This window comes from Enterobacter sp. LU1 (genome assembly GCF_008271405.2).
GTDB lineage: Bacteria > Pseudomonadota > Gammaproteobacteria > Enterobacterales > Enterobacteriaceae > Enterobacter > Enterobacter hormaechei_C.
The window spans coordinates 401,175-458,448 of record NZ_CP043438.2 but is presented as its reverse complement, the minus strand read 5'-3'; the positions used below and the strand labels follow the sequence as shown (position 1 = coordinate 458,448).

At 56.0% G+C, this 57,274-nt stretch carries 53 protein-coding genes, 4 tRNA genes and 2 rRNA genes (1 of these 59 running past the window's edge); 25 read left to right on the top strand and 34 right to left on the bottom strand.

The features are described 5' to 3' along the window. Positions 1–168: 168 nt before the first annotated feature. Positions 169–2,100, top strand: a complete 1,932-nt coding sequence (locus FZF21_RS02175) for a methyl-accepting chemotaxis protein (RefSeq protein ID WP_047737054.1) — start codon at positions 169–171, stop codon at positions 2,098–2,100. On the opposite strand, the gene FZF21_RS02170 is transcribed toward FZF21_RS02175, so the two are convergent. Then, positions 2,097–3,719, bottom strand: a complete 1,623-nt coding sequence (locus FZF21_RS02170) for an isovaleryl-CoA dehydrogenase (RefSeq protein WP_045907030.1) — start codon at positions 3,717–3,719, stop codon at positions 2,097–2,099. The genes FZF21_RS02175 and FZF21_RS02170 overlap by 4 nt on opposite strands. A 195-nt stretch (positions 3,720–3,914) precedes the next feature. Between FZF21_RS02170 and FZF21_RS02165 the strand changes: the two genes are divergently transcribed. Further along, positions 3,915–5,189 carry an MFS transporter gene (locus tag FZF21_RS02165; RefSeq protein ID WP_063946195.1) on the top strand — a complete coding sequence of 425 codons (1,275 nt, stop codon included), beginning with the start codon at positions 3,915–3,917 and terminating at the stop codon, positions 5,187–5,189. Positions 5,190–5,280: 91 nt separating this feature from the next. Here FZF21_RS02165 and rlmB read toward each other — a convergent pair whose 3' ends face one another. The 14 genes from rlmB to nnr all read right to left on the bottom strand — a co-directional run bounded on the left by rlmB (position 5,281) and on the right by nnr (position 21,045). Next, complete coding sequence (rlmB, locus tag FZF21_RS02160; protein WP_015572470.1) at positions 5,281–6,012, bottom strand: 23S rRNA (guanosine(2251)-2'-O)-methyltransferase RlmB; 732 nt, start codon at positions 6,010–6,012, stop codon at positions 5,281–5,283. Between the two features lie 63 nt (positions 6,013–6,075). Continuing rightward, positions 6,076–8,517 (bottom strand): ribonuclease R, encoded by a 2,442-nt coding sequence (gene rnr, locus FZF21_RS02155; protein WP_032104769.1) that lies wholly within the window; start codon positions 8,515–8,517, stop codon positions 6,076–6,078. Between the two features lie 38 nt (positions 8,518–8,555). After that, positions 8,556–8,981 carry a nitric oxide-sensing transcriptional repressor NsrR gene (gene nsrR / locus FZF21_RS02150; protein ID WP_003855998.1) on the bottom strand — a complete coding sequence of 142 codons (426 nt, stop codon included), beginning with the start codon at positions 8,979–8,981 and terminating at the stop codon, positions 8,556–8,558. Positions 8,982–9,173: 192 nt separating this feature from the next. Further along, positions 9,174–10,472: an adenylosuccinate synthase gene (locus FZF21_RS02145; RefSeq protein WP_003855997.1), complete on the bottom strand. Its 1,299-nt coding sequence runs from the start codon at positions 10,470–10,472 to the stop codon at positions 9,174–9,176. A 103-nt stretch (positions 10,473–10,575) separates the two neighbouring features. Beyond that, positions 10,576–10,773: a DUF2065 domain-containing protein gene (locus FZF21_RS02140; protein WP_003855996.1), complete on the bottom strand. Its 198-nt coding sequence runs from the start codon at positions 10,771–10,773 to the stop codon at positions 10,576–10,578. 71 nt (positions 10,774–10,844) lie between these two features. Continuing rightward, entirely contained in the window at positions 10,845–11,849 is a 1,005-nt protein-coding gene (hflC, locus tag FZF21_RS02135; RefSeq protein WP_003855994.1) for a protease modulator HflC, read from the bottom strand. A 2-nt stretch (positions 11,850–11,851) separates the two neighbouring features. Next, positions 11,852–13,111, bottom strand: a complete 1,260-nt coding sequence (gene hflK / locus FZF21_RS02130; protein ID WP_003855992.1) for an FtsH protease activity modulator HflK — start codon at positions 13,109–13,111, stop codon at positions 11,852–11,854. 56 nt (positions 13,112–13,167) lie between these two features. Then, the gene (gene hflX, locus FZF21_RS02125) at positions 13,168–14,448 is read right to left on the bottom strand and encodes a ribosome rescue GTPase HflX (RefSeq protein ID WP_003855991.1); all 1,281 of its coding nucleotides are present in this window, start codon (positions 14,446–14,448) and stop codon (positions 13,168–13,170) included. A gap of 74 nt (positions 14,449–14,522) precedes the next feature. Then, a complete protein-coding gene (gene hfq, locus FZF21_RS02120; protein ID WP_003855990.1) occupies positions 14,523–14,834 on the bottom strand; it encodes an RNA chaperone Hfq in 312 nt (103 codons plus the stop codon). An 85-nt stretch (positions 14,835–14,919) separates the two neighbouring features. Next, positions 14,920–15,870, bottom strand: coding sequence for a tRNA (adenosine(37)-N6)-dimethylallyltransferase MiaA (miaA, locus tag FZF21_RS02115; protein WP_017383956.1), 951 nt, complete (start codon positions 15,868–15,870; stop codon positions 14,920–14,922). Continuing rightward, positions 15,863–17,707, bottom strand: coding sequence for a DNA mismatch repair endonuclease MutL (mutL, locus tag FZF21_RS02110; protein ID WP_149121107.1), 1,845 nt, complete (start codon positions 17,705–17,707; stop codon positions 15,863–15,865). Before mutL ends, miaA begins: the two co-directional genes overlap by 8 nt. Before the next feature lie 9 nt (positions 17,708–17,716). Beyond that, positions 17,717–19,051 (bottom strand): N-acetylmuramoyl-L-alanine amidase AmiB, encoded by a 1,335-nt coding sequence (gene amiB, locus FZF21_RS02105; RefSeq protein WP_047737059.1) that lies wholly within the window; start codon positions 19,049–19,051, stop codon positions 17,717–17,719. 16 nt (positions 19,052–19,067) lie between these two features. Continuing rightward, positions 19,068–19,529, bottom strand: coding sequence for a tRNA (adenosine(37)-N6)-threonylcarbamoyltransferase complex ATPase subunit type 1 TsaE (gene tsaE, locus FZF21_RS02100; protein WP_032104772.1), 462 nt, complete (start codon positions 19,527–19,529; stop codon positions 19,068–19,070). Next, positions 19,522–21,045, bottom strand: a complete 1,524-nt coding sequence (gene nnr, locus FZF21_RS02095) for a bifunctional ADP-dependent NAD(P)H-hydrate dehydratase/NAD(P)H-hydrate epimerase (RefSeq protein ID WP_032646977.1) — start codon at positions 21,043–21,045, stop codon at positions 19,522–19,524. Before nnr ends, tsaE begins: the two co-directional genes overlap by 8 nt. On the opposite strand from nnr, the gene queG reads away from it, so the two are divergent. Beyond that, complete coding sequence (gene queG, locus FZF21_RS02090) at positions 21,044–22,183, top strand: tRNA epoxyqueuosine(34) reductase QueG (RefSeq protein ID WP_149121108.1); 1,140 nt, start codon at positions 21,044–21,046, stop codon at positions 22,181–22,183. The genes nnr and queG overlap by 2 nt on opposite strands. 270 nt (positions 22,184–22,453) lie before the next feature. Here queG and FZF21_RS02085 read toward each other — a convergent pair. The 4 genes from FZF21_RS02085 to orn form a co-directional block, all read right to left on the bottom strand. Next, positions 22,454–22,529 (bottom strand) — tRNA-Gly (locus FZF21_RS02085). 45 nt (positions 22,530–22,574) lie between these two features. Then, positions 22,575–22,650: transfer RNA gene (locus FZF21_RS02080), tRNA-Gly, on the bottom strand. 45 nt (positions 22,651–22,695) lie between these two features. Continuing rightward, positions 22,696–22,771: transfer RNA gene (locus FZF21_RS02075), tRNA-Gly, on the bottom strand. Between the two features lie 196 nt (positions 22,772–22,967). Beyond that, on the bottom strand, positions 22,968–23,513 hold the full coding sequence (orn, locus tag FZF21_RS02070) for an oligoribonuclease (RefSeq protein WP_003855965.1): 546 nt from the start codon (positions 23,511–23,513) through the stop codon (positions 22,968–22,970). 107 nt (positions 23,514–23,620) lie between these two features. On the opposite strand from orn, the gene rsgA reads away from it, so the two are divergent. The 3 genes from rsgA (at position 23,621) to mscM (ending at position 29,082) form a co-directional block, all read left to right on the top strand. Next, positions 23,621–24,673 (top strand): small ribosomal subunit biogenesis GTPase RsgA, encoded by a 1,053-nt coding sequence (gene rsgA / locus FZF21_RS02065; RefSeq protein ID WP_003855964.1) that lies wholly within the window; start codon positions 23,621–23,623, stop codon positions 24,671–24,673. A gap of 97 nt (positions 24,674–24,770) precedes the next feature. Then, on the top strand, positions 24,771–25,739 hold the full coding sequence (gene asd, locus FZF21_RS02060; protein ID WP_026080660.1) for an archaetidylserine decarboxylase: 969 nt from the start codon (positions 24,771–24,773) through the stop codon (positions 25,737–25,739). A gap of 19 nt (positions 25,740–25,758) precedes the next feature. Beyond that, positions 25,759–29,082, top strand: coding sequence for a miniconductance mechanosensitive channel MscM (mscM, locus tag FZF21_RS02055; RefSeq protein ID WP_017694680.1), 3,324 nt, complete (start codon positions 25,759–25,761; stop codon positions 29,080–29,082). A gap of 36 nt (positions 29,083–29,118) precedes the next feature. Here the strand turns inward: mscM and yjeM are convergent, their stop codons facing one another. Continuing rightward, on the bottom strand, positions 29,119–30,618 hold the full coding sequence (gene yjeM / locus FZF21_RS02050) for a glutamate/gamma-aminobutyrate family transporter YjeM (protein ID WP_015572460.1): 1,500 nt from the start codon (positions 30,616–30,618) through the stop codon (positions 29,119–29,121). Positions 30,619–30,795: 177 nt separating this feature from the next. Beyond that, positions 30,796–31,773: an elongation factor P--(R)-beta-lysine ligase gene (epmA, locus tag FZF21_RS02045; RefSeq protein WP_149121109.1), complete on the bottom strand. Its 978-nt coding sequence runs from the start codon at positions 31,771–31,773 to the stop codon at positions 30,796–30,798. Positions 31,774–32,083: 310 nt separating this feature from the next. Here epmA and frdA point away from each other — a divergent pair, with 310 nt between their 5' ends. Genes frdA through frdD form a run of 4 tightly spaced genes read left to right on the top strand, consistent with a single transcriptional unit; the run spans position 32,084 to position 35,377 of the window. Beyond that, positions 32,084–33,874, top strand: coding sequence for a fumarate reductase (quinol) flavoprotein subunit (frdA, locus tag FZF21_RS02040; protein ID WP_006810402.1), 1,791 nt, complete (start codon positions 32,084–32,086; stop codon positions 33,872–33,874). Then, positions 33,867–34,601, top strand: a complete 735-nt coding sequence (gene frdB, locus FZF21_RS02035; protein ID WP_032620819.1) for a fumarate reductase iron-sulfur protein — start codon at positions 33,867–33,869, stop codon at positions 34,599–34,601. Before frdA ends, frdB begins: the two co-directional genes overlap by 8 nt. Positions 34,602–34,611: 10 nt before the next feature. After that, the gene (gene frdC / locus FZF21_RS02030; RefSeq protein ID WP_017383964.1) at positions 34,612–35,007 is read left to right on the top strand and encodes a fumarate reductase subunit FrdC; all 396 of its coding nucleotides are present in this window, start codon (positions 34,612–34,614) and stop codon (positions 35,005–35,007) included. Positions 35,008–35,017: 10 nt separating this feature from the next. After that, a complete protein-coding gene (frdD, locus tag FZF21_RS02025; protein WP_000609653.1) occupies positions 35,018–35,377 on the top strand; it encodes a fumarate reductase subunit FrdD in 360 nt (119 codons plus the stop codon). Between the two features lie 29 nt (positions 35,378–35,406). Here frdD and ampR read toward each other — a convergent pair whose 3' ends face one another. Further along, the gene (gene ampR / locus FZF21_RS02020) at positions 35,407–36,282 is read right to left on the bottom strand and encodes a LysR family transcriptional regulator AmpR (RefSeq protein ID WP_023302952.1); all 876 of its coding nucleotides are present in this window, start codon (positions 36,280–36,282) and stop codon (positions 35,407–35,409) included. Between the two features lie 132 nt (positions 36,283–36,414). On the opposite strand from ampR, the gene blaACT reads away from it, so the two are divergent. Then, on the top strand, positions 36,415–37,560 hold the full coding sequence (gene blaACT, locus FZF21_RS02015) for an ACT family cephalosporin-hydrolyzing class C beta-lactamase (RefSeq protein ID WP_149121110.1): 1,146 nt from the start codon (positions 36,415–36,417) through the stop codon (positions 37,558–37,560). 158 nt (positions 37,561–37,718) lie between these two features. Next, on the top strand, positions 37,719–38,249 hold the full coding sequence (locus FZF21_RS02010) for a lipocalin family protein (protein WP_023295791.1): 531 nt from the start codon (positions 37,719–37,721) through the stop codon (positions 38,247–38,249). On the opposite strand, the gene sugE is transcribed toward FZF21_RS02010, so the two are convergent. After that, positions 38,246–38,563: a quaternary ammonium compound efflux SMR transporter SugE gene (gene sugE, locus FZF21_RS02005; RefSeq protein WP_015572453.1), complete on the bottom strand. Its 318-nt coding sequence runs from the start codon at positions 38,561–38,563 to the stop codon at positions 38,246–38,248. The genes FZF21_RS02010 and sugE overlap by 4 nt on opposite strands. Before the next feature lie 262 nt (positions 38,564–38,825). Between sugE and FZF21_RS02000 the strand changes: the two genes are divergently transcribed. Beyond that, positions 38,826–39,425, top strand: a complete 600-nt coding sequence (locus FZF21_RS02000; RefSeq protein WP_015572452.1) for a LuxR C-terminal-related transcriptional regulator — start codon at positions 38,826–38,828, stop codon at positions 39,423–39,425. Positions 39,426–39,462: 37 nt separating this feature from the next. On the opposite strand, the gene ecnB is transcribed toward FZF21_RS02000, so the two are convergent. From ecnB to efp, 3 genes are all read right to left on the bottom strand, one after another. Then, complete coding sequence (gene ecnB, locus FZF21_RS01995; RefSeq protein WP_003855942.1) at positions 39,463–39,609, bottom strand: lipoprotein toxin entericidin B; 147 nt, start codon at positions 39,607–39,609, stop codon at positions 39,463–39,465. A gap of 108 nt (positions 39,610–39,717) precedes the next feature. After that, the gene (locus FZF21_RS01990; RefSeq protein ID WP_015572451.1) at positions 39,718–39,849 is read right to left on the bottom strand and encodes an entericidin A/B family lipoprotein; all 132 of its coding nucleotides are present in this window, start codon (positions 39,847–39,849) and stop codon (positions 39,718–39,720) included. A 57-nt stretch (positions 39,850–39,906) separates the two neighbouring features. Then, positions 39,907–40,473: an elongation factor P gene (gene efp, locus FZF21_RS01985; RefSeq protein WP_003855940.1), complete on the bottom strand. Its 567-nt coding sequence runs from the start codon at positions 40,471–40,473 to the stop codon at positions 39,907–39,909. A 40-nt stretch (positions 40,474–40,513) separates the two neighbouring features. Here efp and epmB point away from each other — a divergent pair, with 40 nt between their 5' ends. Beyond that, positions 40,514–41,542: an EF-P beta-lysylation protein EpmB gene (gene epmB, locus FZF21_RS01980; protein WP_045340467.1), complete on the top strand. Its 1,029-nt coding sequence runs from the start codon at positions 40,514–40,516 to the stop codon at positions 41,540–41,542. Positions 41,543–41,607: 65 nt separating this feature from the next. Here epmB and FZF21_RS01975 read toward each other — a convergent pair whose 3' ends face one another. Further along, a complete protein-coding gene (locus tag FZF21_RS01975; RefSeq protein ID WP_003855938.1) occupies positions 41,608–41,961 on the bottom strand; it encodes a DUF4156 domain-containing protein in 354 nt (117 codons plus the stop codon). 233 nt (positions 41,962–42,194) lie between these two features. Here FZF21_RS01975 and FZF21_RS01970 point away from each other — a divergent pair, with 233 nt between their 5' ends. The 3 genes from FZF21_RS01970 to iadA are packed head-to-tail and all read left to right on the top strand — an operon-like array spanning position 42,195 to position 44,474. Next, a complete protein-coding gene (locus FZF21_RS01970; protein WP_045340468.1) occupies positions 42,195–42,842 on the top strand; it encodes a nucleoside recognition domain-containing protein in 648 nt (215 codons plus the stop codon). After that, a complete protein-coding gene (locus FZF21_RS01965) occupies positions 42,839–43,300 on the top strand; it encodes a YjiG family protein (protein WP_015572448.1) in 462 nt (153 codons plus the stop codon). The genes FZF21_RS01970 and FZF21_RS01965 overlap by 4 nt, the downstream gene beginning before the upstream one ends. 10 nt (positions 43,301–43,310) lie before the next feature. Then, complete coding sequence (iadA, locus tag FZF21_RS01960; RefSeq protein WP_047740972.1) at positions 43,311–44,474, top strand: beta-aspartyl-peptidase; 1,164 nt, start codon at positions 43,311–43,313, stop codon at positions 44,472–44,474. Positions 44,475–44,539: 65 nt separating this feature from the next. Here iadA and groL read toward each other — a convergent pair whose 3' ends face one another. Both groL and FZF21_RS01950 read right to left on the bottom strand, forming a co-directional pair. Then, positions 44,540–46,186: a chaperonin GroEL gene (groL, locus tag FZF21_RS01955; RefSeq protein WP_015572446.1), complete on the bottom strand. Its 1,647-nt coding sequence runs from the start codon at positions 46,184–46,186 to the stop codon at positions 44,540–44,542. A 39-nt stretch (positions 46,187–46,225) separates the two neighbouring features. Then, positions 46,226–46,519, bottom strand: coding sequence for a co-chaperone GroES (locus tag FZF21_RS01950; protein WP_003855929.1), 294 nt, complete (start codon positions 46,517–46,519; stop codon positions 46,226–46,228). 178 nt (positions 46,520–46,697) lie between these two features. Here FZF21_RS01950 and yjeH point away from each other — a divergent pair, with 178 nt between their 5' ends. Further along, the gene (yjeH, locus tag FZF21_RS01945) at positions 46,698–47,945 is read left to right on the top strand and encodes an L-methionine/branched-chain amino acid transporter (protein WP_032104117.1); all 1,248 of its coding nucleotides are present in this window, start codon (positions 46,698–46,700) and stop codon (positions 47,943–47,945) included. A gap of 23 nt (positions 47,946–47,968) precedes the next feature. Here the strand turns inward: yjeH and FZF21_RS01940 are convergent, their stop codons facing one another. Continuing rightward, positions 47,969–48,433 (bottom strand): FxsA family protein, encoded by a 465-nt coding sequence (locus FZF21_RS01940; protein WP_003855925.1) that lies wholly within the window; start codon positions 48,431–48,433, stop codon positions 47,969–47,971. Positions 48,434–48,768: 335 nt separating this feature from the next. Between FZF21_RS01940 and aspA the strand changes: the two genes are divergently transcribed. The 5 genes from aspA (at position 48,769) to FZF21_RS01915 (ending at position 54,352) form a co-directional block, all read left to right on the top strand. Then, positions 48,769–50,205, top strand: a complete 1,437-nt coding sequence (gene aspA, locus FZF21_RS01935; RefSeq protein ID WP_003855923.1) for an aspartate ammonia-lyase — start codon at positions 48,769–48,771, stop codon at positions 50,203–50,205. A gap of 116 nt (positions 50,206–50,321) precedes the next feature. Then, complete coding sequence (locus FZF21_RS01930; protein WP_003855921.1) at positions 50,322–51,623, top strand: anaerobic C4-dicarboxylate transporter; 1,302 nt, start codon at positions 50,322–50,324, stop codon at positions 51,621–51,623. 113 nt (positions 51,624–51,736) lie between these two features. Further along, positions 51,737–52,060 carry a divalent cation tolerance protein CutA gene (cutA, locus tag FZF21_RS01925; protein WP_003855908.1) on the top strand — a complete coding sequence of 108 codons (324 nt, stop codon included), beginning with the start codon at positions 51,737–51,739 and terminating at the stop codon, positions 52,058–52,060. Beyond that, positions 52,036–53,727, top strand: a complete 1,692-nt coding sequence (locus FZF21_RS01920; protein WP_045340471.1) for a protein-disulfide reductase DsbD — start codon at positions 52,036–52,038, stop codon at positions 53,725–53,727. The genes cutA and FZF21_RS01920 overlap by 25 nt, the downstream gene beginning before the upstream one ends. Before the next feature lie 49 nt (positions 53,728–53,776). Further along, positions 53,777–54,352 carry a transcriptional regulator gene (locus FZF21_RS01915; RefSeq protein ID WP_017383972.1) on the top strand — a complete coding sequence of 192 codons (576 nt, stop codon included), beginning with the start codon at positions 53,777–53,779 and terminating at the stop codon, positions 54,350–54,352. Here FZF21_RS01915 and FZF21_RS01910 read toward each other — a convergent pair. Both FZF21_RS01910 and FZF21_RS01905 read right to left on the bottom strand, forming a co-directional pair. Further along, positions 54,349–54,939 carry a LysE family translocator gene (locus tag FZF21_RS01910; RefSeq protein WP_047726492.1) on the bottom strand — a complete coding sequence of 197 codons (591 nt, stop codon included), beginning with the start codon at positions 54,937–54,939 and terminating at the stop codon, positions 54,349–54,351. The two genes, FZF21_RS01915 and FZF21_RS01910, sit on opposite strands and share 4 nt — an antisense overlap. A gap of 37 nt (positions 54,940–54,976) precedes the next feature. Next, positions 54,977–55,822, bottom strand: coding sequence for an AraC family transcriptional regulator (locus tag FZF21_RS01905; RefSeq protein WP_023302948.1), 846 nt, complete (start codon positions 55,820–55,822; stop codon positions 54,977–54,979). Between the two features lie 169 nt (positions 55,823–55,991). Here FZF21_RS01905 and FZF21_RS01900 point away from each other — a divergent pair. Then, positions 55,992–56,067, top strand: a tRNA-Phe gene (locus FZF21_RS01900). Between the two features lie 113 nt (positions 56,068–56,180). Continuing rightward, positions 56,181–56,798: a DUF2238 domain-containing protein gene (locus FZF21_RS01895; RefSeq protein WP_026094410.1), complete on the top strand. Its 618-nt coding sequence runs from the start codon at positions 56,181–56,183 to the stop codon at positions 56,796–56,798. A 107-nt stretch (positions 56,799–56,905) separates the two neighbouring features. On the opposite strand, the gene rrf is transcribed toward FZF21_RS01895, so the two are convergent. Then, positions 56,906–57,021 (bottom strand): 5S ribosomal RNA (gene rrf, locus FZF21_RS01890). Positions 57,022–57,092: 71 nt separating this feature from the next. Next, positions 57,093–57,274 (bottom strand): 23S ribosomal RNA (locus FZF21_RS01885); it runs 2,724 nt beyond the window's last position.

Below are 57,274 nucleotides of genomic sequence, written 5' to 3'. Positions count from 1 at the left end.
CCTTCCGATAAAAGCCACTTAATTTTAGTGGCTTTTCACTTTTGCAAATTTTTTACCTCTCCCGAAACTTAATAAAAACAAATATGTAACATTCAGTTACATTAAACAGATAAACGTTCTCTTCGCTCTGCCGTTGAACAGCCATCACTTTTCAATAATGAGCAATTTATGATCACCTTTTTCCGCCGGGCAGGTCTGGGCACGAAGCTATCGCTGCTAACAGGTGCAAGTGTCGCCACGCTTTTTTTGCTGTTCACTTTTCTGTTGAGCCACAACGCCAGCCAGCAGCTTGAAGATCTTGCGGTTGAAGACCTGCATAACCAGTCCACCGGCATGGTGGATATGGTAGAGATGTTCAACACCAGCCTGAGCGAAGAGGTTGAAAGCTATACCCGTCTGTTCACCACCTTTTTGCCACAGCCGCTGAACAGCGACAGCAGCCAGAGCCGGACCATAAACGGGCTTACCGTTCCTCTGCTGAAAGGCGGCGAAACGGAGTTGCATGAAAACAATACGCTTTCTGATGACTTCCTGAGCCGAACGGGCGCCATCTCGACGCTGTTTGTCCGCAGCGGTAACGATTTTATCCGCGTGGCCACGTCGCTGCGCAAAGAGAATGGCGACCGCGCCATCGGAACCGTTCTTGATACCACCAGCCCGGCATTTGCGGCTGTCACTAAAGGGGAGGTCTATCGTGGCCTCGCGCTTCTGTTCGGCAAGCGCTATATCACGCAGTACCAGCCTGTTAAAAATGCGGAAGGCCAGGTTATCGGGATTATCTTTGTCGGCGTGGACATCACCCATTCGTGGAACGTCATGCGCGAGAAAATCCTTAACCGTCGTCTGGGCGAGAGCGGCCACTTCTTTGTACTGGATCGCAGCAGCGGCAAAACGCGCGGACAGTATCTGTTCCATGCCAGCGAAGAGGGCAAACTGCCCAACTGGGATACGGCGACACAGCAGCAGCTTCTGAGTGATAAAGCCGGCACGCTGGAGCGCGTGAGCGCAGATGGCCGTACGCTCAAAGTTGCCTACACGCCGCTGCCGGGCTGGAACTGGACCATCGTGGGTGAAGTGGATAAAGCCGTACTGCTTTCAAGCGTCACCACGCTGCGCGATCGCTTCCTGATGGCGGGCGTGGTGCTATCCGTGCTCTTCGCGGGCCTGTTCGTTATCCTCATTCGCCGGATGCTAACCCGCCCACTGCGCGCAGTGATCGCGCTTGCCCGGCAGTATGCCGCAGGCGATCTGCGCGCCAGCCTGCCGGTAACCCGCCAGGATGAGGTCGGCCAGCTGATTGATGCCATCAACGGGATCGGGGGCGGCCTGCAAAAAATTGTGTTGCAGGTCCGCGAGGCCGCAAGCGAAATCCATCTGGGGACTAACGCGCTGGCTTCAGACACCGGCGAGATCTCTGAACAGATCAACAAACAGGCCAGCAGCGTTGAGGAGACCTCCGCCAGCATGGAGCAATTAGCCGCCACCGTGCAGCAAAATGCCGCCAACATGGAGCAAACTCAGCAGCTGGTGGGGGAAACCTCACGCGCGGTGCATCAGGGTGGAGAGACGGTGACCCACGCAGTCTCCACCATGGATGATATTCGTGATGCATCGAAACGCATTGAAGACATTACCCGCGTGATTGAGTCCATCGCTTTCCAGACCAATATCCTGGCGCTCAATGCGGCGGTTGAAGCGGCGCGGGCGGGCGAGCACGGGAAAGGTTTCGCAGTGGTGGCGCAAGAGGTGCGCGCCCTGGCCGCACGCAGCGCCAACGCGGTAAAAGAGATTGAACAGCTGATTGGCGACACGCTGAACAAGGTGAGCGAAGGCCATGCGCTGTCTGAGCAGACGCGTCTGGCGATGGATGCCATCATTGTTCATATCGATAACATCAGCCAGCTTGTCACCGAAATCAACCACGCCTCCCGCGAGCAGTCTGCGGGGATTGGTCAGGTGAATCTGGCGATGACGCACATCGGTGAGGCATCGCACATCAATGCCGATCGCATCTCGCGCAGCGAGCAGACGGCACAGACGCTGCGCGAGAAGGGTTCACATCTCACCCGGCTGGTGAGCCTGTTCCAGCTGAAGGCTTAACCGACTCGGCCCGTGGCGCGCAGCAGCAGGTCGTTTTGCACCTGTTCGCTCATCAGCGTGCCGCCTCGGGTATCCAGCATCATGCGGCACCACGCCTGCGCCACGGGCGGCGATGCGTGCCGCAGCATCTGGCTTCCGGCCCCGAGTAAAAAGAGCTGCCGCGCGATCTCCCTGCCCTGCGCTTCCTGCGGTTTACGCAGCTTCTGCTGTAGCTGCCGCCAGCTGCGATCGAAGTGCCTGTCCTGACCTTTGACCTGCACGAAATCATCGGCGAGCAGGTCGAGAATGCCCGACTGCTTCGCCAGCACGCGCAGTACATCCAGGCACATAATATTGCCAGAGCCTTCCCAGATGCTGTTGACGGGCATTTCACGGTACAACCGCGGAAGTTCACTCTCTTCGCAATAGCCTGCACCGCCCAGCACCTCCATTGCCTCTGCCACAAACGGTATGCCCGCTTTGCAGACGCTGTATTTTGCCGCCGGAGTGAAAAGCCGCGCCCATGCGGCCTCCTGCGGGTCGGTGCGGTTGTCCCACGCCCGGGCGAGTCGGAACAGCAGTGCCGTGTGTCCCTCCAGCACCAGCGCCATACGGCTTAGCACGTCGCGCATTAACGGCTGGTCGATCAGATTTTTGCCGAAGGTCTGCCGCTGATGGGCATGATAAAGCGCCACCGAGAGCGCACGGCGCATCAATCCGTGGCTGCCAAGCGCACAGTCAAAGCGCGTCAGCCCGCCCATCTTCAGAATTTGCCGGACACCTTCACCCTCTTCGCCCAGCAGCCAGCCGTAAGCATCAAGGAACTCAGCCTCACTGCTGGCATTTGAACGGTTACCGAGCTTGTCCTTCAGACGCTCAAGGCGCACGGCATTACGTTGCCCGTCGGGTAAAAAACGCGGAACAAAAAAGCAGGAAAGCCCGCCCTTCGCTTGTGCCAGCACCAGATGCGCATCGCTCTGCGGCACGGAGAAAAACCATTTGTGCCCCACCAGCCGGTAACTGCCATCACTGCATTTCTCTGCTTTGGTGGTATTACTGAGTACGTCCGAACCGCCCTGCTTTTCCGTCATCCCCATGCCGATCAGCAGGCCGCGCTTTTGCGCCCCCGGCGCGAGATGGGGATCGTAGCGATCGCTCATCAGCGGCGTTAACCAGTTGTCAAACGGTTTGGGCAGCGACTGTAGCAACAGCGGCGTGGCGGCGAAGGTCATGGTCACCGGGCATAGCGTTCCCGCCTCCACCTGAGCATGCAGCACAAAACGCGCGGCCCGGGCGACGAACGATCCTTTCCGCGCCTCCTCCTCCCACGCCAGGTTGTGCACCCGGTTGGCGCAAAGCCCCTGCATCAGAAGATGCCATGCCGGATGAAAGCGGACGTCATCCAGCCTCGCTCCCGTGGCGTCATAACGCAGCAGCTCCGGCGGATTAACGTTCGCCAGCCTGCCCAGCTCCAGCGACTCCGCCGTACCCAACTGCTGTCCGATGCTGGCAAGAAGATCCACATCCCACTCAGCCCCTTCGCGCGCTACCGCATCGCGCAGGGCGCAATCAGAGAGAAAAAGGTTGCTATTCGATAGCGGTGCAGGTTGATTAAAAACGGTATGTGTCTGCCAGTGCATGCTGTCTCCCTCCTTTCATTGGCAATAAAGGTAAGTATGGACAGAGGGCATGTACGCTGCATGGGAGGGGGGTCACACGATGACGATCGTGTTGATATCATTCGTGAAATAGCTCACAGAACATAAGAATAAACTATTTCATTACTTCACTAATGCTGAATAATTTATTCCTACCCCGTTTATGTGAGGATCGTTATGCAACAGGATGCGCACAAGCGTGCATTAATTGCAGGCTCCATCGGTAATTTCATCGAGTGGTATGAATTTGCGGTCTACGGTTTTCTGGCAACGGTGATTGCCAGAAACTTCTTCCAGCTTGAGGGGGAGGCGGAGCTCACCAGCCTGATCCTCACCTGGGCCTCGTTCGCCATCGCTTTCTTCTTCCGTCCGCTGGGTGCGGTGGTCTTTGGCCGCATTGGCGACAGGATTGGCCGCAAACCGACGCTGATTATTGTGCTGGTATTGATGACGCTCGCCACCGCTGCCATCGGTATTGTGCCGGTCTACGCCAGTATCGGGATTGCCGCGCCGCTGATCGTTACGCTCCTGCGTATTCTGCAAGGACTGTTCGCGGGCGGTGAGTATGGCGGTGCGGTCTCATTGATGACGGAGTTCGCCCCGCGCGGCAAGCGCGGTCTTTACGGGGCATGGCAGTCCTTTACCGTGGCGCTCGGGCTGTTAGCGGGCGCAGCCATTGTCGCGTTGCTCTCTGCCCTGCTCTCCCCTGAAGCCTTGCACGACTGGGGCTGGCGCATTCCGTTCTTCCTGGCGCTGCCGATGGGTGCGGTCGCGCTATGGCTGCGGGTGAGCATGGAAGAGACGCCGAGCTTTGTGCAGCAACGGGAAAAACCGGTTGTTACTCAGGCCAGCACCGCCGCCACGTTCAAAACCATCCTGATGGGCATTGGCCGCGTGATGGTCTGGTCTGCGGCGGGTTATACCTATCTGGTGATTATGCCGACCTATCTGCAATCTGCGCTGCACACCGGTTTTAACCAGGCGTTACTGATTGCGGTGATTTCTAACATTGGGTTTGCGCTCACGATCATTCCGTCGGGCATGCTGAGCGACAGGATCGGGCGGCGCACGGTGATGATTATCGCCACCGTGCTCCTGCTGATCCTCGCCCTGCCGCTGCTGAAAATTTTGCAGGCGGAGTCCAGCACGCTGGCGGTTAAAGCGATTGTGGTGCTGATTGCGGGAGGTCTGGTGGGGATGCTGGCAGGACCGGGGCCGGCTATGCTGTCTGAGATGTTCCCGACGCGCGTGCGTTATACCGGGCTGGGGCTGGCCTATTCTCTGTCGAATGCGATCTTCTCGGGCTGTGCGGGGCTGATCATTACCGGGCTGATTAAAGAGACGGGCAATCTGGATATTCCGGCGTACTACGTGATGGCAACGGCGGTGGTGAGTATTTTCGCGCTGATGACGCTGAGAAAGGATGACCATTTACGGTCGTTAGAGGAGTGAGATTGTTGCCCGGTGGCGCTACGCTTACCGGGCCTACGGTACCATGCTTTTGTAGGCCGGGTAAGGCGAAGCCGCCACCCGGCACAACAGGCTACCCGCGCTGACGCACCGCTTCAAACAGGCAGATACCCGTCGCAACAGAAACGTTCAGGGACGATACGCTGCCCGCCATTGGGATGCTGATCAGCTCATCGCAGTGCTCGCGCGTCAGACGACGCATACCTTCGCCTTCCGCTCCCATCACCAGCGCCATACGGCCGGTCATTTTGCTCTGGTACAGGGTGTGATCCGCTTCACCGGCTGTTCCTACGATCCAGATATTTTCTTCCTGCAACAGACGCATGGTGCGCGCCAGGTTAGTCACGCGGATTAACGGGACGTTTTCCGCCGCGCCGCAGGCGACTTTTTTAGCGGTAGCGTTAAGCTGCGCGGAGCGATCTTTTGGCACAATCACCGCATGCACGCCTGCTGCATCGGCGCTACGCAGGCACGCGCCCAGGTTATGTGGGTCGGTTACGCCATCGAGGATCAGGAAGAACGGGTTCTCCAGCCCGGCGATCAGATCCGGCAGATCGTTCTCCTGATACTGACGGCCTGGCTTCACGCGCGCGATAATGCCCTGGTGTACAGCACCTTCGCTTTTTTCATCCAGATACTGGCGGTTCGCCAGCTGGATCACTACGCCCTGCGCTTCCAGCGCGTGGATCAGCGGCATCAGACGTTTGTCTTCACGCCCTTTCAGAATAAAAACTTCCTGAAAACGCTCCGGCGCGCGCTCCAGCAGGGCCTGCACCGCGTGGATGCCGTAAATCATTTCACTCATTGATGGTTCTCGTAATAAATATTTTCCCTCTCCCGTTGGGGAGAGGGTCAGGGTGAGGGGAAATTACTCCGCCTGCTGTTTCTTCGCCGCGCGCTTCGCTTTGGTCGCGGCCGCTATTTTTTGGGTCTTGGTCGACGGTTTTTTCGCTTTACGAGCGTCTTTTTTCGCCGCCTTGGGCTTCTGTTTCTTCTCGCCACGGAAAGCACTGTCTGGCTCAAAGTTTACTCTTTTACCTGCCTGACGTCGCTTACCGCCCGCTTTACCGTTACCGCCTTTTTTCGCTTTCTCACGCTCGGTTTTGCCGACGTTACGCGGAGCACGCTCGCTGGAGATGAGGCTGAAGTCGATTTTACGGTCGTCCATATTCACGGCTTCAACCTTCACTTCCACCCGATCGCCCAGACGGTAGGTCTGGCCGCCGGATTCGCCGATCAGACGTTGTCCGACCTGGTCGAAGCGGTAGTAATCGTTATCGAGGCTGGAAACGTGCACCAGACCGTCGATAAACAGCTCATCCAGACGCACGAAGAAGCCAAAGCCGGTGACGCTGGCAATCACGCCTTTAAAGACGTTACCCACCTGATCCAGCATAAAGTCACACTTCAGCCAGTCCGCCACGTCGCGCGTCGCTTCATCCGCACGACGCTCGGTCATGGAACAATGCTGGCCCAGTTGCAGCATCTCTTCCATGGAGTAGTGATACCCTCCGGTTTCGGTCGTGTTGCCTTTATGACCCTGCTCGTGCGCCAGCAGATACTTGATCGCACGGTGCAGGGACAGATCCGGATAACGGCGGATCGGCGAGGTAAAGTGCGCGTAAGACTGTAACGCCAGACCAAAGTGGCCCCGGTTTTCAGGATCGTAAATCGCCTGCTTCATGGAGCGCAGCAGCATGGTTTGCAGCATTTCCGCGTCAGGACGATCGCTGATGGATTCCAGCAGCTCGGCGTAATCGCGTGGCTCAGGCTTATTCCCGCCAGGCAGCTCCAGACCGAGTTCAGCCAGCACGGAGCGGAACGAGGTTACGGCCTCCGTGGTTGGCTTGTCGTGAATACGGAACAGCGCAGGCTCTTTGGCTTTCTCAACGAAACGTGCCGCCGAGATGTTCGCCAGGATCATACACTCTTCAATCAGCTTGTGCGCATCGTTACGCTGAGTCTGTTCGATACGCTCGATACGACGCTCAGCGTTAAAGATAAACTTCGCCTCTTCACTCTCAAACGAGATCCCACCGCGCTCTTCGCGCGCCTGATCCAGCGTTTTGTAGAGGTTGTGCAGCTCTTCGATGTGTTTGACCAGCGGCGCGTACTGTTCGCGAAGATCCTGATCGCCCTGCAACATATGCCAGACCTTGGTATAGGTCAGGCGCGCATGAGAACTCATCACCGCTTCGTAGAACTTATAGCCCGTCAGACGTCCCTTGCTGGAGATGGTCATTTCGCAGACCATACACAGGCGGTCCACCTGCGGGTTGAGGGAACACAGGCCGTTGGAGAGCACTTCTGGCAGCATCGGTACAACCTGCGACGGGAAGTAGACCGACGTACCGCGGCTGCGCGCTTCGTTATCCAGCGGCGTGTGCGGACGCACGTAATAGCTCACATCCGCGATAGCCACCCACAGACGCCAGCCGCCACCGCGTTTTTTCTCGCAATATACGGCATCATCGAAGTCACGGGCGTCTTCACCATCAATGGTGACCAGCGGCAGATCGCGCAGATCCACGCGGCCTGCTTTGGACTCTTCCGGCACTTCTTCACGCAGGTTTTCAATCTGATCTTCAACCGCTTTCGGCCAGACATACGGAATTTCATGGGTACGCAGCGCCATATCGACGGCCATGCCGGTGCCCATGTTATCGCCCAGCACTTCGACGATTTTACCCACCGCTTTGGTGCGACGGGTTGGGCGCTGGGTGAGTTCCACCACCACCACAAAGCCCATGCGTGCGCCCATCACCTCTTCAGGCGGGATGAGAATGTCGAAGCTCAGACGGCTGTCGTCCGGCACCACAAAGCCTACGCCCGCATCGGTAAAGTAACGGCCTACAATCTGGCTGGTTTTCGGCACCAGCACGCGGACCACGCGCGCTTCGCGGCGGCCTTTACGGTCTGCACCCAGCGGCTGCGCCAGGATCTGGTCGCCGTGAATACACATCTTCATCTGTTCGGATGAGAGGTACAGGTCGTCTTTACGGCCTTCCACGCGCAGGAAGCCGAAGCCATCGCGATGACCAATAACGGTGCCTTTCAGCAGGTCGAGGCGTTCTGGCAGCGCGTAGCACTGGCGACGAGTAAAGACAAGTTGCCCGTCACGTTCCATGGCGCGCAGGCGGCGGCGAAGGGCTTCAATTTGCTCTTCACCTTCAATGTTCAGTTCAACGGCAAGTTCTTCACGATTGGCGGGTTTTTCGCGTTTTGTTAAGTGTTCAATGATGAACTCGCGGCTGGGGATAGGATTCGCGTATTTTTCGGCTTCGCGTTCCTGGAAAGGATCTTGTGACATGTCGGTTCCTCCGTTGTCAGCTCCGGTGGAAATTTTCTTCATTCCACCAGCAATAATTTATAAAGCGGTTGATTCTCTTCAACCAAATCGGCCAGCGTGTAGTTATCCAGTTCCTTGAGAAAACTTTGCACGGCCTTTGAAAGCGCCTGTTTCAGGCGGCAAGCGGGCGTAATGTGGCAGAACGCGCTGCTACAGTTCACCAGAGAGAGCGGCTCCAGTTCACGTACCACATCGCCAATACGGATACTCTGCGCCGGTTTACCGAGACGGATCCCTCCATTCTTCCCGCGGACGGCAGCAACGTATCCGGCACGACTAAGTTGATTGATTATTTTGACCATATGATTACGGGACACACCGTACACCTCTGTGACTTCAGAGATGCTGGTCATCTTCCCATCGGGTAACGACGCCATGTAAATCAGCGCGCGTAAGCCGTAATCGGTGAAACTTGTTAACTGCACATCAACCTCAGGAAAAAGGGAAAACGCGGTCAAACCGCAGAGATATTCATTAATGATGATAAACCAGCCAGATAGTTAGCGGCTAATTTATTTGACAGACGGGGCGAAAAAGCGGAGATCCAGGAGCGGTCGCCGGATGGCGCTGCGCTTATCCGGCCTACGGGTTTCCCCGCAGGCCAGCAGTCACGAAGATTATGCGTCGAACGGGTCGCGCAGGATCATCGTTTCAGTACGATCCGGGCCGGTAGAAATAATATCGATCGGCACTTCGGTCAGTTCTTCAATGCGCTTGATGTAGTCCAGCGCGGCTTTTGGCAGGCCACTACGCTCTTTCACACCAAATGTGGTCTCAGACCAGCCCGGCATGGTTTCGTAAATTGGCTCAATGCCTTCCCAGTCGTCAGCAGCCAGCGGAGTGGTGGTCACTTCGCGGCCATCAGGCATACGGTAGCCTACGCAGATTTTTACTTCTTTCAGGCCGTCCAGTACGTCCAGCTTGGTCAGGCAGAAGCCAGACAGGGAGTTGATCTGCACTGCGCGACGTACGGCAACGGCGTCCAGCCAGCCGGTACGACGACGACGACCGGTGGTCGCGCCAAACTCGTTACCCTGCTTGCAGAGGAACTCGCCGGTCTCATCAAACAGTTCGGTCGGGAATGGACCTGCACCCACGCGAGTGGAGTACGCTTTGATGATGCCCAGAACGTAATCGACATAACGCGGGCCCAGACCGGAGCCGGTTGCCACGCCACCCGCGGTGGTGTTAGAGGACGTTACGTACGGATAGGTACCGTGGTCGATGTCCAGCAGCGTACCCTGCGCACCTTCAAACATGACGAAATCGCCACGCTTGCGCGCCTGGTCCAGCAGATCGGACACATCAACAACCATACCGGTCAGAATATCAGCAATCGCCATGACGTCATCCAGCACTTTCTGGTAGTCAACGGCTTCGGCTTTGTAGAAGTTCACCAGCTGGAAGTTGTGATATTCCATCACTTCTTTCAGTTTTTCAGCGAAGGTCGCTTTGTCGAAGAGGTCACCCACGCGCAGACCGCGACGAGCCACTTTATCTTCGTAAGCCGGGCCGATACCACGACCGGTGGTGCCAATCGCTTTCGCGCCACGCGCTTTTTCACGCGCCACGTCCAGTGCCACATGATAATCCAGGATCAGCGGGCAGGCTTCGGAGAGCAGCAGACGCTCACGAACAGGGATACCACGGTCTTCCAGACCTTTCATCTCTTTCATCAGCGCAGCGGGAGACAGCACAACGCCGTTACCGATGATGCTGGTGACGTTTTCGCGAAGAATGCCTGATGGAATAAGATGGAGGACGGTTTTTTCACCGTTGATTACGAGAGTATGGCCTGCGTTGTGACCGCCCTGGTAGCGTACAACATATTTAGCCCGTTCAGTCAGAAGATCAACAATCTTCCCTTTACCTTCGTCACCCCATTGGGTGCCCAGTACGACGACGTTGTTACCCATTTTTTCAAAATCACCGTTTGCTTAAAAATGGATTCTACCATCGCTTTTTCAGATATACAGCACTTTTTGACCCTAAAATATGCCAATTGCGGTTAGTTTTTGATCAGCCAATCGTTTTCCTCAACATGTAGTAGATAACGATACCGGCAACCACAAGACCACCGCCAAAACGACGCAAAATATTGTCCGGGAGTTGGCTCATTGTCGCGATCATCCGGCGCCATGCGCGCGGATAGAGCATCGGGCCGAGGCCTTCCAGCACCAAAACCAGGGCCAGTGCGAGCCAGATCGTGGAGTTCATTTTTCATCCTTATAAAAGAAAACCACCGCTCCGTGAAGAGCGGTGGTTTGAATACTCAAACGAGCCTGAGTTTATCGCGTTGCGTTGGTCGGCGTCTTCATATAACGGAAGAAATCGCTGTCCGGGCTGAGCACCATCACATCCTGGTTGCTCTTGAAGCTATTCTCGTAAGCGCGAAGGCTACGGATGAAGGCGTAGAAGTCTGGATCCTGGCTGAATGCATCAGCAAACAGTTTAGCCGCTTCGGCATCACCTTCACCGCGCAGGATACGACCCTGGCGCTCAGATTCCGCCAGCGTCTTGGTTACTTCATAGTCCGCTGCCGCGCGCAGTTTTTCCGCTTCTTCCTGACCCTGTGAACGGTGACGACGGGCTACCGCTTCACGCTCGGCGCGCATACGGTTGTAGATCGCCTCGGACACTTCCGCTGGCAGGTTGATCTGCTTGATGCGCACATCAACCACTTCGATGCCCAGCGCCGCCATACTGTTCGGGTTGATCACCGGCACTTTACCGTTGGTTTCAGCCTGAACACGTTCAGCCGCTTTGGCAATCGCATCGTCTGCCGCCGGGGTTTCAACTTCATCCTCGGTGCCCGCAGAGCCGGAGTTCAGCGCATCACGCACTTCCAGCGTCAGACGACCACGGGAGTCGGTCACAATGTCTTTCACATCCAGACGACCAATTTCAGAACGCAGACGGTCAGAGAACTTACGTTTCAGCAGCACTTCTGCCTGAGAAACGTCGCCACCCCCGGTTGCCAGGAAGTAGCGGCTGAAATCGCTGATGCGCCATTTGATATAGGAATCAACGATCAGGTCTTTCTTCTCTTTGGTCACGAAACGATCGGCCTGGTTATCCATGGTCTGGATACGCGCATCGAGCGTTTTCACTGACTGAATGAACGGGATCTTGAAGTGCAGACCCGGCTCATAAATCACCGGACGCTTGTCGCCGTCACGCACGACGCTACTGAACTGGAACTTGATCCCACGCTCGCCCTCTTTCACCACAAAGATGGAGGTGTAGAGCACGACCAGTACGATGATGATGATCGCAATAACTGACTTACGCATCCTTATTCCCCCTGACGCTGGTAGTCGTTACGCTGCGCGTTAGCACGGCGTTGGTCCATAATGTCACCATCGTTCGAAGAAGGCGTTGTGTTCGCGCTGGCGCTGCCAGACGAGGCCGGTGGCAGACGCAGCAGGTTGTTCGCACCGCTGTTGTCTTTTGCTGCCGGTGCAGAACCGCCTTTCAGCATCTGATCCAGCGGCAGGACCATCAGGTTTCCGCCTTTGTTGTCGTTAACCAGCACTTTACGCGTATGGCTCAGCACTTTTTCCATGGTCTCGATATAGAGACGCTCACGGGTAATTTCCGGCGCGGCTTTATATTCCGGCAGGATCTTCGCAAAGCGAGCCACTTCACCCTGTGCTTCCAGGATGGTCTGGGTCTTATACGCACGCGCTTCTTCCAGAATACGCTGCGCCTGACCGTTTGCACGCGGCTGAACTTCGTTGGTGTACGCTTCCGCTTCACGGATGTACTGCTGTTCGTTTTCACGCGCGGCAATCGCATCGTCAAACGCGGCTTTCACCTCTTCCGGCGGACGTGCAGCCTGGAAGTTGACGTCCAGCAGGGTGATACCCATGTTGTACGGACGGATGGTCTCTTCCAGCTCACGCTGGGTATCGCTACGAATAACGGTACGACCTTCGGTCAGGATACGGTCCATGGTGTATTTGCCGATCACGCCACGCAGGGCGCTGTCGGTTGCCTGACGCAGGCTGTCATCGGCGCTGGTCACGCTAAACAGATAACGTTCCGGATCGGTCACGCGGTACTGTACGTTCATCTCAACGCGCACCACGTTCTCGTCAGAGGTCAACATCACGCCAGAGGCGGCCAGTTCACGGACGGACTCCACGTTAACCGCGGTCACGTCATCAATGAAGGTTGGCTTCCAGTTCAGGCCCGGTTCAACCAGATGGCTGAACTTACCGAAACGGGTGACCACGCCGCGTTCTGCTTCTTTAATGGTGTAGAACCCGCTGGCTGCCCAGATGATTACCACCGCAGCGGCGACAATGCCCACCACGCGGCCACCCATTGGCGGGCGCGGACTCTGAGTGGAATTGCCACCCGAGCCAGAACCTTTTCCTCCGCCAAGGCCACCAAGCTTTTTGCTCAGTTTGCGGAAGATATCATCCAGATCCGGCGGCCCCTGCTCGCGACCACCTTTGTTGCCATTTCCCCCAGAGTTGCCGCCTTGATTATTGCTGCTTCCCCACGGGTCGCGGTCTTGTCCGTTATTACCGGGCTGATTCCACGCCATGTATATGCTCCATATTTGTTATGCAAGGGCGAATTTTTCAGGCTTCCCCTTTCTGATCAGACGATATAGTCCGCCAGCGCAGGTTCTTGTTTACAGAGGCGACGCCAGTCAACGATCGGCATACGCACCTGCATCCCCACGCTGCCGTCATCCTCCATCCACTCTTTTTCTATCGCCTGAAGCTGATAAAACCGGCTGCGCAGCCTGCCTTCCTGTGGCGGCAGTCGCAGCGTGTGCTGAGCTACCTCACCGGAAAGACGTTCTGTCAAAGCCTGGAAAAGCAGTGGCACACCAATCCCGGCCTGAGCAGACAGCCAGACCCGAATCGGTTTGTTCTCTTCGTCTCGGTCAATACGCGGTTCGAAATCGTCCAGCATATCGATCTTGTTCATCACCAACAGGGTGGGAATTTCGTGGGCGTCGATCTCTTCGAGCACCACGTTCACCGCGTCGATGTTCTCCTGCACGCGTACGTCCGCCGCATCAATGACGTGCAGCAGCAGGGTCGCCTGACGCGTCTCCTGCAACGTCGCTTTAAACGCCGCGACCAGATCGTGCGGCAGATGGCGGATAAACCCTACGGTATCCGCCAGCACCGTTTCACCCACGTCTGCGACGTCAATACGGCGCAGGGTTGGGTCCAGGGTCGCAAACAGCTGGTCTGCGGCATACACCTGGGCCTCGGTTATCTGGTTAAACAGGGTGGATTTACCGGCGTTGGTATAACCCACCAGCGACACCGTTGGGATATCGGCTTTCGTTCGCGCCCGACGCCCCTGTTCGCGCTGTTTCTCTACACGTTCCAGACGTGAAAGGATCTGAGTTATACGCCCACGCAGCAAACGGCGGTCGGTTTCGAGCTGGGTTTCACCCGGGCCGCGCAAACCAATCCCGCCTTTTTGTCTTTCAAGGTGTGTCCAGCCACGCACCAGACGCGTCGCCAGATGGCGCAACTGCGCCAGCTCAACCTGCAACTTACCCTCGTGGGTACGCGCACGCTGAGCAAAAATATCTAAGATCAACCCCGTGCGATCGATTACACGGCATTCGCAGAGAGCTTCCAGGTTACGTTCCTGAGCCGGAGACAGCGCATGATCAAACAGCACAACGGATGCGCCGGTTGCTTTTACGGCATCCGCAATTTCAACTGCTTTACCTTCACCAACAAAGTACTTCGGGTGCGGCGCTTTACGGCTACCGGTAATCACCTGCATTGCTTCGACACCGGCGGAAGAGACCAGAGATTCAAACTCCTGGAGGTCTTCCATATCTTTGTCTTGCGAAAAATAGATGTGTACCAGCACCGCCTGCTCACCGGCGTCATAACGGTCAAACAAGCGTAAACCTCTCTAAAAAGATCAGCGGGGAACGCAGGATCCCTGGCTCCCCGTGTGGATAACAGCCCAAAACCTTATTCGGTTTCTTCGCTGTCCTGCGCTGGTGTTGAAGAACCCTGCGCGTTGCTGCCGTGATGGTAGTTACTGCCAGTGCCGCCGCCAGCGTTATTGCTGTGATGAGATACCGGACGGGACGGAACAACAGTAGAAATCGCGTGCTTATAGACCATCTGGCTGACCGTGTTTTTCAACAGGATCACGAACTGATCGAAAGACTCAATCTGACCTTGCAGCTTAATACCATTCACCAAATAAATAGAAACTGGAACACGCTCCCGACGCAATGCGTTCAGGAACGGATCTTGTAAAGATTGCCCCTTAGCCATTCTATCTTTTCCTTATATGCTTGTTTTGTACTTAGAACCTTGCGATTCTGAAAAATTGCGCACGATACGGCTTAATTGTACACATTCAGTCAGCGATATCACCAATAACCTCAATCACTTCGTTTAACGCCTGTTGTGGTTTTTCACTGTCTAACCAGTGAACCCCCTCCCAACCGCGTAACCAGGTGATCTGGCGCTTCGCTAACTGTCTCGTGGCGCAAACACCTCGATAAACCATTTCATCGTATGAAATCTCACCTTCAAGATACGACCACATCTGGCGGTATCCCACACAACGAATGGAAGGCATGTCCGTATGCAAATCTCCACGGGCAAAAAGCGCCCGCACTTCTGCTTCAAAATCTGAAGCCAACATCTGATGAAAACGCTGCTCAATTCGTTGATGGAGCAGTTCACGGCTCGCCGGGGCGATGGCGAACTGATGCACCTGATACGGCAGAGCGTCTCCTGACGTTTGCGTCAGTTCCGTTAAAGTTTTACCCGAAATGAAAAAAACTTCCAGTGCCCGGGAAAGCCTTTGCGGATCGTTTGGGTGGATCCGCGCTGCGGCAACCGGATCAATCTCTTCCAGTTGCCTGTGCAAAGCGTCCCACCCCTGCTCTGCCGCCTGCCGCTCAATCTTCGCTCTCACTTCCGGATCGGCCGATGGCAGAGGCGATAACCCCTCCAGCAGCGCCTTAAAGTAGAGCATCGTGCCGCCAACTAACAGCGGTATGCGTCCCGCGGCGGTAATCTCGGCCATCTCGGCTAAGGCGTCGCGGCGAAAATCTGCCGCGGAGTAAGCCTGTGCCGGGTCGAGAATATCCAGTAAACGGTGCGGTGCCGCACGCAGTTCGTCTGCGTTGGGCTTCGCCGTGCCGATGTCCATCCCTCGGTAGATGAGGGCTGAATCAACGCTAATCAACTCTACTGGCAAAACTTTACGTAACTCAATGGCTAACGCCGTTTTACCGGAGGCCGTTGGCCCCATTAAAAAAATCGCCTTTGGCAGGCTCGCCTTACTTACATCAGTCATGTTTCAGGGCGGTCATCGCCGTTTGTAAATCAACAGGTTGTAACAAACCACCTGGAGGCGCTTTCACCAGCTGTGGACAGAGGCGCTCCACCTCCGCCAGAACGGTAATCGCCTGCGCCATACTCCACGGTGCATGCTCGCTGGCCAAATGGCGGGCGATCCACTGCGCGGTATCGGCGGCATCAAACGTCGTTTGCTGCGCCAGGTAGCCTATCAGTTCAGGAATCAAGTTTTGTAAATTTTGTTGGCGTAAGGGTAAAGGCACTGCGCGAATTGTCACATGCTGCGCGTCCAGTACGATTTCAATCCCCATTTCGGCCAGTTGCGTCTGCACGCGCCGCAAAACCCCTGTTTCTTCAGGGGATATTTTCAGGCGAACGGGGATCAACAGCGGCTGCGCGCAGGCGGCATTCACCCCCGGGGTTAACTGCGCCTGTTTGAGCCAGCGCTCCGCCACGGAAAGCGCCAGCAACAGCAGTTTACCTTCGCGTTCAAGCAACGCCATGTCGGGAGCAATAATGGTCAATACCCGACCAAAACTCTGGCTATGCCCATCCAGAGAGGGGGTTGAAACCGTGATGTGCTCTTTATGCTCCACCGCCGGCGTATCCAGCAGTTTGCGGCACAGCGCCCCCTGCTGTTTGTGGTAGCCCGGCTGAGCGTTGGGATAGTTGGCACCGGTTGGTCGCGGCGCGTTGCCCGCCGGGGATAAACGTGGAGCAGCCGGCTCGCGCGCGACCGCCGGTTCGGCAAAATGGTTACGCCCGGCCGCCACGCGGTTTTCCGGCAGTGGGCGCGGCGCGGGCTCTTCTTTTGCCAGCGGCAACTCTGGCTCTGCCTGCTGCTGCAATACAGCGGCAACGCCCTGGTAGATGAAATCATGCACCAGGCGCGACTGGTGGAAACGCACCTCGTGCTTGGCGGGGTGCACGTTAACGTCAACCTGGTGCGGGTCGATCTCCAGATAAAGCACAAAGGCGGGCTGTTGATCGGCGCCGAGCTTATCTTCGCAGGCCTGTCGAATAGCGTGGTTAATCAGGCGGTCGCGCATCATGCGGCCGTTGACGTAGCAATACTGGATTTCTGCGAACGCGGCGCTGCTGGCGTTCGGATCGGCAACCCAGCCGCGCAGGGCCAGATCGCCATGCTGCCACTCAATGGACAGCGCTTTTTCCAGAAACGGTGTGCCGCAGATGGCGCCCAACCGACGCTCCTTTTGTCCACCCTCCGCCACCGCGCGGTACTGGCGCATCACCTTACCGTTATGGCTGAGGTTGATGGTGACATCAAAGCGCGCCAGCGCGATGCGGCGGATGATCTCGTCGATATGTCCGAATTCGGTCTTCTCGGTTCGCATAAACTTGCGCCGGGCGGGCGTGTTATAGAAGAGATCCAGCACTTCAAGCGTGGTGCCTACCGGGTGCGCCGCAGGTTTAACCGTGACGTCCATATCACGCCCTTCGGCGTAGGCCTGCCAGGCTTCCTGCTGGTCGGCCGTGCGGGAGGTCAACGTTAAGCGGGAAACGGAGCTGATACTGGCCAGCGCTTCGCCGCGAAAACCCAGGCTGATAATCGCTTCCAGATCGTCAAGTGAGGCAATTTTACTGGTGGCATGACGCGCCAGCGCCAGCGCCAGCTCGTCCTTTTTGATGCCACAGCCGTTATCACGAATGCGGATAAGCTTTGCGCCCCCGCGTTCGATATCAATATCAATGCGGGTCGCCCCTGCATCGAGGCTGTTTTCCACCAGTTCCTTCACCACCGACGCAGGGCGTTCCACCACCTCACCGGCGGCGATTTGGTTCGCGAGCTGCGGCGGTAGAACCTGAATCGGCATGAACTCTCCTTAATTAGTCGCGGTCATCTCACCCGGCAGCGCGGCGCTTGCCGTCTGGGCGGCCCCGCCCTGCGGCGCAGACTGAAGCGGATGCGCGTCAAAGTATTTACGCAGACCGTTATAAATCGCTTCGGCAATTTGCTGCTGATAGCTGTCGCTGCCCAACAGGCGCTCTTCGCCGTTGTTACTGATAAAGCCCGTCTCTACCAGAATCGACGGAATATCCGGCGAACGCAGGACACCGAGGCTTGCATGCTCAGGGCGACGCTTATGCAGCGATCCAATGCTTTGCAGCTGGCTCAGTACGTTAGTGGCGACATCATACCCGACGCGCTGAGAATGACCGAACTGTAAATCCAGCACCGCCTGGCTGAGATACGGATCGGCCTGGCTGTTTGCCAGCACATCGCCTGCCCCGCCTAACAGTTCAGACTGCTTCTCGTGCTCTTCAAGCCAGTTCGCCATTTCACTGTTGGCGCGACGGTTCGACAGCACCCATACCGACGCGCCGGTGGCGTTACGGTTCGGCGCAGCATCCGCGTGAATCGACACCAGGAAGTTGGCGTTTTGCTTACGCGCCACATCCGAGCGTCCCATCACTGAAATAAAGTAATCTCCGTCGCGGGTCATGACCCCTTTAAACATCGGATCGTCATTCAGAAGCGCACGCAGCTTACGGGCAATGGCGATAGTGACGTTTTTCTCCCGCGTGCCGCCCGGGCCAATCGCGCCAGGATCTTGCCCGCCGTGTCCGGCGTCGATGGCGATAATCACTTTGTCGCCACTGACCGGCGTTCGCCGCGCGCTGACCGCCGGACGCGTCACCGTATTGCTGCTGGTCACGGCGGTAAGTCGGTCATTTTGTGATTTAAACGGATTACGGGCTGGCTCAGACGGCCTTGGGGTATAAACCGGCGCCTCCACGCGTTTTGCTACAACAGGTGCAGGTGGCGGCGGAACATCAGCATTAATGGTAAAGACCACCGTATAATTGGCGCCGTTTTGCTGCTTAACCGCCTTCGTCTTGCCCTTTTCGGTGAGATCGACCACCAGACGCAGAGACTGCGCATCCTTCGGCGTCCCCGAACGGATGCTTTTCACCAGATTGTTGCCGCTGAACTGGAGCGGCAGCCCCTGGATCACCCCGGTCTGTTTAATATCGAGCGCCACGCTGCGGCTGTCGATTTGTGAGAAAGCATATTCAGGATCGCCCATAAAGCTGAACGTAATACGGGCCTGGCTATCGCCATTCGACACCTGAATATCCGAGAGGCTGGCCGCCCCGGCCTGCGCGCACAGCAGGACCGTGGCAGCCAGCACCCAACCTTTAACGCGATTAATCATCCCGTTATCCCTACGCTCAACTGGCTAAACGCGCCAGTAAGGAACAGCCTGATGAGGAAACCGCACTGATGCGCGCCTCACGCCCTTGTGCCTGGTAATCTAAGTGAATTTCGACATCCGGGTCAGGCAGCACACCCGCACCTTGTTGCGGCCACTCCACCAGGCAGATGGCGTCGTTGGCAAAGTAATCGCGGATCCCCATAAATTCCAGCTCCTCAGGATCCGCAAGACGATATAAATCAAAGTGGTACACCATGATATTTTCAAGCGTGTACGGTTCTACCAGCGTATAGGTCGGGCTTTTTACGTTCCCGTTATGGCCTAACGCCTGCAAAAAGCCACGGCTGAAGGTTGTTTTACCCGCGCCTAAATCACCATACAGATAAATGACGGTCGCCCCCTGACAGGCCTGCGCCACGCGCTTGCCGAGATCTAAAGTGGCTTGTTCATCAGGTAAAGGAATCGCTCGATTAGTCATTTTCTACGTCAATCACATCCGGGTTAACAACACGCCGCAGCGTGCAAAAAAGATCGGTGGCCAGCATACCGCGCGTTCCGTAACAAGCAGCCAGCCTGTCAGCCGCCACACCGTGGGCCACGCAGCCCGCACAGGCTGCATCATAAAGGGGAAGTTTCTGTCCGAGCAATGCGCCAATGATGCCAGAGAGCACATCGCCCATGCCGCCGCTCGCCATGCCTGCATTACCGGCATCAACGATGCCCATCGCACCATCGCTGGCGATAACGGTCCCCGCCCCTTTCAAAACGGCAACACCTCCGTAACGTTTTACCAGACGTTGGGCTGAAAGTAAGCGATCGCTTTCAATTTCTGCCACGCTACAGTTAAGCAGCCGTGCGGCTTCGCCGGGGTGCGGCGTTAGAATGCGATTGTGACGCTTATCCGGGTTTATTGCCAGAAGGTTAAGCGCGTCGGCATCCCAGAGCATCGGTTTACGAAAATTCTCGGCCTTTTGCAGGGCCTGTTTACCCCACTCCTGCTGACCCAGGCCCGGACCAATGACCACCACGTCCGCCCACTCAAGACCCTCTTCAATCGCCTGCGGGGTAAGCTCGTGGACCATCAGCTCCGGCCGCGCGGTAATAATGGGCGGGATGTTTTCGCTGCGGGTCAGCACGCGTATTAATCCGGCGCCGCTGCGCAACGCGGCCTCTCCGGTCATACGAATCGCACCTGCCGTGCCGCGATCGCCGCCGATAATCAGCAGTCGGCCATGGTCGCCCTTATGGGACGTGGGACGGCGCGGCGGCAGCCACTGTGCAAGCAGGGAGGCATCAAAGCGGGTGATGTGGGTATCCTGTCCGGCCAGCCAGTTTTCCAGCCCCAGGGCGTTGTGGTGTAACGTGCCCACGACATCCCGCGCTTTACCGGTAAGCAAACCCGGCTTCAGGGCGATAAAGGTCACGGTGCGCGCCGCCTCAATCGACACGCCCGGCGTCACGCCGGTTTGCGCCATCAGGCCGGAGGGAATATCCAGCGCTACCACCGGGGCGGGGTGCGCATTAGCGCGCGTAATCAGCGCGGCGACGTCATCGCGAGGCGCGCGCATCAGTCCCGTCCCCAGCAGACCGTCAACAATCACGTCGACATCCTCGGGCCAGACGATATCAGGCGCATGAATAATGCCCCCCGCATTCAGCCAGGCCTCTCTCGCCATGCCCGCTTCTTCCGGTAACGGCTTGTCGCTCTCCAGCGCCAGCAGGGTGACGCGCAGCCCCGCCGCCACCGCAAGACGAGCCACCACATAACCATCGCCACCGTTATTGCCGTGCCCGCACAGGATCAGATAGTGCGAAGCCTCCGGATAAGCCGTACGCGCCACGTTAAACGCCGCCTCGCCCGCGCGCTGCATCAGTTCGTAAAGGGTAATGCCCAGGCTATCTGCGGCCTCTTTCTCGGCCCGACGGAGGTCATCCGCATGCCAGATGGAATGTGGTATACTTGCGGGGTTTTTCTTCACAGTATGGTCCGTCATGTCACAGCCCCTCGATCTCAATGAATTAGCGCAAAAAATAAAACAGTGGGGTGCTGAACTGGGCTTCCAGAAGGTCGGTATTACTGACACCGACCTCTCTGCCAGCGAGCCTAAGCTCCAGGCATGGCTGGATAAACAATACCACGGCGAGATGGAGTGGATGGCGCGTCACGGTATGATGCGTGCCCGCCCCCACAAGCTGTTGCCGGGTACGCTGCGCGTTATTAGCGTACGCATGAACTATCTGCCTGCTAACGCGGCCTTTGCGCGCACGCTAAAAAATCCTTCGCTGGGTTACGTCAGCCGATACGCTCTGGGACGTGACTACCATAAACTTCTGCGCAACCGTCTAAAAAAGCTCGGGGAAACCATTCAGCAGCACTGTGTTTCGCTGAATTTTAGACCCTTTGTCGATTCTGCGCCTATTCTTGAGCGCCCGATCGCCGAAAAAGCCGGGCTCGGCTGGACAGGTAAGCACTCACTTATCTTAAGCCGCGACGCGGGCTCATTCTTTTTCCTGGGTGAACTGCTGATTGATTTACCCCTGCCGGTAGACGGTCCGGTGGAAGAAGGCTGTGGTCGCTGTGTGGCCTGTATGACCATCTGCCCAACGGGCGCTATTGTCGAACCGTATACCGTTGATGCGCGCCGCTGTATCTCTTATCTCACTATCGAGCTGGAAGGCGCCATTCCAGAGGAATTTCGTCCGCTTATCGGCAACCGCATCTACGGCTGTGATGACTGTCAGCTGATTTGTCCGTGGAACCGTTATTCACAGTTGACGGACGAAGAAGACTTCAGTCCGCGCAAGGCGTTACATGCCCCGCAGTTGATCGAACTGTTCGCCTGGAGCGAAGCCTGGTTCCTGAAGGTGACGGAGGGTTCCGCCATACGTCGTATCGGCCACCTGCGCTGGCTGCGTAATGTGGCCGTTGCGCTGGGGAATGCCCCGTGGGATGAGGCAAATCTTCAGGCGCTCGAAAGCCGTAGAGGTGAGCACCCACTTCTTGATGAGCACATAGAATGGGCGATTGCGCAGCAAATTGAGAAGCGAAATGCCGGCGTGGTTGAAGTGCAGTTACCGAAGAAACAGCGCCTGGTCAGGGTGATTGAAAAAGGGCTGCCGCGGGATGTGTGATATATTCACAGGCTGTGAATAAAAATAAGAATTCAGGCGCCATCAGCTCTGGCAAACAGGTCAAGTGATCTCAATAACATTTTGAAATCAAATTTTCTTCATAAATTACAATGAATTACGAAGATATTATTCACCCTGCTAACATTTCGTACAGACTGGTTTTATCACGGTTTCTGTGGATAACTCTGTTCACAAGAGTATTTCAGACATAATAGAAAACGTCCCCAACGAAGCACTTCGCTGTGGATAATCTGGAGATGAAGAAGAATTTGGAGCGGGAAACGAGACTCGAACTCGCGACCCCGACCTTGGCAAGGTCGTGCTCTACCAACTGAGCTATTCCCGCTTGGGTGTTCTGGTGCTATGCGTATCTTGCGATACTTTCAAATTTTGGAGCGGGAAACGAGACTCGAACTCGCGACCCCGACCTTGGCAAGGTCGTGCTCTACCAACTGAGCTATTCCCGCTTGGGTGTTCTGGTGCTGGCGTATCTTGCGATACTTTTCAAATTTTGGAGCGGGAAACGAGACTCGAACTCGCGACCCCGACCTTGGCAAGGTCGTGCTCTACCAACTGAGCTATTCCCGCAAATCTGTACTGCTTTTGTTGCTGTCGTAACGTGTAATTCTCTGTCGTTACGGGAGGCGCATTATACGAGAAATCCGTTTAGCTGCAACCCCCCTCAAAGCGATTTTTTTGAAATTCAGTTCAAGTGCTTATTTAATCGGCAAGCTGAACAATTTAGCGACAAAAACCCGGCCACGCAAGGCGCCGGATCGCAAAATCAGAGCTTAATAAAGTTTTCGCGATAGTACGCCAGCTCCGCAACAGACTCACGGATGTCGTCCATCGCCTGGTGCGTCCCCTGCTTTGTAAAGCCGTCGAGAATTTCCGGTTTCCAGCGGCGGGCCAGCTCTTTCAGGGTGCTCACATCCAGATAGCGGTAGTGGAAGTAGGACTCCAGCTCCGGCATGTACTTAAACAGGAAACGACGATCCTGACCAATGCTGTTGCCACAGATAGGCGATTTTCCTGCCGGCACCCACTGCTTCAGAAATTCAAGCGTCGCCAGCTCCGCTTCGCGGTCGCCCAGGGTGCTGGCCTTCACGCGTTCCACCAGCCCGCTGCCGGTATGGGTACGCACGTTCCACTCATCCATCAGCGCAAGCTGGTCATCGGACTGGTGCACGGCAATCGTTGGGCCTTCCGCCAGAATATTGAGATTGGCATCGGTGACCAGTGTGGCGATCTCAATAATGCGATCGCGCTCGGGATCCAGGCCGGTCATCTCCAGATCGATCCAAATCAGGTTGTTTTCGTCCGCGCTCATGTTATTTTCCACCCTTCTCGCATAACCGGCAGTAGCAGGTTAACTAGTATTAATTAGAGTGTATCATAGAGGTTTTGCCCGCTACGGGCGACCAGGAGCCAGCGCGATTGAGTAAAAATAAACTCTCCAAAGGGCAGCAGCGCCGCGTGAATGCAAATCACCAGCGCCGTCTTAAAACCACTACGGAGAAGCCCGATTACGACGACAACCTGTTTGGCGAAGCGACAGAAGGCGTTGTGATTAGCCGCTTCGGCATGCACGCCGATGTCGAATCCGCCGACGGGGATATCCACCGTTGCAATATCCGTCGCACCATCCGTTCCCTGGTGACCGGTGACCGCGTGGTCTGGCGTCCAGGTAAAGAGGCGGCGGAAGGGGTAACGGTTAAAGGCATCGTAGAAGCCGTGCATGAACGCACGTCGGTTCTGACCCGTCCAGATTTCTACGACGGCGTGAAGCCCATTGCCGCCAACATTAACCAGATCGTGATCGTTTCGGCGATTTTGCCTGAGCTTTCGCTCAATATTATTGACCGTTATCTGGTGGCCTGCGAAACGCTACAGGTTGAGCCGCTCATCGTGCTGAATAAAATCGATCTGCTGGATGACGAGGCCATGGCCTTTGTAAATGAGCAGATGGATATTTACCGCAACATTGGCTATCGCGTGTTGATGGTTTCCAGCCGCACCAAAGATGGCCTGAAGCCGTTAGAAGATGCGCTGACCGACCGCATCAGCATCTTTGCGGGGCAGTCCGGCGTAGGTAAATCGAGCCTGCTTAACAACCTGCTCGGCCTTCAGCAGGAGATCCTGACCAACGATGTGTCTGACGTCTCGGGCCTGGGCCAGCACACCACCACTGCCTCACGTCTCTATCACTTCCCGCACGGTGGCGATGTGATTGACTCCCCGGGCGTGCGTGAATTTGGTCTCTGGCACCTCGAGCCGGAACAAATCTTTAACGGATTTGTCGAATTCCATGACTATTTAGGCGCTTGCAAATACCGCGACTGTAAACATGACAACGATCCGGGCTGCGCTATCCGCGAAGCGGTAGAGAACGGAGAAATTGCGGAAACCCGTTTCGAAAATTACCACCGTATTCTCGAAAGCATGGACCAGGTAAAAACGCGTAAAAACTTTTCTGATTCTGATAACTGACAACTAAGCTAAGCGTCGCTAAAATCGTCCCCTTTTTTCAGGTTCCGGCAGCGTAATGCCGGATCAGGAACGACAAAACAATGGCCTGGAGGCTACCTTGTTAAACTCATTTAAACTTTCGCTTCAATACATTCTGCCGAAACTGTGGCTCACTCGCCTGGCGGGCTGGGGCGCGAGCAAACGAGCGGGCTGGCTGACCAAACTGGTCATCGACCTGTTCGTAAAATACTACAAGGTCGACATGAAAGAAGCGCAGAAGCCGGATACGGCAAGCTACCGCACCTTCAACGAATTTTTTGTGCGTCCGCTGCGCGACGAAGTGCGCCCGCTGAATACCGACCCGAACGTGCTGGTGATGCCAGCGGACGGCGTGATCAGCCAGCTGGGTAAAATTGAAGACGACAAAATTTTGCAGGCGAAAGGCCATAACTACAGCCTGGAAGCGCTGCTGGCCGGTAACTACATAATGGCCGATCTGTTCCGCAACGGGACTTTCGCGACCACCTATCTCTCCCCACGCGACTACCACCGCGTGCATATGCCGTGTAATGGTATTCTGCGCGAGATGATCTACGTGCCGGGGGATCTGTTCTCTGTAAACCACCTGACGGCGCAAAACGTTCCTAACCTGTTTGCCCGTAACGAGCGCGTCATCTGCCTGTTTGATACTGAATTTGGCCCAATGGCGCAGATTCTGGTGGGTGCTACCATTGTAGGCAGCATCGAAACCGTCTGGGCGGGCACCATTACGCCGCCGCGCGAAGGCGTGATCAAGCGCTGGACCTGGCCTGCCGGCGAAGAAGAAGGTTCTGTGGCTCTGCTGAAAGGTCAGGAAATGGGCCGCTTCAAGCTGGGCTCAACGGTCATCAACCTGTTCGCGCCGGGCAAAGTTAACCTGGTCGACGAGCTGGAAAGCCTGTCTGTGACCAAACTCGGCCAGCCTCTGGCAGTATCGACGGAGGTCTTTGTAACGCCAGAGGTTGCGCCTGCCCCGTTGCCGGAAGAAGAGATCAAAGCCGAGCACGACGCCAGCCCGCTGGTTGACGACAAAAAAGACGAAGGCTAACAACAGAAGGATCGCTGACGTGCGCCCGATTATCGTATTACTGATGGCCTGGTGCCTCAGCATGGGGGCGTACGCAGCGACGGCCCCCGACGCCAAACAGATAACCCAGGAGCTGGAGCAGGCAAAAGCGGCGAAACCCGCTCAGCCGGAGACCGTTGAGTCACTCCAGTCTGCACTGAACGCGCTTGAGGAACGAAAGGGTTCCCTTGAGCGCGCGCAGCAGTATCAGCAGGTTATCGACAACTTCCCCAAACTCTCTCAGACCCTGCGCTCGCAGCTAAACAACCTGCGCGATGAACCACGCCAGGTCCCCGCGGGGATGACGTCCGAGGCGCTTAATCAGGAGATCCTGCAAGTCAGCAGCCAGCTGCTGGAAAAAAGCCGTCTGGCGCAGCAGGAGCAGGAACGGGCGCGTGAAATTGCCGATTCCCTCAGCCAGCTTCCACAGCAGCAAACCGATGCCCGCCGTCAGTTAAATGAGGTGGAACGCCGCATCGGGACGCAGACAGGCAGCACACCACAGAATCAGGCGCAAAATCTTGGGTTGCAGGCGGAATCCGCCAGACTAAAAGCGCTGGTTGATGAACTGGAGCTGGCGCAGCTTTCCGCTAACAACCGCCAGGAGCTGTCGCGGATGCGTTCCGAGCTGGCGCAGAAGCAGAGCCAGCAGCTGGATGCATATCTCCAGGCGCTGAGAAATCAACTCAACAGCCAGCGTCAGCGTGAAGCTGAACGTGCGCTGGAAAGCACCGAGTTACTGGCCGAAAACAGTGCTAACCTACCCGACAGCATCGTCGCCCAGTTTAAGGTTAACCGCGAGCTTTCTGCCGCGCTGAATCAGCAGGCGCAGCGCATGGATTTGGTGGCCTCGCAGCAGCGTCAGGCCACCAATCAAACCCTCCAGGTTCGTCAGGCGCTCAACACGCTGCGTGAACAGTCCCAGTGGCTTGGCTCGTCTAACCTGTTGGGCGAAGCGTTACGCGCCCAGGTGGCTCGTCTGCCAGAGATGCCAAAACCGCAGCAGCTTGATACGGAGATGGCGCAGTTGCGCGTTCAGCGTCTTCATTATGAAGATCTCCTCAACAAGCAGCCGCAAATCCGCCAGATCCGTCAGGCTGACGGACAGCCGCTCACCGGCGAGCAAAGTCGTATTCTGGAAGCGCAGCTGCGCACCCAACGCGAACTGCTCAATTCCCTGTTGCAGGGAGGCGATACGCTGATCCTTGAGCTGACCAAGCTGAAAGTCTCGAATAGCCAGCTGGAGGATGCGCTGAAAGAGGTCAACGAAGCCACGCACCGTTACCTTTTCTGGACGTCCGACGTGCGGCCGATGACCTTCGCCTGGCCGATTGAGATTGTGCAGGATCTGCGCCGCCTCATTTCATTGGACACCTTCAGCCAGCTGGGCCTCGCCAGCGTAATGATGATAACCAGCAAGGAGACCATCTTCCCGCTGCTGGGGGCGCTGATTCTGGTGGGCTTCAGTATTTATTCCCGTCGTCACTTTACCCGTTTCCTTGAGCGCTCCAGCGCCCGAGTGGGAAAAGTAACCCAGGATCACTTCTGGCTGACGTTGCGTACTGTGTTCTGGTCAATTCTGGTCGCGTCTCCGCTGCCGGTGCTGTGGATGACGCTCGGATACGGCCTGCGTGAAGCCTGGCCCTACCCGCTTGCCGTCGCGATTGGCGATGGCGTGACCGCCACCGTTCCGCTGCTGTGGGTGGTGATGATTTGCGCCACGTTTGCGCGGCCAAATGGTCTGTTCATCGCTCACTTTGGCTGGCCGCGTAATCGCGTTGCGCGGGCGATGCGTTACTACCTGATGAGTATCGGGCTGATTGTGCCGCTGATTATGGCGTTGATCATGTTCGATAATCTCAATGACCGGGAGTTCTCCGGCTCGCTGGGACGGCTGTGCTTTATGCTGATCTGCGGGGCGTTAGCGGTAGTGACGCTCAGCCTGAAACGCGCCGGGATCCCGCTCTATCTCGACAAGACCGGCAGCGGCGATAACATGTTTAACCGTCTGCTGTGGAACCTGCTGCTCAGCGCGCCGCTGGCGGCGATGCTGGCGGCAGCGGTCGGTTATCTCGCCACGGCGCAGGCGCTGCTCGCCCGACTGGAAACGTCGGTGGCTATCTGGTTCCTGCTGCTGGTGGTCTACCATGTTATTCGCCGCGGCATGCTGATCCAGCGTCGTCGTCTGGCGTTTGACCGTGCCAAACACCGTCGCGCAGAAATTCTGGCCCAGCGCGCGCGGGGTGAAGAAGAGCCGAACCACGTCAACAGCACCGAAGGGACCACAGACGCCGATGACGTCGAACTGGATCTGGATGCGATCAGTACCCAGTCCCTGCGGCTGGTACGCTCAATTCTGATGCTGGTTGCCCTGCTGTCGGTGATCTTCCTGTGGTCGGAAATCCACTCCGCGTTTGGCTTCCTGGAGAACATCTCTTTATGGGATGTGACGTCCACGGTGCAGGGGGTCGAAAGTCTGGAGCCCATCACCTTAGGGGCCGTGCTGATTGCGATTCTGGTGCTGATCATCACCACGCAGCTGATCCGTAACTTCCCTGCCCTGCTGGAGCTGGCGCTGTTGCAGCATCTGGATTTAACCCCCGGCACAGGCTATGCGATCACCACCATCACCAAGTATTTAATCATGCTGTTTGGTGGGCTGGTTGGCTTCTCGATGATTGGTATCGAATGGTCAAAACTGCAATGGCTGGTTGCCGCCCTGACCGTAGGCCTGGGTTTTGGTTTACAGGAGATTTTTGCCAACTTCGTCTCTGGTCTGATCATTCTGTTTGAAAAGCCGATTCGAATTGGCGATACGGTGACCATCCGCGATCTCACCGGCAGCGTCACCAGGATCAACACCCGCGCCACCACCATCAGCGACTGGGACCGTAAAGAGATCATCGTCCCGAACAAGGCGTTTATCACCGAGCAGTTTATCAACTGGTCGCTGTCCGACTCCGTCACGCGTGTGGTGCTGACCGTACCCGCTCCGTCGGATGCCAACAGCGAAGAGGTGACGCAGATCCTCTATACGGCTGCTGAACGCTGTTCGCTGGTAATCGACAACCCGCCGCCGGAAGTGTTCCTGGTTGATTTGCAGCAGGGGATCCAGATTTTCGAGCTGCGTATCTACGCCGCCGAGATGGGACACCGTATGCCGCTGCGCCATGAGATCCACCAGTTGATTCTGGCTGGCTTCCGCGAGCACGGAATTGATATGCCGTTCCCACCGTTCCAGATGCGTCTGGAAACGCTGGACGGACGTAAGACGGGAAGAACGTTGACGTCAGCGGCGCGTACGCGCCCGGCGGGAAGTTTGTAATCCTTTCCCCCTCCCCGTCGGGAGGGGGTCAATCCTTTACGCCACTTCTGCTACACAGGCCGTCGAGCGACGACGGTAATGCTCATAAATCCCCATTGCCAGCAGCGAGAAGAAGATCGGTCCGCCAACCATCCACAGCGTGCTGTTCCAGTCATTTGCCTCAACCACGGGCTGAATGACGGTAAAGATGTTGGCGAACGCGACGACCAGCACCACAACAGTGGTCGCCAGCAGCGTCGCCGCGCGGGTTTTGAAGATCACAAACGGCCGCTCCAGATCCCGCTTCGCCTTAAAGAACGGGAACGCCAGGGTCAGGAACAGATACGGAAGCGTCATCGATACGTTCGCCATCAGGGTCAGCTTGTTATAGAACGCCGACGCGGTATCACCGCCGAAGGACACCAGCAGAATGAACACGCACACCAGCAGGCACTGCATCCACATCGCGTTGGCAGGCATACCGGCAGCGTTCAGCTGCGTCATACGTGCGGGCCACAGCGCCTTTGGCGTCCCCTGAATAATCGCTTTCAGCGGCGAGTAGATCAGCGTGAAGAATGCGCCAGTATAGGCGAGGAACATCGACAAGCCAGTAATCCGCGCAAACCAGATCCCCAGGGTGGCCGACGTTTCCGGCGCGAGATCCATGGCGTTGCCCAGCGTCACCCCCAGGCTTTTCATCAGCACGTAGGTAATGTTGCCGAGGTTGGTGGTGTTATTACTTAACATCTGCTGCCAGTTGGTGCTGACGCCCCAGAGGAAAATCGCCAGTGAGTAGCCAATAGAAATGACGATGGCGGCAAAGATAATACCTTTGGCGAAGTTCTTTTCCGGATTTTCGGTTTTGTCGACCAGCCCGCCCACGGCTTCAATTCCACCGTAAGCAAAGATGGCAAACACCACAAAGGAGAGCATGGCCAGCCCGGACTGGTAACCCGGATTAGGCGATGAAACGAAGTTGACTTCCTGTGCGAAATGCCCGCCGTTCAGGCACAGAATAGCGATGCTGACCAGCAGCAGCACCAGGTTCAGGCACATCACGGAAATGCCGCCAACGGCAGTGATACGGGCAATTTTGTTGATGCCTTTCGAGGCCACCAGGGTGACCACCACCATCCAGCACACTGCCAGAATACCGACCACCTGCGTGGAGCTCAGCCCCGCCAGAGACCAGACCTGCGTTTTATCCGCACCGAAGAGAAACGTTGAGAACGGCACCCAAACCTTGGCCGCCGTGCTGACCATCCAGACGACGTAGGATGAAAACCACATGAACGTACCGATAAACGCGTAACGCGGACCGACGCTGTTGTTCATCCACGAATAGATGCCGCCCTCTTCTTTCCGGTACGCCGAGCCCATCTCCGCCATCATCAGCGCAAACGGGATAAAGAAGAACAGAGCGGAAACGATATAAAACGGCGTCGCGCTGTAGCCCATCAGATAAAACGCGGACGGGCTATTGGCAAAGCCAAAGACTGACGTAAAAATCATCAGAATGAGCCCGGTAAGGGTCATTTTTTTGAGTGAGTGAGACATATAACCATCCGAAACGGAATTAAACTGCGCGGATGGTAGCAGATGACCAGACAAACAATGTGGCTATCCGAGTCAAATTAAGAAAAAGACCCGTATAGAGAGAAATGAGCAGTTTTTAATGTGGCAGAGTTAAATGACCGAGCAGGCCGGGTAAGCGCAGCGCCACCCGGCATTTTTTCAGGCGCGATCGACCGTAAAGGCAATCACATCGCCCAGCTGCTCGGCACCCAGCGCCAGCATGACCAGGCGATCCACACCCAGCGCCACGCCGGAGCAGTCCGGCAGACCGGCTTTAAGCGCTTCCAGCAGATGAGTATCAATCGGCTGCTGCGGCAGACCGCGCGCGTTGCGCTTGCGGTTATCCTGCTCGAAACGCTGCTGCTGTTCGCGCGCGTCGGTCAGCTCGTGGAAACCGTTCGCCAGCTCGATGCCTTTGAAATACACCTCAAAACGCTCCGCCACGCGGTGATCTTCGGTGCTGATCTGCGCCAGTGAGGCCTGGCTGGCCGGAAAGTGATAGACAAACGTCGGACGATCTTTGCCAATCTGCGGTTCAACACCAAAGGTGAACAGCAGTTGCAGCAGCGTGTCGCGATCCTCTTCGTTATCCGCCACGTTGCTCAGATCCAGTTTTGCCGCCACTTCACGCAGTTGTGTTTTATCAGCCGACAGCGGATCGATTTCCAGATGGCGCTGGAAGGCCTGCTGATAGGAGAGCGTTTCAGCTTCCGCGCAATCCAGCACCTGTTGCAGCAGATCGTCAACTTCGTTCATCAGACGATACATGTCGTAGTGCGGGCGGTACCACTCCAGCATGGTGAATTCCGGATTATGGTGTCGGCCCATCTCTTCATTACGGAAGCTACGGCACAGCTGATAGACCGGACCACACCCGGCCGCCAGCAGACGCTTCATATGGTATTCCGGGCTGGTCATCAGATACAGATTCATGCCCTGAGAGTGGCCTGGGCCAACAAAACGGGTTTCAAACGGGACCAGATGAATATCCGTGACCGTCGCCTGACTCATGCACGGCGTTTCCACCTCCAGGACGCCGCGGTCGGCAAAGAAACGGCGGATCTCCGCCATAATTGCTGCGCGCTTTAGCAGGTTTGGAATGGATGCGCTCGGCTGCCAGGTGGCCGTTTCGCTCATGAGTTATTTCTCCGTTTTCAGACAAGGGCACGAAGTCTACTCGTAAGCCGGGGCAGAGACAAATTTTGCACAGTAAAAGTCCTTTTTCATTGCACAGAGAAATACTGTGACGCCATTCATTAATCACGATGATAAATCACCGCACAGAACAGCAAAAAAATCGAACACGTCAAATTTCCCTCACTTCTACGCGGTTATACTGTTTTACCCATAAAGGAGCAGTGGAATCGCTTCCGCAATCGCCCGTTCGGGCAGGTGAACGTCCTTTAGTTCATCCCGTTGCGGGAAAACAAAAATCTGGAGGAATGTCGTGCAAACTTTTCAAGCCGATCTTGCCGTAATAGGCGCTGGCGGGGCTGGATTACGCGCTGCAATTGCTGCGGCACAAGCCAATCCGAACGCTAAAATCGCATTGATTTCAAAAGTCTATCCGATGCGCAGCCACACGGTAGCCGCAGAAGGAGGATCCGCCGCCGTCGCGCAGGATCATGACAGCTTCGAATACCATTTCCACGACACGGTTGCAGGGGGCGACTGGCTTTGCGAACAGGATGTCGTTGATTACTTCGTGCACCATTGCCCAACGGAAATGACCCAGCTGGAACAGTGGGGATGCCCGTGGAGCCGCCGTCCGGACGGGAGCGTCAACGTCCGCCGCTTCGGTGGCATGAAGATCGAACGCACCTGGTTTGCCGCCGATAAGACCGGCTTCCACATGCTGCACACCCTGTTCCAGACCTCCCTCCAGTTCCCACAAATCCAGCGCTTTGACGAACATTTCGTTCTCGACATTCTGGTCGACGACGGTCATGCGCGCGGACTGGTGGCAATGAACATGATGGAAGGCACGCTTGTCCAGATCCGCGCTAACGCGGTGGTGATGGCAACGGGCGGCGCGGGCCGCGTATACCGCTACAACACCAACGGCGGCATCGTCACCGGTGACGGTATGGGCATGGCGCTCAGCCACGGCGTCCCGCTGCGTGATATGGAGTTCGTCCAGTATCACCCAACCGGTCTGCCGGGCTCTGGTATTCTGATGACGGAAGGCTGCCGCGGTGAAGGCGGTATTCTGGTCAACAAAAACGGCTATCGCTATTTGCAGGATTACGGCATGGGTCCGGAAACCCCGCTTGGCGAGCCGAAAAACAAATACATGGAACTCGGCCCACGCGACAAAGTCTCTCAGGCTTTCTGGCACGAGTGGCGCAAAGGCAACACCATCTCAACACCGCGCGGCGACGTGGTGCATCTCGACCTGCGTCATCTCGGCGAGAAGAAACTGCTGGAGCGTTTGCCGTTTATCTGCGAGCTGGCGAAAGCCTATGTGGGCGTCGATCCGGTGAAAGAGCCGATCCCGGTGCGTCCAACCGCGCACTACACCATGGGCGGTATCGAAACCGACCAGCAGTGCGAAACCCGCATCAAAGGGCTGTTTGCGGTGGGCGAGTGTTCCTCCGTCGGTCTGCACGGCGCAAACCGTCTGGGCTCAAACTCGCTGGCTGAGCTGGTGGTCTTTGGTCGCATGGCGGGCGAACGTGCGATGGAGCGTGCCGCAACGGCAGGTGAAGCTAACAGCGCGGCGCTGGATGCGCAGGTTGCAGACGTCGAAAAACGCCTGAAAGACCTGGTGAACCAGGAAGGTAACGAAAACTGGTCGAAGATCCGCGACGAAATGGGGCTGTCGATGGAAGAAGGCTGCGGGATCTACCGTACGCCAGAGCTGATGCAGAAAACCGTCGACAAGCTGGCGGAGTTGCAGGAGCGCTTCAAGCGTGTGCGCATCACCGACACTTCCAGCGTCTTCAATACCGATCTGCTTTATACCATTGAACTGGGCCATGGCCTGAACGTCGCAGAATGTATGGCCCATTCCGCCCTGGCGCGTAAAGAGTCCCGCGGCGCGCACCAGCGCCTGGATGAGGGCTGCACCGAACGTGACGACGTCAATTTCCTTAAACACACTCTCGCCTGGCGCGATGCGGATGGCACTACGCGACTGGACTACAGCGACGTGAAAATCACCACGCTGCCACCGGCGAAACGCGTGTACGGTGCAGAAGCAGAAGCCGCCGATAAGAAGGAGAAGGCGAATGGCTGAGATGCAAAAACTGAAAATTGAAGTGGTGCGCTACAATCCGGAAGTGGACGCCGCGCCGCACAGCGCTTTCTATGAAGTCCCTTACGACGAGCAAACCTCCCTGCTGGATGCGCTCGGCTATATCAAAGATAACCTGGCCCCAGACCTGAGCTACCGCTGGTCCTGCCGCATGGCAATTTGCGGCTCCTGCGGCATGATGGTCAACAAGGTGCCAAAGCTGGCGTGTAAAACCTTCCTGCGTGATTACACCAAAGGTATCAAGGTTGAAGCGCTGGGCAACTTCCCGATTGAGCGCGATCTGGTGGTCGACATGACCCACTTTATCGAAAGCCTCGAAGCGATTAAGCCGTACATCATCGGCAACCCGCGCACGCCGGATCAGGGGCCAAACACCCAGACGCCCGCGCAGATGGCGAAATACCATCAGTTCTCCGGCTGCATCAACTGCGGCCTGTGCTATGCCGCCTGTCCGCAGTTTGGCCTGAACCCTGAGTTCATCGGCCCGGCCGCCATTACCCTGGCGCACCGCTATAACGAAGACAGCCGCGACCACGGTAAAAAAGAACGTATGGCGCAGCTTAACAGCCAGAACGGGGTCTGGAGCTGCACATTCGTGGGCTACTGCTCCGAAGTGTGTCCGAAGCACGTCGACCCGGCCGCCGCCATTCAGCAGGGAAAGGTGGAAAGCTCGAAAGACTTTCTTATCGCTACCCTGAAACCACGCTAAGGAGTGCATGATGACGACTAAACGCAAAGCCTACGTGCGGCCAATGCCGTCCACCTGGTGGAAAAAACTGCCGTTTTATCGCTTCTATATGCTGCGTGAAGGCACGGCTGTTCCCGCGGTCTGGTTCAGCCTCGAACTGCTGTACGGGGTTTATGCCCTCAAGCACGGCCCGGAAGCCTGGGCCAGTTTTGTGGGCTTCCTGCAAAACCCAATCATCGTTGTGCTGAACCTGATTGTGCTCGCCGCCGCGCTGCTTCATACCAAAACCTGGTTTGAACTGGCGCCAAAAGCAGCGAACATCATTGTAAAAGGCGAAAAAATGGGGCCAGAGCCGGTCATTAAAGGGCTCTGGGCAGTGACGGCAGTTGTCTCTGTGGTCATTCTGTTTGTCGCACTGTTCTGGTAAGGAGACTACTGTGATCAATCCAAATCCAAAACGTTCAGACGAGCCGGTCTTCTGGGGGCTGTTTGGCGCAGGCGGCATGTGGAGCGCCATTATTGCCCCGGTCATTATCCTGCTGGTCGGGATCATGCTGCCGCTGGGGCTGTTCCCGGGCGATGCGCTGAGCTATGAGCGCGTACTGGCCTTTGCGAGCAGCTTTATTGGCCGCGTGTTCATCTTCCTGATGATCGTCCTGCCGCTGTGGTGTGGTCTGCACCGTATCCACCATGCGATGCACGATCTGAAAATCCATGTGCCAAGCGGTAAATGGGTCTTCTACGGTCTGGCGACCATTCTGACGGTCGTCACGTTGATTGCCGTGGTCACCATCTGACTGAACAGGCCCGCCATCCGGCGGGCTTTTTACTTTTTCATCTTCTCCACCAGCCACCGGGAAAATTCGCGCATGGCTGGCGTTTCTGCCCGGGACTGCAATCGGGTCAGCCAGTAGCTGCCGAGCTCAATCTGCGTCGCAAAGGGCTGCACAATGCGCTCGCTGGCTAACAGATGGGTAAACATATCGACAGGCGCAATAGCAATACCCACCCCTGCCTGAGCGGCCTCCAGCATGGTCACGGACGAATCAAATACCATCACGCGGTGCGTTGGCGAAGGGGGATGCTCGCCGGCCGCCTGCATCCACGCGGTCCACTCGTCGCGTCGGTAGGAGCGCAGCAGCGTAAACCTGAGGATGTCGGCCGGACTGTGCAGACTGGCGGCAATATCAGGCGTACACAGCGGCGCGAGCGGCGCATGACAAAGAAATTCAGCCTCGGTACCGTGCCACGCCCCGCCACCGTAGCGGATCGTATAGTCAAGCCCTTCGGCAGCCGGATCAACGCGGTTGTTATGGGTGGAAAGCTGAAGATCGATGTGCGGATAGCCACGGCGAAAATCCTCCAGCTGCGAGAATAAGACCCCGGTGGCAAACGTACCCACCACGCCGATTTTCAGCTTCTCCTGCGCACGATGGTTAGCGAAGCGATCCAGCATTCCGGCTATACGATCGAACGAATCATTCAGCACCGGCAGTAAATTTTCGCCCTCGGTAGTCAACATCAGCCCGCGCGACACGCGAATGAACAGCTGACAGTTCAGGTGCTGCTCCAGCGTTTTCACATGCTGGCTAATAGCCGAATGCGTCACATTCAGTTCAATGGCCGCATGCGTAAAGCTGAGATGTCTTGCGGCGGCCTCAAAAGCCCGAAGCGAATTGAGGGGGAGATAGCTTCGCGTCATGGTCGCTTCCGTTAGAAAAATTAACAGCTAATGCTAAATTTAACCGTTTGTCAGGCACTGTCAAATCCAACAGACTACGCCTGTCTGACGGGCCCGGACATCCCCTTGACTCGCTATTACGGAAGATTACTGATGATGAAAAAATCCCTTTGCTGCGCCCTGCTGCTCGGCATCTCTTGCTCTGCTCTCGCCACGCCAGTGTCAGAAAAACAGCTGGCGGAGGTGGTTGCGAATACGGTTACCCCGCTGATGAAAGCCCAGTCTGTTCCAGGCATGGCGGTGGCCGTTATTTATCAGGGAAAACCGCACTATTACACGTTTGGCAAGGCCGATATCGCGGCGAATAAATCCGTTACGCCTCAGACCCTGTTCGAGCTGGGTTCTATAAGTAAAACCTTCACCGGCGTTTTAGGTGGGGATGCCATTGCTCGCGGTGAAATTTCGCTGGACGATCCGGTGACCAGATACTGGCCACAGCTGACGGGCAAGCAGTGGCAGGGTATTCGTATGCTGGATCTCGCCACCTACACCGCTGGCGGCCTGCCGCTACAGGTACCGGATGAGGTCACGGATAACGCCTCCCTGCTGCGCTTTTATCAAAACTGGCAGCCGCAGTGGAAGCCTGGCACAACGCGTCTTTACGCCAACGCCAGCATCGGTCTTTTTGGTGCGCTGGCGGTCAAACCTTCTGGCATGCCCTATGAGCAGGCCATGACGACGCGGGTCCTTAAGCCGCTCAAGCTGGTCCATACCTGGATTAACGTGCCGAAAGCGGAAGAGGCGCATTACGCCTGGGGCTATCGTGACGGTAAAGCGGTGCGCGTTTCGCCGGGTATGCTGGATGCACAAGCCTATGGCGTGAAAACCAACGTGCAGGATATGGCGAACTGGGTCATGGCAAACATGGCGCCGGAGAACGTTGCTGATGCCTCACTTAAGCAGGGCATCGCGCTGGCGCAGTCGCGCTACTGGCGTATCGGGTCAATGTATCAGGGTCTGGGCTGGGAGATGCTCAACTGGCCCGTGGAGGCCAACACGGTGGTCGAGGGCAGCGACAGTAAGGTAGCACTGGCGCCGTTGCCCGTGGCAGAAGTGAATCCACCGGCTCCCCCGGTCAAAGCGTCCTGGGTCCATAAAACGGGCTCTACTGGCGGGTTTGGCAGCTACGTGGCCTTTATTCCTGAAAAGCAGATCGGTATTGTGATGCTCGCGAATACAAGCTATCCGAACCCGGCACGCGTTGAGGCGGCATACCATATCCTCGAGGCGCTACAGTAAAACATTGCCGGGTGGCGCTGCGCTTACCCGGCCTACACAACGCGTGAACTTTGTAGGCCGGGTAAGGCGAAGCCGTCACCCGGCAAAACACCCTGCACAATCTCCCGCATTTTCCTTGCTGTCATCTACACTTAACAAAAAACAGTAAGGAAACTCCTATGCGCATTCTGCCTGTTATTGCCGCAGTAACAGCCGCGTTTTTAGTGGTTGCTTGCAGTTCCCCTACTCCTCCGCCTGGCGTCACGGTAGTCAGTAATTTCGACGCACAGCGCTTCCTCGGCACCTGGTATGAAATCGCCCGAATGGACCATCAGTTCGAACGGGGCTTAGAAAAAGTCACGGTCAGCTACAGCGCGATGGATGACGGCGGGATCCGGGTCATTAACCGCGGTTATAACCCGGATCGCCAGATGTGGCAGCAGTCAGTTGGTCAGGCCTATTTCACCGGCGCGTCTAACCGCGCGGCCATGAAAGTCTCTTTCATCGGCCCATTCTACGGCGGGTATAACGTCATTGCGCTGGACAGAGAGTACCGCCATGCGCTGGTGTGTGGGCCGGATCGCAACTATCTGTGGCTCCTCTCCCGCACGCCAACGATCTCGACGGAAATGAAACAGCAGATGCTGGACATAGCGACCCGGCAAGGGTTTGACGTGACGAAATTAATCTGGGTAAAACAGCTGCATTAGTGCGTACTGAGTTTTAACCCGATGATACCCGCGACGATTAACGCGAGGCTGGCGATACGCGCCAGACTCGCAGACTCCCCCAGCAGCAGAATGCCGGTAATGGCAGCCCCTACCGCGCCAATTCCAGTCCAGACAGCGTAAGCCGTTCCGACTGGCAAGGTTCGCATCGCCCATGACAGCATGACGATACTGACAATCATTGCGGCGATAGTGATGACGCTGGGCGTCAGGCGGGTAAAACCGTGGGTATATTTCAGGCCAATTGCCCATACCACTTCGAGCAAACCGGCAATAACAAGAACGATCCAGGACATATCAGGCTCCTTAACTTAACGACAAGTTGGGGCCGTCCCCGATGAATGAAGCGCTTACGGGTCGTCCCGCAAGGCTGAGGTTGCGCCTTATATTTTGGTTAGCATGGAATTTTTTTTCAAACTTTTTCTGCTGAACACGTTAAGGCAAGAAATAGCCTCAGTAAGGCACGGAGTTCAGGCATTTATGACTCATCCGACTTCTCTATGATGATAGGCTTTCTGATGGCAGGAAGCCAAACCACTAGCCGACTGCGAAAATTATATGTTCAAAATTCTTTTGATTGACCGTTGTCACTTCACCCGCACGGGATTTGAAGCCTGGCTCAATCATTCAGACCTGTTTTCGGGTCATTTCGTCGTAACCGGGGTAAATAATCTTTTCCTCGCCAGAGAGCATATCCTGCAATGGAAACCTGCGCTGGTCATCGCTGATTTATCGGGCTTCCGGCAGGATTTACACCATTTTCAGCAGCTATCTTCCCTGCTTATTGCCAGCGAAACATTGCCTTTTATTATGCTGCAATCGGGGCAGGAGCAGGAGATGACAGATTATCTGGCGCAGTTCCCGATATGGTCTTCACTTTCCAAAAATACCGATCTGGAAAAACTGGCGGCGGTGATAAACGACGCGCTAACGACATGCGCAAGCGCGGAGCTTCCGGAAATGGCGGCACCGTTACTGACGCGTCAGGAAGAGAGAGTACTGACCCTGTGGATGGATGGTGCGAGCAACCAGAAAATTGCCAGCAATCTGCGCATTAACGGAAAAACGGTGTATACGTACAAACGCAATATCCGCATGAAGCTTCATATGGATACGCGTTACTCCCCGTTTTTATCGCTACAGGAAGTGGAGAATTGACGGTACGGTGAAGTTAGCTGCCGTACCGTCGCTTTCATTAGTTCTGAGCTTTAGTTGCTGCGCCAGAAATCGCGTTACCACCGTCGGAGATATCTTCCCCTACGCCACGGGTGGTGTTACATGCAGTCAGTACCGAAGAAAGCACCAGAACAGAAAAGATCGCTGCAATTGTTTTCTTAACCATAATATCTTCCTTTTATAGCCAAAGTTATTTTGTGTATAGCAACTTAAGAATAGACAAGATCTTGTCGTTTGACGGAAAAGGAAGAATTTTTAGGAAAATTAAACGGAATTAGCTGGCCGCATGGGAAATGATATGGCCGAGATCCTGAATATCTTCGCCCACGCCACGCGCGGTGTTGCAACCGGAGAGAATTGCGCTGGAGAACGCTAACAGAAGCAGAATTTTAACGGTACGTTTCATCTTCCCTGCCTGCAAAATCAGGCGCAGCGGGCGCTGCGCCTTTAATCATGACGTAAATTACTTCACGCGGGATACGTATTCGCCGGAGCGGGTATCCACTTTGATCACTTCACCGATCTGTACGAACAGTGGCACTTTAACCACCGCGCCGGTAGACAGGGTGGCAGGCTTGCCGCCAGTACCTGCGGTATCACCTTTCAGACCTGGATCGGTTTCAACGATTTCCAGCTCAACGAAGTTCGGAGGCGTAACCGCGATAGGCTGACCGTTCCACAGGGTAACGATGCACTCAGCCTGATCCAGCAGCCACTTGGCGTTGTCGCCAATCGCTTTCGCGTCCGCAGACAGCTGCTCGAAGGTTTCGTTGTTCATGAAGTGCCAGAACTCACCGTCGTTGTACAGGTAAGTCAGGTTCATATCGACAACATCAGCGCCTTCAGCGGAGTCAGTAGATTTGAAGGTTTTCTCAACACGGGTACCGGTCAGCAGGCGGCGCAGCTTAACGCGTGCGAATGCCTGGCCTTTACCTGGTTTAACGAATTCGCTGGCTTCAACCGCGTACGGTTCGCCGTCCATCATGATTTTAAGACCAGCACGAAAATCGTTGCTATAGTACGTTGCCATAAGGCCCTCTAAATTTGTTAACTGGTAGCTAAGCCACAAAATGGCGCATATTGTAACCCTAAACACCCCGTCCAGAGAAGATTGGTTATCGCAACTTGCCGATGTAATCACCAGTCCTGATGAATTGCTGCGTCTTTTAGACCTCGAACAGCACGAAGCGTTGCGTGCAGGTCGTGAGGCGAAGCGCCTTTTCGCCCTGCGCGTTCCCCGCGCGTTTGTTGCCCGAATGGAAAAGGGTAACCCTGATGATCCATTATTAAAACAAACGCTTACCTCTCAGGATGAGTTTATTACCGCCCCCGGATACAGCACCGATCCGCTGGAAGAGCAAAACAGTGTCGTACCGGGTTTGCTGCATAAATACCGTAATCGCGCCCTGCTGCTGGTTAAGGGTGGTTGCGCGGTAAATTGCCGCTATTGCTTCCGTCGCCACTTCCCGTACGCCGAAAATCAGGGCAATAAACGCAACTGGCAGGTGGCACTGGACTACATCGCGGCGCACCCGGAGCTGGATGAAATCATCTTTTCCGGCGGCGACCCGCTGATGGCAAAAGATCATGAGCTGGACTGGCTGCTGACTCAGCTTGAGACCATCCCGCACATTAAGCGTCTGCGCATTCACAGCCGTTTACCGATCGTCATCCCGGCGCGTATCACCGACGCCCTGGTCACGCGCCTGGAGCAGTCCCGTTTGCAGGTGCTGCTGGTGAACCATATCAACCACGCGAATGAAATTGACGCGGACTTTCGTGCGGCGATGGCGCGTATGCGAAAGGCAGGCGTGACGCTGCTCAACCAGAGCGTATTACTGCGCGGCGTGAACGACAGCGCCCGCGTGCTGGCCGATCTCAGCAATGCCTTATTTGATGCGGGCGTAATGCCCTATTACCTGCATGTTCTGGATCGCGTCCAGGGCGCGGCGCACTTCATGGTGACAGATGAAGAGGCCCGGAAAATTATGCGCGAGCTGTTAACGCTGGTTTCGGGTTATATGGTGCCGAAGCTGGCACGTGAGATTGGCGGAGAGCCGAGTAAGACGCCGCTGGATTTGCAGCTGCGGCAGCACTAAAAAGGCAGGTAGCGCTACGCTTACCTGCCCTGGAGATAAAGCGGCAGCGCCATCAAAAAGTTATATCAGTTCGGGCACTTATAGACCTGGCCGTTCATCTGGCTGGCGGTTGGCACAAAGCTGGACAGCATCCCCTGCGTCGGGCTGCTCACCCCGTAAATCACATTGCCGCCCATTGCCGCAGCCTGATTACGCAGGGCATTGGCCGCACCGCGCATAGAGCCGCCCTCTTCGCCGTGCTGCCCCGACATCCAGTTGCTTTGCTCGCCAGTGGCGGTGCCTAACAGCTGGCATTCGCTGCCCGGCTTATCTTCCACAAAGCGAACGCTCTGGCCCGCTGCCGTCAGCTCATTGCTGGTGCTACAACCCGCCAGCAGCAATGCTGCACCTACAATCCCTGCACAGACTTTTATGCGCATGTTATTCCTCGTTTTCAATAAGCTGGACAGTAGTTGTCCGCGTGTAAACCTTATACTAAAAAGATGACCAAAAGAAAAATGCTGAGCATTTCTGCGAGCCAGATTCCGCTCGCACTCCTCCGACATCTTAAATGAATTCTGATAATAACCTTTGGGATATCGTGTTTTAGCCCCCGATCGTTTTTAGTGATGCGACGTACAACTTTTGTACGCGACTCAAAAAAGGGGGTTTCATGAGTGCATCATCCTCAGGAGAGGAAAAAGTAACCTGGGTGGGCTATCTGGCGTTCGTGCTCACCATCGTATTTTTCTCAGGTTTTTTCGCCAAAAGTACCGAATGGTGGCGCGTGCTGGATTTTACCGTCCTGAACGGCAGCTTTGGACCGGTGAACGGCGAGCTGACGTTTCGCGGCGAGGGCGGCACGGGAGCGAAAGACGGTTTTTTATTTGCCCTTGAACTGGCGCCCTCGGTCATTTTATCGCTCGGGATCATTGCCGTTACCGAGGGGCTGGGCGGGCTGCGCGCCGCACAACAGCTCATGACGCCCATTCTGCGCCCGCTGCTCGGCGTGCCGGGCATCTGCTCTCTGGCGCTTATCGCCAACCTGCAAAATACCGATGCAGCCGCAGGGATGACCAAAGAGTTGACTGACGAAGGGGCGATTACTGACCATGAACGCGCCATTTTCGCCACCTTCCAGACCAGCGGTAGCGCCATTATTACCAACTATTTTTCTTCCGGTGCCGCACTCTTTACCTTTATTACCGTCCCGGTGATCACGCCGCTTGCCGTCATTCTGGTGTTCAAATTTGTTGGCGCGAACTTCCTGCGACTGTGGATCGCCCACATGGAAGTTCGCCGCGTTCAGGAGGAAAAATGATCGCCCAGCCGCGTAAAAATATCATGGACCTGTTTATCGATGGCGCCCGCCGCGGCTTTACCATCGCCACCACCAGCCTGCTGCCGAACGTGGTCATGGCGTTTGTCATCATTCAGGCGCTCAAGGTAACCGGCCTGCTGGATATTGTCGGCAGGGTATGCGAGCCCATCATGGCCCTGTGGGGACTTCCGGGTGCGGCGGCAACGGTTCTTCTGGCCTCGGTAATGAGCATGGGCGGCGGTGTGGGGGTCTGCGCCAGTCTGGTCGCTGCCGGCACGCTCAACGGTCACGATGCTACCATCCTGCTGCCCGCCATCTATCTGATGGGTAATCCGGTGCAAAACACGGGCCGTTGCCTTGGCACCGCAGGCGTCAACCCGAAGTATTATCCGCACATCATCACTATCTGCGTCATTAACGCCCTGCTCTCAATGTGGGTGATGCAGCTACTCTTCTGAGGAGATAAAAATGGATTTTTCAGTGCTGGAACCGCACCTTTTCCGCAATGCGCAGCTTTACGCTCCCGAGGATCTTGGGCATTGCGATCTGCTGATTGCCGGAGGAAAAATCGTCGCAGTCGAAAAAGCGGGCCACGCCACAACGAGGCCAGACTGTCCTGAAAGCGATCTCGCCGGAGCGGTGGTTTGTCCGGGGTTTATCGATCAGCATGTACACCTGATTGGCGGCGGCGGTGAAGCCGGTCCCCACACCCGGACGCCAGAGGTGCGATTGTCTGCGCTGGTGGCGGCTGGCATCACCTCCGTTGTTGGCCTGCTGGGCACCGACGGCGTGACCCGCCATCCCGAGTCGCTGCTGGCGAAAACGCGGGCGCTTGAGCATGAAGGGATCAGCGCGTGGATGCTGACAGGCGCGTATGGCCTGCCTTCTCCGACGATTACCGGCAGTATCGAAAAGGATGTGGCGCTGATTGATAAAATCATTGGCGTGAAATGCGCGATTTCCGACCATCGCTCTTCCGCTCCGGCAGATGACCAGCTCGCGAATATGGCCGCCCAGTCACGCGTCGGCGGGCTGCTGGGCGCCAAAGCGGGGATATCCGTGTTTCACCTCGGCAACAGCCCGAAACTGCTGGAGCCGCTGCTTAACATCCTGAATAACGCCGACGTGCCCCGTACGAAGCTGCTGCCAACTCACGTCAACCGCGCCCAGGCACTGTTCCACGCCGCACTGGACTATGCCCGCGAAGGGGGGTACATCGACATCACCACCAGCATCAGCGAGCCTGTTGATGCCGCCACCGCTATCGCGACGGCCCGTGAAGCACAGGTGCCGTTTAACCGGCTCACGCTCAGCTCGGATGGCAACGGCAGCCAGCCGAATTTTGACGCAAACGGTAATCTTGTTGGCATTGGCGTGGCGGGTTTTGAGTCCCTGCTTGAGACGCTACAGCAGCTGGTCGGCCGGTATCACCTGCCGCTGGAGGAGGCGCTTCTGCCGTTTACGCGTAACGTGGCAGAATTTCTCGGCCTGGAGCATAAAGGGCGGATCGCGCCCGGATGCGATGCCGACGTCCTGGTGCTGACCGATGATCTTAAGATCCGTGAGGTCTGGGCGAAAGGCCGCCAGATGGTGCGTGGAGGCGTTGTGTGCGTGAAAGGCACCTTTGAGTAGAAGACAATAAAAAACCCCGGGCATTGCTGCCCGGGGTTCGTTCTGAGAGGTTCAGAACAACATGATTACATCATGCCGCCCATGCCACCCATGCCGCCCATACCACCAGCAGCACCTAAGTCAGGCGCGTCGCCTTTAGGCAGGTCGGTCACCATGCACTCGGTCGTGATCATCAGACCAGCTACAGATGCCGCGTATTGCAGTGCAGAACGGGTCACTTTAGTTGGATCCAGGATACCGAAGTCGATCATGTTGCCGTATTCTTCAGTTGCCGCGTTGTAACCGTAGTTACCTTCACCCGCTTTCACGTTGTTCGCAACCACAGACGGCTCTTCACCGGCGTTGGACACGATCTGACGCAGAGGAGCTTCCATCGCGCGCAGCGCAACTTTGATACCCACGTTCTGGTCTTCGTTCTGAGCAGTCAGGCCAGCCAGTTTAGCGGCTACACGCACCAGCGCGACACCACCACCAGCAACCACGCCTTCTTCTACCGCAGCACGGGTCGCGTGCAGGGCATCGTCAACGCGTGCTTTCTTCTCTTTCATTTCAACTTCGGTAGCCGCACCGACTTTGATTACCGCTACGCCGCCTGCCAGTTTCGCTACGCGCTCCTGGAGTTTTTCACGGTCGTAATCGGAAGTTGCTTCTTCGATCTGCTTACGAATCTGACCAACACGGCCCTGAATAGCAGCTTCTTCACCCACACCGTCGATGATGGTGGTGGTGTCTTTGTTGATCACAACGCGTTTCGCCTGGCCCAGGTCTTCCAGGGTCGCTTTTTCCAGCTCCATACCGATCTCTTCGGAGATCACGGTACCGCCAGTCAGGGTAGCGATATCCTGAAGCATCGCTTTACGACGATCGCCGAAGCCAGGTGCTTTAACCGCTGCCACTTTCACGATGCCACGCATGGTGTTAACCACCAGAGTCGCCAGCGCTTCGCCTTCAACGTCTTCAGCAATGATTACCAGCGGCTTGCCTGCTTTCGCAACAGCTTCCAGCACTGGCAGCATTTCGCGGATGTTGGAGATTTTCTTGTCAGCCAGCAGGATGAACGGGCTTTCCAGCTCAACAGCGCCAGTTTCTGGCTTGTTGATGAAGTATGGAGACAGGTAACCGCGGTCGAACTGCATACCTTCAACCACGTCCAGTTCGTCTTCCAGACCAGTACCGTCTTCAACGGTGATCACGCCTTCTTTACCGACTTTATCCATCGCTTCAGCGATCAGTTTACCTACGGTTTCGTCGGAGTTAGCGGAGATAGTACCAACCTGAGCAATGGCTTTAGAGTCAGAGCACGGTACGGACAGCGCTTTCAGTTCTTCAACAGCAGAGGCGACAGCTTTGTCGATACCACGTTTCAGATCCATTGGGTTCATGCCCGCAGCAACGGCTTTCAGGCCTTCGGTGATGATCGCCTGCGCCAGTACGGTCGCGGTGGTGGTGCCGTCACCGGCAGCGTCGTTCGCTTTAGAGGCAACTTCTTTCACCATCTGTGCGCCCATGTTTTCGAACTTGTCTTCCAGCTCGATTTCACGTGCAACAGAAACACCATCTTTGGTGATGGTTGGCGCGCCGAAGGATTTGTCCAGCACTACGTTACGGCCTTTCGGGCCCAGAGTGACTTTCACTGCGTCTGCCAGTACGTTTACGCCGCGGAGCATTTTTACACGAGCGTCGTTACCGAATTTTACGTCTTTAGCTGCCATGTTCTTATTTCCTCAAATTCGTACAGTTTCGTGCGTTAATTACGCTTCAACAATTGCCAGAATGTCGCTCTCGGACATGATCAACACTTCTTCATTGTCGATCTTCTCGGATTTCACGCCGTAGCCATCGTTGAAAATGACGATGTCACCAACTTTAACGTCCAGTGGCTGCACAGTTCCGTTTTCCAGGATGCGGCCCTTACCGACAGCGATGATTTCGCCACGCGTTGATTTTGCTGCTGCTGAACCGGTCAGAACGATGCCGCCAGCAGACTTGGTTTCAACTTCTTTACGTTTGACGATCACACGATCATGTAACGGACGAATACTCATTGATAGCTCTCCTTTGAGAAAGTCATTATCAGTTATGGATGACGCCGGTCCGCATGCGGTTTTCCGGCTAGTGCCCTGAGAGATGGGGATAGCTTTTTACCCCTTCAAGGGGTAATCGAAAAAAAATTTGCGAAAGTGTTACCATCCACTCTCTTTTGATGGTCGCGGGACGAGGTAAATGAGTGGACTCAGGCAGGAGTTGGGGCTGGCGCAGGGCATTGGCTTACTCTCAACGTCTTTATTAGGCACGGGGGTATTTGCGGTTCCCGCGCTGGCGGCATTGGTTGCCGGCAATAACAGTCTTTGGGCATGGCCGGTGCTGATCGTGCTGGTGTTTCCGGTGGCGATTGTCTTTGCCATACTCGGGCGGCACTTCCCGAGCGCAGGCGGCGTAGCGCATTTTGTCGGCATGGCGTTTGGGCCGCGGATGGAGCGCGTCACCGGCTGGCTATTTTTGTCGGTGATACCCGTTGGCCTTCCGGCAGCCCTGCATATCGCAACCGGCTTCGGACAGGCGCTGTTTGGCTGGCACGATGAACAACTGCTGCTGGCTGAACTCGGTACGCTGGCCATTGTCTGGTGGGTTGGCTCGCGCGGGGCCAGTTCCAGCGCCAATCTGCAAACGCTGGTCGCCGTGTTAATTGTCGCGCTGATCGTCGCCATCTGGTTTGCGGGTGACATTACCGTGGCGGATATTCCTTTCCCCGCGATTAACGACATCGACCACGCACAGCTTTTCGCTGCACTATCCGTTATGTTCTGGTGTTTCGTCGGTCTGGAGGCGTTCGCTCATCTGGCATCCGAGTTTAAACAGCCCGAGCGTGATTTCCCCCGCGCCCTGATGATTGGCCTGCTGCTGGCGGGTACCGTGTACTGGGCCTGTACCGTACTGGTGCTGCACTTCAATGCGTTCGGTGAAGAGAAAGCCGCCGCCGCGTCGCTGCCGGGCATCGTGGTGCAGCTGTTTGGCGTTAAGGCCCTGTGGGTAGCCTGCGTGATTGGCTATCTCGCCTGCTTTGCCAGCCTCAACATCTATATTCAGAGCTTCGCCCGGCTGGTGTGGTCTCAGGCACTTTATAAACCGGATAGCCCCCTCTCACGCCTGTCAAAGCGTCAGCTTCCGGTGAATGCGCTGAATAGCGTACTGGGCTGCTGCGTGGTGAGTTCCCTGGCCATTTATCTCCTCGACATCAACCTTGACGCGCTGATTGTCTACGCCAACGGTATTTTCATCATGATCTACCTGCTGTGCATGCTGGCGGGCTGTCGGCTACTGAAAGGACGCTTTAAGGCGCTGGCGGCTGTCGGGTGTGTCCTGTGCCTGATGCTGCTGGCGATGGTGGGATGGAAGAGTGTGTACGCCATCGTCATGCTGGCGGGGCTGTGGGTGTTTTTACCAAAGCGGCAAAAGCCGCAGGCCCGGTGAGCGAGCGCCACCGGGCCACAAACTCACCGATCGTCTTTATGATCTAACCGGTCGCGCTGCTCATCCTTACGCTGATATTCCCCTTCAAAGGTATCCCCCGGGCCGGTGCTGAAACCACCGCCTGGCATACGGCTGAAACGCAGGTGCGGCAGCAGCTTCATGGTCAGATGCTTCTGCACCGGCGGCAACAGCAACAGCAGGCCGAGGAAGTCGGTGAAGAAACCAGGCAGGATCAGCAGCAAACCAGCAATAATCAGCGACACGCTTTTGATCATCTCGGCGGCCGGGCTTTCGCCTGCGGCCATCTTCTGCTGCATTAACAGGAAATTTTTGAAACCCTGATTGCGCACCAGCGACATGCCGATGACGGAGGTGAAGATCACCAGAATCAGCGTCAGCAGGACGCCCAGCACATGGGCAACCTGGATGAAAATCGAAATCTCAATGTAAACATAAAGAAAGAAAGCAATAAATGGTATCCAGCGCACTGGCATCTCCTGTGTGGCAGGTGCCTTCCGGCCCCTGACTGAATGTGTTCGCGAAGCGCGTAGATAAGAAATGGTGACGATTAGCCAAAATTCAATCGGTTTGCACGGATATTTTTTCTGGAAATATTAAAGCGGTGACATATTTCACAGATTAATAATTATCATGAAATCGGGTCGATAATAAGTGATCCAGCTTACGGCAATTCGCTATCATCAGCATATGATCTCGAACATCTGGCCGATTGAGGGAATAATCGTCGGTCATAAAATATTCAAAACCACATATATACTGTGTGTTTAGTACAATCCATCGGCAGCTTGAAAAGAAGGTTCACATGTTAAACAACATTCGTATCGAAGAAGATTTGTTGGGTACCAGGGAAGTTCCAGCGGATGCCTACTATGGTGTTCACACTCTGAGAGCGATTGAAAACTTCTACATCAGCAACAGCAAAATCAGCGACATCCCTGAATTTGTGCGTGGCATGGTGATGGTAAAAAAAGCCGCGGCTCTGGCGAACAAAGAGCTGCAAACCATTCCTAAAAGCGCTGCAAATGCGATTATCGCCGCGTGCGATGAGGTGCTGAACAACGGCAAATGCATGGATCAGTTCCCGGTCGACGTCTATCAGGGCGGCGCGGGCACCTCCGTCAACATGAACACCAACGAAGTGCTGGCAAACATCGGCCTGGAGCTGATGGGTCATCAGAAAGGTGAATACCAGTACCTGAACCCGAACGATCACGTTAACAAATGTCAGTCCACCAACGACGCCTACCCAACCGGCTTCCGCATCGCGGTGTATGCCTCTGTCGTTAAACTGGTCGACGCGATTAATCAGCTGGGCGATGGCTTCCAGCGTAAAGCCGTAGAGTTCCAGGACATCCTGAAAATGGGCCGTACCCAGTTGCAGGACGCGGTGCCAATGACCCTCGGACAGGAATTCCACGCGTTTAACGTGCTGCTGAACGAAGAGACGAAAAACCTGCTGCGCACGTCCGAACTGCTGCTGGAAGTGAACCTGGGCGCAACCGCCATCGGTACACGCCTGAACACGCCAGATGGCTATCAGCAGCTGGCGGTACAGAAGCTGGCTGAAGTGTCCAACCTGCCGGTTGTGCCTGCGGAAGACCTGATTGAAGCTACCTCAGACTGCGGCGCCTACGTGATGGTGCACAGCGCACTGAAACGTCTGGCGGTGAAACTGTCCAAAATCTGTAACGACCTGCGCCTGCTCTCCTCCGGTCCGCGCGCTGGCCTGAATGAAATCAACCTGCCAGAGTTGCAGGCGGGTTCATCCATCATGCCAGCTAAAGTGAACCCGGTGGTGCCAGAGGTGGTGAACCAGGTGTGCTTCAAGGTTATTGGTAACGATACGACCGTCACCATGGCCTCCGAAGCCGGTCAGCTCCAGCTGAACGTGATGGAGCCGGTGATTGGCCAGGCAATGTTTGAATCTATCCATATTCTGACCAACGCCTGCTACAACCTGCTGGAAAAATGCATCAACGGCATCACCGCGAATAAAGAAGTGTGTGAAGGCTACGTCTATAACTCCATCGGCATCGTCACCTACCTCAACCCGTTCATCGGCCACCACAACGGCGATATCGTCGGGAAGATTTGTGCCGAAACCGGTAAGAGCGTGCGTGAGGTTGTTCTCGAGCGAGGATTGTTGACCGAAGCCGAACTGGACGATATCTTCTCCGCCCAGAACCTGATGCACCCGGCATATAAAGCGAAACGATATACCGATGAAAGCGAACAGTAACCGTTCAGGCTAAGCTTCCGAAAGGCACGTCACTTGTGACGTGCCTTTTTTCTTTATGGGCGTTACCAAAACACAACAATTCAATATCAACTTGTTAATGAGCAAGGCAGGTCTTTATGTTTGGAGCAGAACTCGTCATCGTCCTGTTGGCGATTTATTTGGGCGCACGACTCGGGGGTATCGGCATCGGTTTTGCCGGCGGTCTCGGGGTGCTTGTACTTACCCTGATCTTTCAGATTAAACCCGGCGCAATCCCTTTTGACGTTATCGAAATCATCATGGCGGTTATTGCTGCTATCGCGGCTATGCAGGTCGCAGGCGGTATGGACTACCTGGTGAGCCTGGCGGAGCGAATGCTGCGTCGCCATCCGAAATACATCACCTTCCTTGCCCCACTGGTGACCTGGTTTATGACCATTCTCGCCGGTACCGGCCATACCGCTTTCTCCACGCTGCCGGTAATCACCGAAGTGGCGAAAGAGCAGGGTATTCGCCCGTCTCGCCCTCTTTCTATTGCCGTGGTCGCCTCCCAGATTGCGATTACCGCCTCGCCCATTTCCGCGGCGGTGGTCTTCTTCGCGGGTATCCTTGAGCCGATGGGCGTAAGTTACCTGACGCTGCTGGCAATCTGTATTCCGGTCACGCTGATTGCGGTAATGATCACTGCCGTACTGTGTAACTTCCTTGGCGCCGAGCTGAAAGACGATCCGGTTTACCAGGAGCGTCTGGCAAAAGGTGAAGTGAGCCTGCGCGGTAGCCAGGTCTTCGAGCTGAAGCCGCATGCAAAACGCTCCGTGCTGCTGTTCCTGATTGGTATCGTCGCCGTGATGTTCTACGCCACCGCCATCAGCGATACGGTAGGTCTGATCCAGAACCCGGTTCTGCCGCGTAACGAAGCCATTGTGGTGTTTATGCTGACCATCGCGACGCTGATCAGCATCACCTGTAAAATCGACACCAGCGAAGTGCTGAACGCCAGCACCTTCAAATCCGGTATGAGCGCCTGCGTGTGCGTGCTGGGCGTGGCGTGGCTCGGCGATACCTTTGTGAAAGCGCACATCAGCGATATCCAGACCGTTGCAGGCGACCTGCTGCACAACTATCCGTGGCTGCTGGCAGTAGTGCTGTTCTTTGCCGCGACGCTGCTGTACTCCCAGGCTGCGACCACCAAAGCGCTGATGCCTGCGGCACTGATGCTGGGCGTAACGCCGCTGACGGCGATTGCCTCTTTTGCAGCGGTTTCCGCCCTGTTCGTTCTGCCCACCTACCCAACCCTGCTGGCCGCGGTTGAGATGGATGACACCGGCTCAACCCGTATTGGTAAATACGTGTTTAACCACGCGTTCCTGATCCCGGGCGTGGTGGCGATTACGCTCTGCGTGATCCTCGGCTTTATCATCGGCGGCATTGTGCTGTAAACGATTAGCCGTTGTAAAAATAGTTAAAATCGGGCCGCTCTGCGGCCCGTTTCATTAATGACCAACCGCCTTGCGTGATATAGTGAAGACTTTCGTGATGAGGAGGTCGACTTGTGAACACGCCTGATGCTGTTGTTGTACTGTGCACCGCCCCTGATGAAGCTTCTGCCCAGGATCTGGCCGCCAAAGTGTTGGCCGAAAAACTGGCTGCCTGTGTCACACTTCTTCCCGGCGCTACCTCCCTTTATTACTGGGAAGGCAAGCTGGAGCAAGAGTACGAAGTCCAGATGTTGCTCAAAACCAACCTGACAAACCAGCAGGCGCTCCTCGACTGCCTCAAGTCTCATCATCCATACCAAACCCCGGAGCTGCTGGTTCTGCCAGTGGTCCACGGCGATAACGATTATCTCTCATGGCTCAACGCTTCATTACGCTGATCCTGCTGCTGTGCAGCACGTCAGCTTTTGCCGGATTGTTTGACGCACCCGGCCGTTCGAACTTTATTCCTGCCGACCAGGCGTTCGTTTTCGACTTTCAGCAAAACCAGCACGATCTCAGTCTCACCTGGCAGGTGAAAGAGGGTTACTACCTCTATCGCAAGCAGGTCAGCATCACGCCGGCAAAGGCGAACGTCGGCGCATTGCAGATGCCCGCTGGCGAGTGGCACGAGGACGAGTTCTACGGTAAGAGTGAAATTTATCGTCAGCGCTTAAGCGTGCCCGTCACGGTGAATCAGGCGGATAAAGGCGCTACCCTGACGGTGACGTATCAGGGCTGCGCCGATGCGGGCTTCTGCTATCCCCCTGAAACAAAGGTCGTTCCGCTTAGCGAAGTGAAAGCGGCGGCCTCCCCTCTCCCCTCAGGGGAGAGGGGCGAAGGCAAAGCCGCTTCAGACCTTCCGTTCTCAGCGCTTTGGGCGTTATTGATTGGTATCGGCATCGCCTTTACGCCCTGCGTACTGCCCATGTACCCGCTTATCTCTGGCATCGTGCTGGGCGGTAAACAACGCCTTTCCACTACCCGCGCGCTGTTGCTGGCCTTTATCTATGTGCAGGGCATGGCGTTAACCTATACGGCGCTCGGCCTCGTGGTCGCTGCTGCCGGATTGCAGTTCCAGGCCGCCCTTCAGCACCCTTATGTGCTTATCGGTCTGTCAGCGGTGTTTATTCTGCTGGCGCTGTCGATGTTTGGCCTGTTCACCCTGCAACTGCCCTCTTCCCTGCAAACCCGTCTGACGCTAATGAGCAACCGTCAGCAGGGTGGCTCTGCGGGCGGCGTGTTCGCCATGGGTGCCATCGCCGGGCTGATTTGCTCCCCCTGCACCACTGCGCCGTTGAGCGCCATCCTGTTATATATTGCCCAGAGCGGCAACCTGTGGCTCGGCGGCGGCACGCTGTACCTCTACGCGCTCGGCATGGGCCTGCCGCTGATCCTGGTGACGGTGTTTGGCAATCGTCTGCTGCCGAAGAGCGGACCGTGGATGGAGACGGTGAAAACCGCGTTTGGTTTTGTCATTCTGGCGCTACCGGTATTCCTGCTGGAGCGCATCATTGGTGATGTGTGGGGTACACGTCTGTGGGCGATGCTCGGCGTGGCCTTCTTCAGTTGGGCGTTTATCGTGAGTCTGGGGGCGAAGAAACCGTGGATGCGCCTGCTACAGATCCTTCTGCTGGCAGCCGCGCTGGTGAGCGTCCGTCCACTACAGGACTGGGCGTTTGGCACCCCGTCAGGTCAAACGCAGGCTCATCTGAATTTTATACAGATTAAGAATGTGGATGACCTTAACCGCGCCCTGGCGCAGGCGAAAGGCAAACCGGTCATGCTCGATCTCTACGCCGACTGGTGCGTGGCCTGCAAAGAGTTTGAAAAATACACCTTCAGCGATCCGCAGGTACGACATGCGCTGAGCGATACCGTTCTGCTCCAGGCGAACGTTACCGCCAACAGCGCGCAGGATAAGGCTCTGCTGAAGCAACTTAATGTGCTCGGGCTGCCTACCATCCTGTTCTTCAATGAACAGGGGGAAGAACAGCCGACGCAGCGTGTAACCGGGTTTATGGACGCGACGGCATTCAACGCGCATTTGCGCAATCGCCAACCGTAAACAACACTTTAGACGGGACAAACCGTTGGGAATAGCGGAGGAGATAACCGTGCAACGCGAAGACGTACTGGGACAAGCCCTGCAATTGCTTGAGATTCAAGGGATCGCCAGCACCACGCTTGAGATGGTCGCCGACCGTATCGATTACCCTCTGGATGAACTTAAGCGCTTCTGGCCGGATAAAGAGGCGCTGCTGTATGATGCCCTGCGCTATCTCAGCCAACAGGTGGATATCTGGCGCAGGCAGCTGATGCTGAATGAAGAGCTGACCACCGAGCAAAAGCTGCTGGCGCGCTATACCGCACTGACGGAGTGTGTAACCAACAACCGTTACCCAGGCTGTCTGTTTATCGCCGCCTGCACCTACTATCCGGATCCCGGACACCCCATCCATCAACTGGCAGATCAGCAAAAACGTGCCGCGCACGAGTTCACACACGAGCTGCTGACCACACTTGAAGTGGATGATCCGGCAATGGTCGCGAAGCAGATGGAGCTGGTGCTGGAAGGTTGCCTGAGTCGCATGCTGGTGAACCGTAGCCAGGCGGATGTGGATACGGCGCACCGTCTGGCGGAAGATATTTTGCGGTTTGCGCAGTGTCGTATGGGTGGTGCTCTGACCTAAGCCAGCATTCCCGTCCAGGCGGAAATAAACAAGCACAGCGCCATCGCGCGCTGAAATCGCACCATCGCCACGGTGGTGCGGAAAATCCGGTTCACCGCCTTCCCCAGCCACGCCCAGCACAACAAACAAGCCACGGAGATCGCCAGAAACCATAGCGCCATCAGCGCAATATCCCGTAATGCATGGTCGCTTGCCGGAGCAAACAGGCTGACAACTGCCAGCGCCATCATCCACGTTTTTGGGTTTACAATCTGTAATAACGCCGCCGCCCGCGCGGTAAACCGGACATGGCGTCTGGAGGAGAGGTTCGCGGCCGGGGCGCTAAACAGCTGCCAGCTCATCCAGGAAAGCCACAGCACGCCCGCCCAGCTCATTACCTGACGTATCAGCGGATACTGGCGTAACACTTCTCCTGCCCCAGCCCCCGAAACCAGAACAATAGCGCTGGCGGCAATACACCCGCTCAGGATCGCAGGAACCGTATTTTTTACGCCAAAGTGCTGACTGTTAGCCAGTACCAGAATATTGGTTGGCCCCGGCGTAATCGAGGCGACAAATGCAAACAACAGGAAGGGTAATAAATTCACAGGTGACTCCTTTTTTATTAGAGCCACGAATGTGCCGTTATTTTCTGGAAACGTCTGGAAGGTTTGTGCACAACCGACGGTAGTGTGCCGGAGAAATACGGTATGCCCGCTGGAACCAGCGACCAAGATGGCTTTGATCGGCAAACCCCACAGCCGTTGCAACATCGACAGGCAGTTCCCCACACGCCAGCATCTGTCGGGCCTTTGCCAGGCGCAGCTGGATAAGCCAGGCGTGCGGTGCCAGGTGAAATTCGCGCTTAAAACAGCGGGTGAGCGTAAAGCGATCTGTACCCGTCTCACGGGCAAGGTCTGACAGCCCCACGTTCTCGCCGATATGCGCATAGAGATAGTCGCGGGCACGATGCGCCACGGCGGAGCTTTGTAGCTGAGACGGGAGTTTCTTACGCCAGTGGCAGTGGGCAGTGATCTGAGAGAGCAGGTTATCCATTGTGCTCTGTTGGACGATCTTCATCTCATCGTTATGCAACGAGGCAAATGTATCACCGATAGCGCGCACCAACTGAGGCTCTCGCGTCAGCGTTTGGGCAAAGTGGAGGGTGTAGCTCCCGGGAGTAGAGTCGTACAGCCCTTGAAGCGTACGGGTGAGCCAGTGTTCATCCAGATAAAAGGTAAGGTAAGTAAAGCCCCCCTCTATCGGCGCATCACCGTCATGGATCTCCCCGGGCTCAAGTAAAAAAGCATCGCCCGGCTGGCTACGGTGGCGTTCACGGCGACAGTGGAACTGCTGGGTGCCGGAAAGGGTTATTCCGACCAGATAGCTATCATGCCAGTGGGGATCAAAGGCATGTCCTTCGAAATGCGCCTTAATTGTCTCAATACCTGTTTCTGCATGCTGACGCAGCTCAAGCCAGTCGTTTGCCATACTGCCCTCCTCTTACCGTCAGCATTGTCACATCTTGCCTGAACTGTCTGGAAGATTTGTGCAATTCCAGGGCACAAACGGACAGATTGCCGCAAACTTAAGCAGTTGAACAGCTTTTCCCGAAATAATGTTGACGATCGCGCGCGATTGCGGTTTAATGCGCTCCGTTGCCCGGATAGCTCAGTCGGTAGAGCAGGGGATTGAAAATCCCCGTGTCCTTGGTTCGATTCCGAGTCCGGGCACCACTATTTAAAGAACCCAGCCTACGGCTGGGTTTTTGCTTTTCTGTATCCGCTACGCATTGAATTTTCCCTTCTGTCAGGTAATAGTGATTTTTTCCCCTGACAATGAAAATGATATGACCTTATCTGCTTTAAAAGTCGGGTCACTGCTCCTGCTGTTGATCCTGTTTTATACCGGCCTGTTCACGAGCGATCGCATCACCTGGCTGATGGAGGTGACGCCCGTCATTATCATCATCCCACTTCTGCTTGCCACGCACCGGCGATACCCTCTGACTCCCCTTCTCTATACCCTGGTTTTCTTCCACGCCATCATTCTGATGGTTGGTGGTATGTACACCTATGCAAAGGTTCCGGTTGGTTTTGAGGTTCAGGAGATGCTCGGGCTTAGCCGAAATCCGTATGACAAGCTCGGTCACTTCTTTCAGGGGCTGGTTCCCGCACTGGCAGCGCGAGAAATTCTGCTGCGCGGTGGGTATGTTCGTGGACATAAGATGACGGGATTTCTGGTGTGCTGTGTTGCTCTGGCCATTAGCGCCACCTATGAACTCATTGAGTGGTGGGCAGCTTTGGCAATGGGACAGGGTGCGGATGATTTTCTGGGGACGCAGGGCGATCCATGGGATACCCAGTCTGATATGTTTTGCGCGCTGCTTGGTGCGTTAACGACGGTGCTGATCCTTGGGCGTTTCCATCAGCGGCAATTGCTTCGTTTGAATGTTTGTCAGGGATAGTACGCTCTGAGTTGCCGGGTGGCGGCTTCGCCTTGCCCGGCCTGCCGTTTTTCGACGTACAAACGCAAAAAGGCCATCCTTCCGGATGGCCTCTTCACTTGTTTGATGCCTGGCAGTTCCCTACTCTCACATGGGGAGACCCCACACTACCATCGGCGCTACGGCGTTTCACTTCTGAGTTCGGCATGGGGTCAGGTGGGACCACCGCGCTACAGCCGCCAGGCAAATTCTGTTAATCTGTATCAGGCTGAAATTTGATTGTCTGTCTCTTCGCCAAAACACCTTCGGCGTTGTAAGGTTAAGCCTCACGGTTCATTAGTATCGGTTAGCTCAACGCATCGCTGCGCTTACACACCCGACCTATCAACGTCGTCGTCTTCAACGTTCCTTCAGGAGACTTAAAGTCTCAGGGAGAACTCATCTCGGGGCAAGTTTCGTGCTTAGATGCTTTCAGCACTTATCTCTTCCGCATTTAG

Coding starts and splice junctions, on each gene's coding strand:
- FZF21_RS01895 (WP_026094410.1), top strand. CDS start 56,181: ATGACCTTATCTGCTTTAAAAGTCGGGTCACTGCTCCTGCTGTTGATC.
- FZF21_RS01920 (WP_045340471.1), top strand. CDS start 52,036: ATGGCTCAACGCTTCATTACGCTGATCCTGCTGCTGTGCAGCACGTCA.
- iadA (WP_047740972.1), top strand. CDS start 43,311: ATGGATTTTTCAGTGCTGGAACCGCACCTTTTCCGCAATGCGCAGCTT.
- hflC (WP_003855994.1), bottom strand. CDS start 11,849: ATGCGTAAGTCAGTTATTGCGATCATCATCATCGTACTGGTCGTGCTC.
- FZF21_RS01975 (WP_003855938.1), bottom strand. CDS start 41,961: ATGCGCATAAAAGTCTGTGCAGGGATTGTAGGTGCAGCATTGCTGCTG.
- FZF21_RS01970 (WP_045340468.1), top strand. CDS start 42,195: ATGAGTGCATCATCCTCAGGAGAGGAAAAAGTAACCTGGGTGGGCTAT.
- sugE (WP_015572453.1), bottom strand. CDS start 38,563: ATGTCCTGGATCGTTCTTGTTATTGCCGGTTTGCTCGAAGTGGTATGG.
- hfq (WP_003855990.1), bottom strand. CDS start 14,834: ATGGCTAAGGGGCAATCTTTACAAGATCCGTTCCTGAACGCATTGCGT.
- FZF21_RS01930 (WP_003855921.1), top strand. CDS start 50,322: ATGTTTGGAGCAGAACTCGTCATCGTCCTGTTGGCGATTTATTTGGGC.
- FZF21_RS02000 (WP_015572452.1), top strand. CDS start 38,826: ATGTTCAAAATTCTTTTGATTGACCGTTGTCACTTCACCCGCACGGGA.
- FZF21_RS02170 (WP_045907030.1), bottom strand. CDS start 3,719: ATGCACTGGCAGACACATACCGTTTTTAATCAACCTGCACCGCTATCG.
- queG (WP_149121108.1), top strand. CDS start 21,044: ATGTCACAGCCCCTCGATCTCAATGAATTAGCGCAAAAAATAAAACAG.
- frdB (WP_032620819.1), top strand. CDS start 33,867: ATGGCTGAGATGCAAAAACTGAAAATTGAAGTGGTGCGCTACAATCCG.
- hflK (WP_003855992.1), bottom strand. CDS start 13,111: ATGGCGTGGAATCAGCCCGGTAATAACGGACAAGACCGCGACCCGTGG.
- efp (WP_003855940.1), bottom strand. CDS start 40,473: ATGGCAACGTACTATAGCAACGATTTTCGTGCTGGTCTTAAAATCATG.
- ecnB (WP_003855942.1), bottom strand. CDS start 39,609: ATGGTTAAGAAAACAATTGCAGCGATCTTTTCTGTTCTGGTGCTTTCT.
- amiB (WP_047737059.1), bottom strand. CDS start 19,051: ATGATTAATCGCGTTAAAGGTTGGGTGCTGGCTGCCACGGTCCTGCTG.
- aspA (WP_003855923.1), top strand. CDS start 48,769: ATGTTAAACAACATTCGTATCGAAGAAGATTTGTTGGGTACCAGGGAA.
- yjeM (WP_015572460.1), bottom strand. CDS start 30,618: ATGTCTCACTCACTCAAAAAAATGACCCTTACCGGGCTCATTCTGATG.
- mutL (WP_149121107.1), bottom strand. CDS start 17,707: ATGCCGATTCAGGTTCTACCGCCGCAGCTCGCGAACCAAATCGCCGCC.
- tsaE (WP_032104772.1), bottom strand. CDS start 19,529: ATGACTAATCGAGCGATTCCTTTACCTGATGAACAAGCCACTTTAGAT.
- epmA (WP_149121109.1), bottom strand. CDS start 31,773: ATGAGCGAAACGGCCACCTGGCAGCCGAGCGCATCCATTCCAAACCTG.
- miaA (WP_017383956.1), bottom strand. CDS start 15,870: ATGACTGATGTAAGTAAGGCGAGCCTGCCAAAGGCGATTTTTTTAATG.
- FZF21_RS01905 (WP_023302948.1), bottom strand. CDS start 55,822: ATGGCAAACGACTGGCTTGAGCTGCGTCAGCATGCAGAAACAGGTATT.
- nnr (WP_032646977.1), bottom strand. CDS start 21,045: ATGACGGACCATACTGTGAAGAAAAACCCCGCAAGTATACCACATTCC.
- FZF21_RS02165 (WP_063946195.1), top strand. CDS start 3,915: ATGCAACAGGATGCGCACAAGCGTGCATTAATTGCAGGCTCCATCGGT.
- blaACT (WP_149121110.1), top strand. CDS start 36,415: ATGATGAAAAAATCCCTTTGCTGCGCCCTGCTGCTCGGCATCTCTTGC.
- rlmB (WP_015572470.1), bottom strand. CDS start 6,012: ATGAGTGAAATGATTTACGGCATCCACGCGGTGCAGGCCCTGCTGGAG.
- FZF21_RS02145 (WP_003855997.1), bottom strand. CDS start 10,472: ATGGGTAACAACGTCGTCGTACTGGGCACCCAATGGGGTGACGAAGGT.
- FZF21_RS01965 (WP_015572448.1), top strand. CDS start 42,839: ATGATCGCCCAGCCGCGTAAAAATATCATGGACCTGTTTATCGATGGC.
- frdC (WP_017383964.1), top strand. CDS start 34,612: ATGACGACTAAACGCAAAGCCTACGTGCGGCCAATGCCGTCCACCTGG.
- FZF21_RS02140 (WP_003855996.1), bottom strand. CDS start 10,773: ATGAACTCCACGATCTGGCTCGCACTGGCCCTGGTTTTGGTGCTGGAA.
- rnr (WP_032104769.1), bottom strand. CDS start 8,517: ATGTCACAAGATCCTTTCCAGGAACGCGAAGCCGAAAAATACGCGAAT.
- ampR (WP_023302952.1), bottom strand. CDS start 36,282: ATGACGCGAAGCTATCTCCCCCTCAATTCGCTTCGGGCTTTTGAGGCC.
- FZF21_RS02175 (WP_047737054.1), top strand. CDS start 169: ATGATCACCTTTTTCCGCCGGGCAGGTCTGGGCACGAAGCTATCGCTG.
- orn (WP_003855965.1), bottom strand. CDS start 23,513: ATGAGCGCGGACGAAAACAACCTGATTTGGATCGATCTGGAGATGACC.
- FZF21_RS02010 (WP_023295791.1), top strand. CDS start 37,719: ATGCGCATTCTGCCTGTTATTGCCGCAGTAACAGCCGCGTTTTTAGTG.
- groL (WP_015572446.1), bottom strand. CDS start 46,186: ATGGCAGCTAAAGACGTAAAATTCGGTAACGACGCTCGTGTAAAAATG.
- epmB (WP_045340467.1), top strand. CDS start 40,514: ATGGCGCATATTGTAACCCTAAACACCCCGTCCAGAGAAGATTGGTTA.
- FZF21_RS01990 (WP_015572451.1), bottom strand. CDS start 39,849: ATGAAACGTACCGTTAAAATTCTGCTTCTGTTAGCGTTCTCCAGCGCA.
- FZF21_RS01950 (WP_003855929.1), bottom strand. CDS start 46,519: ATGAGTATTCGTCCGTTACATGATCGTGTGATCGTCAAACGTAAAGAA.
- yjeH (WP_032104117.1), top strand. CDS start 46,698: ATGAGTGGACTCAGGCAGGAGTTGGGGCTGGCGCAGGGCATTGGCTTA.